Annotated in this window: 29 protein-coding genes and 1 pseudogene (1 of these 30 cut by a window edge); 17 read left to right on the top strand and 13 right to left on the bottom strand. The window is 71.8% G+C overall.

Annotated features, from left to right (window positions below):
* Window positions 1-102 precede the first annotated feature (102 nt).
* The 3 genes from ACF07N_RS04915 to ACF07N_RS04925 all read right to left on the bottom strand — a co-directional run bounded on the left by ACF07N_RS04915 (window position 103) and on the right by ACF07N_RS04925 (window position 4,695).
* Window positions 103-2,898, bottom strand: a complete 2,796-nt coding sequence (locus ACF07N_RS04915; RefSeq protein WP_392108421.1) for a glycosyl hydrolase — start codon at window positions 2,896-2,898, stop codon at window positions 103-105.
* Window positions 2,899-3,230: 332 nt separating this feature from the next.
* Window positions 3,231-3,974 (bottom strand): class I SAM-dependent DNA methyltransferase, encoded by a 744-nt coding sequence (locus tag ACF07N_RS04920; RefSeq protein ID WP_392108424.1) that lies wholly within the window; start codon window positions 3,972-3,974, stop codon window positions 3,231-3,233.
* 328 nt (window positions 3,975-4,302) lie between these two features.
* Entirely contained in the window at window positions 4,303-4,695 is a 393-nt protein-coding gene (locus ACF07N_RS04925; RefSeq protein ID WP_392108427.1) for a winged helix-turn-helix transcriptional regulator, read from the bottom strand.
* A gap of 113 nt (window positions 4,696-4,808) precedes the next feature.
* Here ACF07N_RS04925 and ACF07N_RS04930 point away from each other — a divergent pair, with 113 nt between their 5' ends.
* Both ACF07N_RS04930 and ACF07N_RS04935 read left to right on the top strand, forming a co-directional pair.
* Window positions 4,809-5,183, top strand: a complete 375-nt coding sequence (locus ACF07N_RS04930; RefSeq protein ID WP_392108430.1) for a VOC family protein — start codon at window positions 4,809-4,811, stop codon at window positions 5,181-5,183.
* A 392-nt stretch (window positions 5,184-5,575) separates the two neighbouring features.
* Complete coding sequence (locus ACF07N_RS04935) at window positions 5,576-6,397, top strand: MerR family transcriptional regulator (protein ID WP_392108433.1); 822 nt, start codon at window positions 5,576-5,578, stop codon at window positions 6,395-6,397.
* Between the two features lie 394 nt (window positions 6,398-6,791).
* On the opposite strand, the gene ACF07N_RS04940 is transcribed toward ACF07N_RS04935, so the two are convergent.
* The 3 genes from ACF07N_RS04940 to ACF07N_RS04950 form a co-directional block, all read right to left on the bottom strand.
* Window positions 6,792-7,466 carry a hypothetical protein gene (locus ACF07N_RS04940; protein ID WP_392108435.1) on the bottom strand — a complete coding sequence of 225 codons (675 nt, stop codon included), beginning with the start codon at window positions 7,464-7,466 and terminating at the stop codon, window positions 6,792-6,794.
* 320 nt (window positions 7,467-7,786) lie between these two features.
* Window positions 7,787-10,336 carry a Helicase associated domain protein gene (locus ACF07N_RS04945; RefSeq protein WP_392108438.1) on the bottom strand — a complete coding sequence of 850 codons (2,550 nt, stop codon included), beginning with the start codon at window positions 10,334-10,336 and terminating at the stop codon, window positions 7,787-7,789.
* 417 nt (window positions 10,337-10,753) lie between these two features.
* Entirely contained in the window at window positions 10,754-11,374 is a 621-nt protein-coding gene (locus ACF07N_RS04950; RefSeq protein ID WP_392108441.1) for a TetR/AcrR family transcriptional regulator, read from the bottom strand.
* Window positions 11,375-11,539: 165 nt separating this feature from the next.
* Here ACF07N_RS04950 and ACF07N_RS04955 point away from each other — a divergent pair, with 165 nt between their 5' ends.
* The 5 genes and pseudogenes from ACF07N_RS04955 (at window position 11,540) to ACF07N_RS04975 (ending at window position 15,486) form a co-directional block, all read left to right on the top strand.
* A complete protein-coding gene (locus ACF07N_RS04955; RefSeq protein ID WP_392108444.1) occupies window positions 11,540-12,118 on the top strand; it encodes a hypothetical protein in 579 nt (192 codons plus the stop codon).
* Between the two features lie 374 nt (window positions 12,119-12,492).
* On the top strand, window positions 12,493-13,104 hold the full coding sequence (locus ACF07N_RS04960; protein ID WP_392108447.1) for an RNA polymerase sigma factor: 612 nt from the start codon (window positions 12,493-12,495) through the stop codon (window positions 13,102-13,104).
* Window positions 13,101-13,817 carry a hypothetical protein gene (locus ACF07N_RS04965; protein WP_392108449.1) on the top strand — a complete coding sequence of 239 codons (717 nt, stop codon included), beginning with the start codon at window positions 13,101-13,103 and terminating at the stop codon, window positions 13,815-13,817. The genes ACF07N_RS04960 and ACF07N_RS04965 overlap by 4 nt, the downstream gene beginning before the upstream one ends.
* Window positions 13,818-13,909: 92 nt before the next feature.
* Window positions 13,910-14,533: a histidine phosphatase family protein gene (locus tag ACF07N_RS04970; RefSeq protein ID WP_392108452.1), complete on the top strand. Its 624-nt coding sequence runs from the start codon at window positions 13,910-13,912 to the stop codon at window positions 14,531-14,533.
* 93 nt (window positions 14,534-14,626) lie between these two features.
* Window positions 14,627-15,486: pseudogene (locus ACF07N_RS04975) on the top strand (IS5 family transposase).
* Between the two features lie 438 nt (window positions 15,487-15,924).
* Here the strand turns inward: ACF07N_RS04975 and ACF07N_RS04980 are convergent.
* On the bottom strand, window positions 15,925-16,473 hold the full coding sequence (locus ACF07N_RS04980; protein ID WP_392108457.1) for a GNAT family N-acetyltransferase: 549 nt from the start codon (window positions 16,471-16,473) through the stop codon (window positions 15,925-15,927).
* Window positions 16,474-16,933: 460 nt separating this feature from the next.
* Between ACF07N_RS04980 and ACF07N_RS04985 the strand changes: the two genes are divergently transcribed.
* From ACF07N_RS04985 to ACF07N_RS04995, 3 genes are all read left to right on the top strand, one after another.
* Complete coding sequence (locus ACF07N_RS04985; RefSeq protein ID WP_392108458.1) at window positions 16,934-17,131, top strand: hypothetical protein; 198 nt, start codon at window positions 16,934-16,936, stop codon at window positions 17,129-17,131.
* Window positions 17,132-17,843: 712 nt separating this feature from the next.
* A complete protein-coding gene (locus ACF07N_RS04990; protein WP_392108461.1) occupies window positions 17,844-18,599 on the top strand; it encodes a hypothetical protein in 756 nt (251 codons plus the stop codon).
* Between the two features lie 349 nt (window positions 18,600-18,948).
* A complete protein-coding gene (locus tag ACF07N_RS04995) occupies window positions 18,949-19,203 on the top strand; it encodes an alpha-hydroxy-acid oxidizing protein (RefSeq protein ID WP_392108799.1) in 255 nt (84 codons plus the stop codon).
* A gap of 159 nt (window positions 19,204-19,362) precedes the next feature.
* On the opposite strand, the gene ACF07N_RS05000 is transcribed toward ACF07N_RS04995, so the two are convergent.
* On the bottom strand, window positions 19,363-19,926 hold the full coding sequence (locus ACF07N_RS05000; RefSeq protein ID WP_392108464.1) for a TetR/AcrR family transcriptional regulator: 564 nt from the start codon (window positions 19,924-19,926) through the stop codon (window positions 19,363-19,365).
* A 138-nt stretch (window positions 19,927-20,064) separates the two neighbouring features.
* On the opposite strand from ACF07N_RS05000, the gene ACF07N_RS05005 reads away from it, so the two are divergent.
* The 3 genes from ACF07N_RS05005 (at window position 20,065) to ACF07N_RS05015 (ending at window position 22,746) form a co-directional block, all read left to right on the top strand.
* Window positions 20,065-20,790 (top strand): SDR family oxidoreductase, encoded by a 726-nt coding sequence (locus tag ACF07N_RS05005; protein ID WP_392108467.1) that lies wholly within the window; start codon window positions 20,065-20,067, stop codon window positions 20,788-20,790.
* A 69-nt stretch (window positions 20,791-20,859) separates the two neighbouring features.
* Window positions 20,860-21,930: an aldo/keto reductase gene (locus ACF07N_RS05010; protein WP_392108469.1), complete on the top strand. Its 1,071-nt coding sequence runs from the start codon at window positions 20,860-20,862 to the stop codon at window positions 21,928-21,930.
* A gap of 69 nt (window positions 21,931-21,999) precedes the next feature.
* Entirely contained in the window at window positions 22,000-22,746 is a 747-nt protein-coding gene (locus ACF07N_RS05015; protein ID WP_392108802.1) for an SDR family oxidoreductase, read from the top strand.
* A gap of 327 nt (window positions 22,747-23,073) precedes the next feature.
* On the opposite strand, the gene ACF07N_RS05020 is transcribed toward ACF07N_RS05015, so the two are convergent.
* On the bottom strand, window positions 23,074-23,283 hold the full coding sequence (locus tag ACF07N_RS05020; protein WP_392108471.1) for a hypothetical protein: 210 nt from the start codon (window positions 23,281-23,283) through the stop codon (window positions 23,074-23,076).
* A gap of 572 nt (window positions 23,284-23,855) precedes the next feature.
* Here ACF07N_RS05020 and ACF07N_RS05025 point away from each other — a divergent pair.
* Window positions 23,856-24,203, top strand: a complete 348-nt coding sequence (locus ACF07N_RS05025) for a hypothetical protein (protein ID WP_392108474.1) — start codon at window positions 23,856-23,858, stop codon at window positions 24,201-24,203.
* A gap of 393 nt (window positions 24,204-24,596) precedes the next feature.
* Here ACF07N_RS05025 and ACF07N_RS05030 read toward each other — a convergent pair whose 3' ends face one another.
* From ACF07N_RS05030 to ACF07N_RS05045, 4 genes are all read right to left on the bottom strand, one after another.
* The gene (locus tag ACF07N_RS05030) at window positions 24,597-25,400 is read right to left on the bottom strand and encodes a VC0807 family protein (RefSeq protein ID WP_392108477.1); all 804 of its coding nucleotides are present in this window, start codon (window positions 25,398-25,400) and stop codon (window positions 24,597-24,599) included.
* A 60-nt stretch (window positions 25,401-25,460) separates the two neighbouring features.
* Entirely contained in the window at window positions 25,461-26,081 is a 621-nt protein-coding gene (locus tag ACF07N_RS05035; RefSeq protein WP_392108480.1) for a TetR/AcrR family transcriptional regulator, read from the bottom strand.
* 67 nt (window positions 26,082-26,148) lie between these two features.
* Complete coding sequence (locus tag ACF07N_RS05040; RefSeq protein WP_392108483.1) at window positions 26,149-27,153, bottom strand: Gfo/Idh/MocA family protein; 1,005 nt, start codon at window positions 27,151-27,153, stop codon at window positions 26,149-26,151.
* Window positions 27,150-28,517, bottom strand: coding sequence for an NDP-hexose 2,3-dehydratase family protein (locus ACF07N_RS05045; RefSeq protein WP_383582998.1), 1,368 nt, complete (start codon window positions 28,515-28,517; stop codon window positions 27,150-27,152). The genes ACF07N_RS05040 and ACF07N_RS05045 overlap by 4 nt, the downstream gene beginning before the upstream one ends.
* Before the next feature lie 444 nt (window positions 28,518-28,961).
* Here ACF07N_RS05045 and ACF07N_RS05050 point away from each other — a divergent pair, with 444 nt between their 5' ends.
* The 3 genes from ACF07N_RS05050 to ACF07N_RS05060 all read left to right on the top strand — a co-directional run.
* Window positions 28,962-41,423, top strand: coding sequence for a type I polyketide synthase (locus ACF07N_RS05050; protein WP_392108487.1), 12,462 nt, complete (start codon window positions 28,962-28,964; stop codon window positions 41,421-41,423).
* Window positions 41,424-41,468: 45 nt separating this feature from the next.
* Complete coding sequence (locus ACF07N_RS05055; protein WP_392108490.1) at window positions 41,469-56,363, top strand: type I polyketide synthase; 14,895 nt, start codon at window positions 41,469-41,471, stop codon at window positions 56,361-56,363.
* Window positions 56,364-56,691: 328 nt separating this feature from the next.
* A protein-coding gene (locus tag ACF07N_RS05060) for a glucose-1-phosphate thymidylyltransferase (RefSeq protein ID WP_392108493.1) crosses the window boundary here: on the top strand, window positions 56,692-57,671 show its 5' portion. The gene runs 88 nt beyond the window's last position; 980 of the gene's 1,068 nt are visible here — the first part of the coding sequence; it begins with the start codon at window positions 56,692-56,694; its stop codon lies beyond the right edge, outside the window.

Here is a 57,671-nt window from a genome sequence, read left to right on the forward strand (position 1 = left end):
CCCGTCGTGTTCACCCACACCCCCCCCCCCCCCGCCGGGCTGTGGGGGGGGGGGGGGGGCCGGGGGGCCCCGCCCCCCCCCCCACCACCGTCCTGCGCCGGATCAGCTGTAGGGGATCACCACCACGGCCTTGTCCGTGCCGGTCTGCAGCTTCGAGGTGCCGTTGCCGATGGCGCTCCAGACCTCCAGACGGACGGTGCCGCCCTTGAGATCGCCGAGGGCACCCGTGGACGCCTTGAGGCCGCGCGCCTGCGTGTACTCCTCCCATCCGGCGACCGGGTCGGTGGCGAAGTAGTTGTAGGTCTCGGTCCGGTCGAACGTACCGTCACCGGTGAGGTCGTAGCTGACGCGTGCCTGCTGGCCGAGGCCGACCGTGGTGCCCGCGTCCACCTGGAGCCTGAACGTCGTTCCCGCACCCGGGGTGAGCGTCCCGTTGACTCCGCGGACCTCGTAGACGAGGGGCTGGTACGGCGTGCCGTCGTGGTTGGCGCCGCCCGCGGAGGCGATCGTGTCGCTGCCCGCGGTCCCGCCGGTCGCCGTGGTCAGGACGCCACCGCTGCGCAACTGGAAGGTGTTCCCCGTCGGCGGCTCGGGATCCGGGTCGGGGTCCGAGGAGCCCGACCCCGTGCCGCTCGCGGTGGAACGGGCCGGGACGGAGAGGGTCTTGCCGTCCGAGAAGGTCACGGTGCGCGCCGACGAGCCGTGGTTGTGGGCGACGTACGTGCGGGTCGTCCCCTTGGTGAAGACGGCCGAGGTGGGCAGGTCACCGGTCACCGTGGCGTCCGGAGCGCCGACCGCGTCCAGGGTGTTGATCCAGTGGTACGTGTGGGCCTTGGACTCCCCCTGCTCAGGGGTGTATCCGGCGTGGCCCGCGTCCCACTTCGACTTGGCCGCTGCAGGGTCGGCCAGGGACTGGAACTCCCAGAGGATGTCGCGCCATTCGACGGCCGGGCCGCCGTTCTCCCGTTCCATCTCGGCGATGTTGCGCCGGATCGCGGCCTTCTCGCCGCCGAGGTGGAGCGAACCGCCTGTGACGGGCAGGACGTTGATGCCGTGGATCTCCTCGGGGTTGGCGGTCCACCAGGTGGAGTACGCCGCCCCGCTGCCCCACACCATGCCGGCCGTGTCATGGCCGAAGGAGGACGGGAAGACCTGTTCGTCGGCGTCGAACCAGTACTGCGCGATCGATTCCGACTCGGTGGTCAGCAGGTAGGCGCCGAGGTCGCGCAGAGAGGTGTCCCCGGTGGCGGAGCCCCACAGGACGAGGGCCGCGCTGAGGTTGGTGGACTCCGAGGAGGACTCCTGGTTGTTGCCGGCGGCGAAGCCCTGGTGGCCGGATGCCCAGCTGTGGCCCGCGTAGACGTCGAAGCCGCGCAGGAAGGGGAACGCGGTGTCGGTGCGGCTGGGGTTGGCGGTGTCCCGCACGAGGGTCTTGACCATGCCGCCCCACGCGGAGTCGGCGGCCCAGCCCTGGTCGTACTGCGCGACGATGGCAGCCGCGTAGACGTAGTAGCTGTAGTGGAAGTGGTGGTCGTTGAGTTCGGTGTCGCTGCCGTAGGAGGCGGGGTAGCCCGTGAGGGTCTTCCAGTCCTTGTCGTAGCTGAACTCGTTGGCGCCGCCCGCGGTGAACCACTCCTGGAGCTTGCCCTTGATGAGGCCGAGCAGCCGGTCGCGGGTGCCGGTCTCGCCGATCTGCTCGGCCACCGGGACGAGTTGGGCGAGGCGGCCGAGTGCCTTGCCGGTCCAGTAGGTGTCGGTGGCGCCGGAGAAGGGGTCGGATGCGTTCACGACGTCGTTGAGGTAGCCGCGCAACCGGGTCGCGTCCACGCCGCTGGACTTGGGCAGCGCGGGCAGCACCGCGGCCGCCTTCTGGCTCGTGGTGAACGAGGCCGACTCGCGGACCTTCATGGTGCCGCGCGGGGAGACGTAGGTGTAGGAGGTCAGGGCGTCGGTGGTGTTCAGCCACTGGTGGCGGTAGAGCGCCTGGAGCGTGCCCCGCTCGGTGCCCTCCTTCGCCTCCGTGGTGAGCGTGTAGGTGGCCCTCACGGTGCCACCGGTGTAGCTCCAGGCGACTTTGGAGTCGGTGACGAAGCTGAAGGCGTACTTCTTGAAGGTCGCCAGCGCGTCGGTGGACGGCAGCACGGCGACGGAGAAGTAGTCCTTGGAGCCCAGCCCGGCGGTGACGGTGGAGCCGGAGACGTTCCAGTCGCTGCCGGTCGGGGCGAAGAGGGCGTAGTGGTGTCCGGCCACGGTGATGCCGAGGACGTTGCCCTGGTCGGCGAAGACGCTGGGCGCACCGGCGGTGGAGATCTGGGCGTTGCCGCCGGTGCCCTGGGCGTATACGAACGGGGAGCCGTGACCGATGGTGGTGCGCAGGGTGCGGGAACCGTCGGACCACAGGGGAGTGACCGTCCAGTCGGACCAGGTGTCGGCCTTGGTGTCCGGGGAGTTGAGGCCGCTCAGTCCGATGGTGAGGTCACGCTTGTGGGCGTACTCGTACTGCCGGCCGTCTCCGACGATCGAGGGGGAGGTCGGGTAGCCGACGTCGAGCCCGGCGGCCGTGGCCTGATAGGTGAGGGGGTGCCCGTACATGGGGGTCGACCAGGGGTTGTCGCCGTAGCGCTGGAAGGCGAGGGAAGACCACCAGTCGTTGGTGGGCACGGGCCGGTTCCGCGCGGCGGCGGTCACCTTGGGCGTGACGGGAGTTCCCGTGTTGGTGGTGGGGCCCGACGTTCCCGACGGGCGGGTGTCGGAGTAGCTGCCCGAGCCGACGGGCACGGTGGCCGCGGCCGCCGGGGTGGCGGCCGGGCCCAGGCCGAAGGCGGCGAGTGCCGAGGCCGTCAGGAGTATCACTGCCGGTCTGGTGCGTGTGCGCGTGCGCGTGCGTGGGGTTGGCATTGCGGACACCTCAAGTCTTCACGAGCGGGAGCGCTTGAGAGCGCTCTCAGATGGCCGGAACGTAAATGCCAGGTAATGCACGTGTCAATGCCTTGAACGCAGCCGGTAGTTGACGATTGATGCGTCCCGCTGTGTCTTCGCGGCTCGACGATGCGGGTCGGTGGCGACCCGGCTTCGCTGCAGGCGCCGGTGCCGACGCCGAAGGAGAGCACGGCTCGGCGGACGTGGCGGTGAGGGACCTGGTGATGAAGCCCGGAGGACCCCGAGCGGTGGGCGTCCTCGCGCTGCCGCCCATGTGCTGGTGCCGGCGGCCGTCCTGCTTCGGCCCAGAGCTACCCCGTGGGTGGGATCCGGTAGACGGAGACATGAGAACGCGAGTCGGCGGTGAACGGGGCGCCGGCCCAGTCCGCATGCCTGGTCTCCAGTTCGAATCCGGCCAGTTGTGCCATGAGGTCGAGTTCGGCCGGCCAGATGTAGCGGTGAGGGCTGCGGGACAAACGCGCCTGCTGGGTCTCGTCGAAACGGAAGTGGTGCGATACGACGTGCTGGTTGAGGACGTCGTAGGTGTCCAATCCGATATAGCCGGGTTCGGAGTGCCAGACGGTGGCCGTCTGCCCCGGCGGGAGCTTGCGCAACTCAGGGACCCAGAGCTCGATCACGAACCGGCCGCCGGGTACGAGGTGGCGGGCCGCGTTGCGGAAGCACTGCACCTGCTCCTCCTGGGTGAGCAGGTTGGAGATCGTGTTGTACACCAGGTAGACGAGGGTGTACTTCCCGGGAGCGACGGTGGTCGCCATGTCGCCGACGATCACGGGGATCGTCGCTTCATCGGCCTTGGTGCGTAGCTGCTCCACCATGGGGAGCGACAGCTCGATGCCGGTGACAGAGACTCCTCGCTCGGCCAGCGGCACGGCCACCCGGCCTGTCCCGATGGCGAACTCCAGCGCTTCTCCGCCACCTGCGAGCTGGACGAGCCGATTCACGGCCGGTTCCAGGACCTCGGGTGCGAACATTCCGGAACCAGGCGTGTCATAGCGCTGGGCGGTATCGGCGTCCCAGATCTTCTCCTGCTGCATTCCACCAACGCTCGCCGCTGGCCCATGCGATGTCCACCGATATTCAAGGAGCGCTGGTCACGTCGTACAGGTGCCACGCGCTCCCGCCGTCGCAGTGTGCGACCGGGCGGGAACTCCCCCCGGGCCCTTGCCCGGCCGGCTTGCGCGCCGGCAGCGGACCGAGCCCTTCGGCCACCCGGCACATGGTTTCGCGCAGCACGTGATCGGACAGCCCTGCACTCAGCAGACACGCGACTGTTCAGCCACCGCTTCACCCTTGGAGCGTGTGCATCCTGCTTCGCCGCGGTTCCTGCCATGACCGGTCCGGCCGGTCCCGCCTTCGGCCGCGTCACACCTCACGGGCGGAGTCGAACCGGCGCCGAGCCTCCTCGATATGGTCCATGTAGGCGCGGGTCCAGGCGCACATCCCGTTGACCGTGGTGCGCAGTGCCTGGCCGGCTTCGGTGAGGCGGTATTCGACACGTGGCGGCACCACCGGATACACGGTCCTGTCCACCAGCCCGTCCCGTTCGAGGTGCCGCAGCGTCTGGGACAGCATCTTGTGACTGATGCCTCCGACCTGCGTCTGCAACTCGGTGAACCGCAGGGTGCGGTCAGCCAGGACGTTGATGAGCAGCAACGCCCATTTGTTGGCCACGCCCGCGAAGATCTCACGGGCCAGCGAGTCGGCGCGGGTGAGATCCGTGTCGGCCGGATCACGAGCGGGCTGCTTGGTCACCACGAGGTGCCCCTCTCACGGAAAGGTGCGTTCTTCCAGTTCGGACCATACTCTCCTATGGTTAGTCCGTATCTGCCAGAGAGTGAAGCAGTCTGATCCGGACACCTGGAGCAACGATGATCCTCAAGACGTACGCCCGCCTCTGGGCCGACGACCTGAGCACGACCCTTCCTCTGCTGGAGCGCCTGACGGGAAAGCATCCGGACCTGCACTTCGCCTTCGACGAGATCGAGCTCGCCGCCATAGGTGACTTCCTGGTCATCGCCGGACCCGCCGAGCGACGCGCTCGGTATGCCCACGCCACCGCCACGGTGATCGTCTCCGACTTGGACCAGACACGCGCGGCACTGGACGAGGCAGGCGCCGAGATCACAACGGAGGAGGCGACCAGCGCAACCGGCCGCTTCCTCTACGCGCGCCATCGCGGCGGGGTGGAGGCCGAGTACGTCGAATGGAAGCCGGAGGTGCGGCGTCGGGTACTCGGCGCATAGGGCGGGACGGTCCGAACGGACGCGATCCCATCGCAGGTCCAGGACCACACCGGCCGCACCACCGTGCTCACCCCGACGCAGCCGGCGACTTGGGCGAAGACCTCGGCGGGAATCGACATGGGGCAACCGGGAACCGGGAGGGCACCTTGAACTCCATGACGACCGGGGGCAGATGTGACGGAGGCGTTTGAGCACCAGGCCGTGACGGCTGTCCTCGTGCCAGGCGGCGCAGGCCCTGAACCTCGTCGACGGCAGCCCTCCTGTCGCCGGGCGGCCCGGCCGACCGCGCCGACGTCCCGACTCCGTCTTTGCGGTCCCGGGGGTGCCGAGTAGGTTCTTGGCCGTCACATCTTGACCCTCACACTGTGTGAGGCGGTGAGCTCGGAGACATCATGTTCACCATCGGAGACTTCGCCCGGCATGGCCGCGTCTCGGTTCGGATGCTGCGTCACTACGACGCGACCGGACTGCTGCGTCCGGCTCATGTCGACCCCGTCAGCGGCTATCGCCACTACTCCGCTGCCCAACTCGCCCGCCTCAACCGGATCATCGCGCTCAAGGACCTCGGCTTCACTCTCCAGCAGGTGCGGGACATAGTGGACGAGAAGGTCAGCGCCGAGGAACTGCGCGGCATGCTGCGGCTGCGGCGGGCCGAACTGGAGAGCGCGATGGCCGCGGCGGGAGCACGGCTGATCCAGGTCGAGGCGAGGCTCCGAGCGATCGAGAGTGAGGGGCACATGCCCACGAACGACGTTGTCATCAAGAGCGTCCCATCCGTGCGGGTGGCGGAGCTGACCGCGACCGCCGCGAGTTTCTCGCCCGAGGACATCGGCCCGGTCATCGGACCGCTCTACGACGAGCTGTTCCGGTGCCTGGACTCGGCGGGCATCACCCCCACGGGCCCCGGCATCGCGTACTACGAGGACGCCCCGGAGGGGGGAGGCAGGATCAGCGTCCACGCCGCCGTCCAGGTCTCCGCCCCTCTGCAGGACGGCACGTTCCGGATCCTCGACCTGCCGCCGCTCGACCAGGCGGCGACCATCGTGCACCGCGGTTCGATGGACGCCGTAGTCCCCACCGCCCAGGCACTGGCCCGCTGGATCGACGCCAACGACCACCAGTCGATGGGATACCCCCGCGAGATCAACCTCGAGTGCCCGGACGATCGTGAGGACTGGGTGACGGAACTGCAGGCCCCGGTGACCCGGGCCTGATCCATCGCGCCCCGGCCTGGCCGCTGCCCGGCTTCAGCCGTCAGTGCTGCTCGTGGCAGGTCGGGGCGGCAGTGAGACCGGCGAAGGCGAGGAAGTGCGAGCCGGTTCGCTCCCGTCGGACGGTGAGGCGGCGGTGGTTGAACAGCCAGGCGATCACCGCTCGATCGTCCGGCGGTGCCGGGCGAGCCGAGTGCGCAGCCCGCGAGCGGGAGTACCAGGAGCGGCCGCCCGCGTGGCCGAGCAGCAGAGGGCCGAACAGGAGGCCCGCCGTCCGGTGCGCGCCGCATGCGACGCCTCACGGGAGGCCCATCCTGACCTGTGCGACGACTGCACGCAGAGAGCGATCACCGCTGCTGCTGGAGACGGTTTGCCTTACCGCGTGAAGGACGCAGCCCTACTCCTCTGGACCCATGATGGTGAATGGTCCCGCAGCGGAGGCGACACACGCGGAGATGTCCGTTTCCACGCCCGCCGCCAAGCCTTCCTCGCAGAGACGGCCCCCCTTCTCTCGCAGATCCAGGAAGAAGCGGGTGAACTTGCCGTCCTGCCTGAGGCCGTGAATGCGTTCGTCGGTGTAGCCAAGGTCGTTCAGGACCTTCCTGACCCTGGCAGGGGTGGGTTCCGGAACCGCCTGCAGTGCTTCGACGATGCGTTGTTCGTGCTGGACGCTCATGCACCAGTCTCGGTCGTTCAGCTCCGTCTCGGGGCCCGTGGGGGCACCGGGCTCGATCGGAACAGCCGGAGGGGTCTCGCCGGGGGCGAGGCTCTCCTGCCTTTCCTTCGCCGTTCCGGCCGGTCTCCTGCGAGATGGGCCGGGCCCGGTCTCGGTCTCGGTTCCAAGACACGGCAGCGCCACCTTGTCGAGCATCGCCATGAACGCCGCCTGCTCGGGCCCCGGCGATGTGGCACTCTCCTCGATGCTGACGCTGCCCCCCGGCTTGCTTCGAGACCCGCTGCCGCTCGCGTCCTCGCTCCCGCAGCCGGCAAGCACCAAGGTAGCGAGTGCGGTTGCCGTCAGGGCACGCCGGGGGAGGACAAGCGGGCTGGTGGAAGCGAAGATCCGTGTCATGGACGCAGTCTCCGGCCGGTGCCGCGCGCCCCGCATGAGTATGCGTACTCATACAGATGAGCACTCACGGTACGGGGCTGTGGGAGGTCCTGGCGCCGACGCAGGAGCGGCCACGTTCTATTGAGTTCCTCCGCGATGACTCTGACGAGGCCGGTGTGGTCGCGTCGGGACCCGCCGGACGCCCGGCGCCGCCCCAAACGTACGCTCCCGTGAAGGGACCTGATCGGCGGTCGGGCATCCAGCCGCCCCCGCGGACGCGGCCGTTCGAGCAGACAGCCGGCCGCGAGCGCGAGGACGACCGTGGTGACCACGACGACCCATCACGACCAGCGCATCCCGATGGCGGACAGCAACTCCACCCGCTCCGGCGACAGCGCCGCGGCTCGGCTGCGCTGGTTGCTGATCCAGGCTCCGAGCCGGAGCTCCCGAACCACCCGGTCCTCGCCGTTGCCGCCGTTCCCGTGGCCGCCGACGGCGATCGTCTCGACGTGCTTCCTCGGCACCCGCAGATGCCCCTCACGCGCGTAGAACTGCTTGGCGGCGGCGTAGTTCAGCGCCCACTTGTCGGCCTGCGTACGGCGCGGCCGGGGTTTCTCGTCCTCGGGCGCGGGCTTGATCCCGAGGACGTGCTCGCACATCCACTGCTGCACGGCCGTCAGGTTGTCCCAGCCGAGGCGGAGCGAGTGCACCCACCGGCCGAGGTCCTCGCCTTGGTGTACGAACTGGCCGGGTGAGGTGGGCAGTTCGCCGCCGGCTTGGAGATGTGCGCGGGTGAGGTGGAAGGCGCGCTGCCACGGCACCGGCCAGACCGGGCACCAGGCGGGGTCGATGTCGTCCAGCTGTTCGCGCCGCTGCTCCGGCAGTGCCCCGGCCGTGGACGGAATCGGCAGGCCTGCGGCGCGCCGCTGCTCGATCTCGGCCGCTTTGCGGGCGGCGGCCCGCGCGTTCTTCAGCCAGATGCCGACCCGGTGGCCCTGGTAGGTGGCGTCCAGCGGCGCGAGCAGGTGCCCGTGCTCCTCGGCCCACCCGCGGGCCGCAGCGAGACCTTCCTCCCAGGCGACGTCGAAGTGGCTCCAGACCATGCCGAGTTTCTCCAGTTGCTCGACGCGGTCCTCCTCCATGTCGCCGCGGGCGTGGAAGCGCCTGGCGTCGGCGATCCACTGCCCCAGCGGGAAGCCTGCGAGTGCGGCCGGCCACCCCTCGTCTTCGGCGCCCTGATCGTCGCGACCCGGCGCGCGGTACGTGAACGGCACCTTCAGGTCACCGTGGAGCCGGTTGTAGATGACGGCGGCCTCCACCCCGCGCCGCCAGTGCTCGTGCTCGGGTTTGAGGACGCGCAGGTTGATGAACGCGGCCAGCTGTGCCGGATCACGCGGGGTGGAGAACTTCAGCAGCTGCCGCGCGGGCGCCGACGGGCCACCGGAACCGTTGCCCTCGCCCTCGCCTTCCTCGCCCCAGCTCTCCTCGCCCCCGCTGCTGCGGCTCTGCACGCCCCTGACACGGCTTGGGGCCTGCTGCTGGGCGAGTCGCTCCACCACCCGGGCATCGTGCGCCCTGAGCGCTTCCAGCAGCTTCGCCAGCCCGCCGTACGCGCGGGAGGTGAGCATATTCTCGGCCGTCTCACCGGGCCCGAGCAGGACCGGCACCACGAGGGACGCGACTTTGCCCTCGCCGGGCTGCACGCGCAGCGCGCGGCCGACGGCCTGGACGAGATCGGGCATGGAGCCGCGTACGTCGGCGAAGTAGACGGAGTCGCAGTCCTTGGTGTCGACGCCCTCTCCGAGGACCTTCACCGAGCCCAGGTAGCTCTTCTCCACCACCGTGCCGTCGCCCGCGATCCCGGACGCGAACTCGGCGAGGACCCGCTGCCGGTGGGTGGCCTTGTGCTCGCCGCACAGCCAGTCGGCCCAGACGGTGCGCGGGTACAGCGCGGGATCCTCGGCGTGCAGTTGCCCGGCCACGGCGGGCAGGCCGGCCGCGAACGCCTCGGCCTCGCTCACCACGTGGTGGAAAACGAGGGTGCGCCGGAACCCCTCCTGCGACGACGCCTTCAGCAACGCCGTCTGCAGTGCCGCCAGCCGGGCCCCGCGGACCTCGTCCGAACGGCCCTCGGCGCCCAACAGCCGCACGGCCGGCAGCTGGGAGTCGGTGATGTCCACGCACACCACCTGGTAGGCCGCGCAGATTCCCCGGTCGATCGCCTCCGACAAGGTCAGCGTGTACGCCCTGCCGCCGAAGGGGCCGTCCGGGTCGTCCTCCATCGACGCGACCAGCTCGCCCGGCGCACCCTGGTCGGCGTCCTCGTCCAGCTGCCACAGCCGGGGCGTGGCCGTCATGTACAGGCGGCGCAGGGCGGGGATGCGGGCGTTGTCGTGGACGACCGCCCACGGCTTGCCCAGCCGCCCGGAAGTCCGATGCGCCTCGTCGACCACGATCAGGTCCCAGCCGGGCAGGCCGGCGGCGTGGGCGCGTTCCAGCGTGCCCAGTCCGAGGGAGGCGTAGGTGGCGATCACGGTGACCGTGTCGAACGGCCGCACCCAGGCGACCAGCTCTTCCACGTCCGTGGTGTTGGGGAACGTCACGTCCTCGCCCCGCAGGGACGAGACCCCGATCACCGGGCCGGTGCGTCCGCCCTCACGCCATGCGGCCTCGGTCTGTGCGAGCAGGCCGAGCGAGGGGACGAGCACCAGGACGCGACCGGCCGGGAGTTCGCGTGCGCTCCGCGCGGCGACGAGGGTCTTGCCCGAGCCGGTGGCCATGACGACCTGAGTGCGCAGTCCCCGCTCGGGGACGGTGCCGGCCGCGGGCACCTGCAGGGCGGCGAGGACAGCGTCGACAGCCTCGCGCTGGTGGGGCCGGAGTTTCGTCATGGGAGAGGGTCCTTCGAGGGCCGGGAGGACGAGGACAGGCACGACGCAGGCGTTCAGCAGGACATCATGGTGCTTCTCCCGTCTCCTGGAACCACGCACGGGCAGCACACGGGCCGAGCAACGCGAAGCCCTCGCCGTCATGGTGGACGCCCGCCCGCCGGGCAGCCGATGTCACCCTCGGTGCCGTGGGCCGGCCGTGCGAGGCCCGGCGGCAAGATGCATGAGCGCCTGCGCAACGACGCACCCAACACCATGCCGCACTCTGCCCCCCCCGTGTAGCCTGCCCCCCCGGACGGCACGACCGCTCGCCGGCCGGGGCGCACAGGAGCTCGGGCCGGCACGGCGCCTGGTGGCGGTCCGCCGTTCCGCACTGCAGGCGAGGCGCATGTCCGGCACGGCCGCCCGCTGCTTGAGGCCCTACTCCGGCTGTCGGCCCGATGCCGTCGAGGGCGTCGCGGCGCTGCTCGTGCGCAGCAGGTCCTCCACACCATTCAGGAACGTCTCGCAGATGAGCCTCGGGTCGAACAGGCAGCCCGCGGCCATGGCACCGTCGCGGAGCATGACGAAATGCCGTCCCGCCGTCTCGGCCGGATCACACCCGGCCTGCCCCATCAGCTCCGTGACGGTGTCCAGGAACCACTGCCGGTGGGCCAGTACGGCCCGATGGACGGGGTGCGCCGGGTCGGGGAACTCGGCCGCCGCGTTCAGGAAGGCGCACCCGCGAAATCCCCGGCTGCCAATGCCCTCGGCGATGGACCCGGCGACGGCGCGGACCGTGTCGGCCGGCACCAGGTCCTGCACCAGGACGGCCGCGACCTGGCCGCGGATGCCCTGGTCGGCCTGCTGGAGGTAGGCGAGGATCAGGTCCTCCTTGCCCTTGAAGTGCCGGTACAGGGTGGCACGGGTGACCTGCGCCTCGGCGATGATGCGGTCCACGCCGACCGAGTGGATCCCCTCGGAGTAGAAGATCCGGGTCGCGGTGCCCAGCAGCCGCGACCGCGCCTGTGACGTGCTGCCACTCCCTGTACTCGTGCTCATGACGGCCACCGTACCAGTCCATGAGGGAGAACGTTCGGTCTTGACAGGAGGGTGCGACCCGGCATTGGATGAGCGCCGTCACAAGGTAGACCGAACGTTCTCCCTCGTGGCGTCTCTCATCGCTCGTCCTCAGCCTTCATCGCCACCGGACAGAAGGAAGCCACCATGGCCACCAGTGTCACGCCTCCCCCTCCCGCCCCGGCAACGACTGCCTCCGCACCACTGCGCCGGCTGTACTTCGTCCGTTTCACATTCGCCGCCGCATGGGCCGCCCTGCTGTTCACCACAGCACACACCCTCGGACCGCTCGCGGCGACGCTGCTCGTGATCTATCCCTTGTTCGACATGGCGTGCGCCGTCGCAGACATCCGTTCCGCGAGGGCCGACCGCGGACCGCTGCGCGGCCTCTACGCGAACGTCGCACTCAGCACCCTCACCACCGTGGGCCTGATCGCCGCGATCACCTCCGGCATCCCGGCCGTGCTGCGCGTCTGGGGCGCTTGGGCGATCACGGCGGGCCTCGTCCAACTGCTCGTCGGCACCCTGCGACGGCACATGAAGGGCCAGTGGCCGATGATCGCCAGCGGCGCCCTCTCCACTCTGGCCGGAGCCTCCTTCATCGCACAGGCGGACAAGGGCGACGCCACGCTCGGCTCCCTGGCCGGCTACGCCTTCCTGGGCGGCGTCTTCTTCCTCGTCTCCGCCCTCCGCCTGGGACGGACCAGGCCTGCCGAACGTCCCTGAGACACCTGCGGCGGACGACCGAAGCGCAGACCCGTCGAGGCACCCCACGTGATCCCCCCGGCACATCGACCAACAGCCCTCGGCCACGGCGACGAACGCCCCGACAGCTGCAGCGATCGCCGGTGACTTCAGCCCGGCGCACCTGGACGAACGCCAGGCCACCCACCCCGACGACGGCCCCCACCACGCCCGACCTCCCCGGCCTCCCGGCACCCACGACGCACCCGCCTGACGCACCCACCCTCCCGGCGGTCGTGCCGGGGACCCCCGAATACGAGGCATCCGGAATCAGGCCCGGGGGGGGGGAGGGTGTAACGCCCACCGCCTGCCGTGCCAAGTACGGATGAAGGACAACCGACGACGAGGGGATCGAAGTGACAGGAAACCGGGGCGGACCGGCCGAGGCGGCTCGCGACCCCCAACTCTTCGAGGAGTTCTACCGACGCCACGTGGACGCCGTGACGTCGTTCGTGGCCCGGCGCGTCACCGACGCCCACACCGCGGCCGACCTGACCGCCGAGATCTTCCTCGCGGTCCTGGACTCGGCGCACACCTATCGCCCCACCCGGGGCAGCGAGACCGCATGGCTCTACGGCATCGCCCGCAACGTCATCTCCTCCGAGTACCGCCGCCTCGCCCGGGAGGCCGAACGCGACCGGCGCATCTCGGGGCGCCGGCTGCTCGAGGCCGACGACATCGTCCGGCTGGAGGACAAGCTCGACGCAGAAAGCCCGGCACGCCGTGCACGGGCCGCCTTGGAGCAGCTTCCGCCGGGGGAGCGGGCGGTGCTGGAACTGATCGTCATCGACCAGCTCACGGTCACCGAAGCCGCGGCGGCGCTCGGCATCCGCCGCACCACGGCCCGGGTCCGGCTGCATCGCGCCCGCAAGGCCCTACGCCCACAGGCCACGGGGCTGCCGCCGGGACCGGGAGCGCGCGGCACGTCACTGTCCATCGTCAACGGAGGAACAGGGGGAGAAGCATGACCGCGAGGACGACGTTCGAGGACCGACTGCTGACGGAACTCCAGGAGGAGATCGTGCGGCGGGAGCGGACAGCACCCGAGGCGGAGGGGTCGGCGGAAGGCGTGGCCGCCGGCACGACGGCCGGGCACGGCACGGGAGGCGGCGTCGGGGCCCGCGCGGGGGACTGGCCCCGGACCCGCGGTCCGCGGCGCCGGCTGCTCACGCGTCCCCGGCTCGTCATCGCCGCCGGGGCCTGCGCGCTGGCCGGGTTCGGCGTGACCCTGGTACCCGGCTCACCCGCCGTCTCGCCGGCCTATTCGCTGGAGCGCCACGACGACGGCAGCGTCACCTTCAGCCTTCACAAGCTGGGCATCGGCCCCGACGCCCAGAAAGAACTCGCCGGGAAACTGCGGGCCGCGGGGATTCACGTCACCATCGACGACCTGAAGCCGGGCTATCGGTGCGCGCCGACGCGCGGCAAGTCCCTCGGTATCGTCGGAGTCAGTGCCGTCTTCGACCTGCCCGCAGCCGGAGCCCCGAAGAGCAGCGCTCAGCCCCTTCCGGACAACCGGCCCGGCAGCAGTGTCACGCTGCACCCCGGCGACTCGCTGGGCATCGAGAACCGCCCGGCCGGTCCCAAGGACGACAGCAGGCTCGTGCGGAGTGAGGCCTACTTCCCCTTCAAGGGCGAGATGACCCCGTGCGAACCGGAGCGGGACCCGCTGAACAGCTAGAGCCTGTCTCTTTGAGGGGTGGAGGGAACCGGCGGTCAGGGGGCAGCGTCCATCAATGCGCAAGATCACTAGTGGACGCAGGGGAGCTTGAGATGGCTGGCACAGCCACCCGTTACCTCTATCTTGTCCGGCACGGCGAGGCATCACCGGACGAGAGCGGGCTTACAGAGGCTGGCCGGCGGCAAGCCGCGCTGCTCGGTCAACGCCTCCGGGACATCCCCTTCACAGCTGTTCACCACGGTCCCCTGCCGCGGGCAGAGCAGACCGCACGCCTGATCGGCGACCATCTGCAGAGCGTCCCTCTGCACGTCTCGGAAGCCGCCGGCGACTACGTGCCCTACATACCGGAACAGGACGAACTGCCGGCCGAATCAGGAAACTTCTACCTCCGCTTCCTCGCTGGTGCCACCGATGAGGAGCGCAAGCACGGACCTGCGCTGGCCCGTCAGGCGCTGGATCTGTTCACCGGGGCGGTGGACGGCGAAGAGGACCGGCACGAACTTGTCGTCACCCACAACTTCCTGGTCGCCTGGGTCGTCCGGGACGCCATGCATGCGCCGAAGTGGCGTTGGCTCGGCCTCAACTACTGCAACGCGGCACTCACAGTCGTCCGCTACTCGCCCGGCCGCCCCGCCTCCATCCTCGTCTCCAACGACATGCGGCATCTGCCGACCGAGCTGCGCTGGACGGGCTTTCCGCCTGAGCTGTACATCTGAAGGCGACCGTCAGGCCATCGCCGTGGCTCATCGCGCCGAGCGAGGGCGTTCCGACAAGCGTGTTCCTTCAGAGCACTGGTCGGTTGATGTGATGTGTCTGTCCGGTTAGTGATCACTGATGCGATGTGGTGCCGGATCGAGCCGTTGTGCCGGCCGATCCGGTCCGTGGCAGGTGATGGGCCGACCACCGCCGCACACTGGACGCCATCGCGTGGAAGTACCGCACCGGCTACCCATGGCGAGACCTGCCTGACGAGCTCGGGTCGTTCCGGACAGCTCACAAGCGGCTGATGCGATGGGCCATGGACGGCACCTAGGAGAGGATTCTCGCCGCTGTCCTGGCCTTGGCCGACGCTGACGACGACATCGGCTGGACCGTCTCCGTGGACTCCACCGTTGTCCGGGCGCACCAGCACGCCGCCGGCGCACTCAACAAGAGGGTGCCAAGCGGAGCAGAGCCAGCTGACCATGCACTCGGATGCTCGCGCGGCGGGTTCAGTACGAAGGTCCATCTGGTCGCGGACGGCCATACACGGCCCTTGGCCTTCATCCTCACCGCGGGCCAGGCCGGTGACGCACCGGCTTTCGAGACGGTCATGGCCCGCATCCGCGTGCCCCGTGGCGGCCCGGGCAGGCCCAGGACCCGGCCGCTGGCAGTTCTCGCGGACCGCGCCTACTCCTCCCGCAACATCCGCAGGCACCTAAAGTGGCGGGGCATCCGCGCAGTTATCCCGCAGCCGTCCGACCAGATCGGCCACCGCCTGAGGCGCGGCAGCCGCGGCGGGCGCCCGCCGACCTTCGACCGCGAGGCGTACAAGCAGCGGAACACCGTCGAGCGGTGCATCAACCGCCTCAGGCAGTGGCGCGGTCTGGCCACGCGATGCGACGAGCTCGCGATCGCTTATCACGGCGCCCTCCGCCTCGCCGCCATCCTCATCTGGGCACGGCGATGACCAAAGAGACAGAATCTAGTGCCGTGCCCGGCGCCGAGTGCCGTGCCCGGTGCCGGGGGCCGAGCGCCGAGTGCCGCGTCCGCCGCCGAGTTCTCCCGGCCACGACACCCGCGGATACGCGGGTGGGTGTCAGCCCTCACCCCGGCGCAGACCACCCCGCCCACGGCGGCGTGCTGAGCCTGCAGGCCCGCCACCGACTCATGGTCGGTCTGCTCGAGGAAGTCCAGGGGCGGCACCGCGACCATGGGTCCGGGCGGACGCGAGCCGCCAAGGCCGGCTGACACGGCAGGTCCCACCTCGACGGCGCGCCGCCCTCACGGGGCGGCGCGCCGTCCCACCTTCCCTCTCAACCCCGGCTGATCTCCTCTGAGCCCCGGCTGACCTCCTCGCACTCACCCGGCTGCAGCGCAATGAGCGCGGAGACTGCTCGGCACGACCTCAGTCGGACAGCGCGACCGGGGACCAGATGCCGAACCACTGCTCGGCGCCCCAATCCTCATACCGTTGCACCTCGGTGAACCCCAGTTTGGCCGCGAGGCGCATCGAGCGTTCATTGGCGGTCTGGGTGGTGAGCACCACCGGCTCGCCGGGCAGCGCTCCGGCGCACCAGTCGAGTGCCGCCGCGCACGCCTCCGCGGCATACCCGTGTCCCCATGCCTGCGGCAGGAACATGTAGCCGAGCTCGACCTCCGAAACCCCGGGGCGGATGTGGACCGGATGCTCCGGGTCACGCCGCTCGAGCGTGACGAGACCGATCATCGTCCCGTCGACACCGACCACGAAGAGGCCAGGGCGCCGCGTGGGCGTCTCGGGCACTGCACGCTCGCACTCGTCGCGCTGTCGAGGGCCACCTATGTACATGCCCACCTCGGGCGAGGTGAACAACTCGATGACCCCCGCACGGTCGCGGGCCTCAGGCTCACGGAGCACGAGCCTCTTGGTCCTGATCGGGGCAGGTGGCCAGGCGACAGACCCTAAAGCAGTCACGCAGGCCAGCTAATCAACACGCCCGGTAGCGATCAAGACTCGCGGACCGATCAACCCACCTGCCCAGGCACCTCTTCCTTCTGTCATATCCCCTACGAGGCACAACCCGCGCTGGCCTCACATGCAGGCTGCTGATGGCGGTGACGGGGTTGGGCGGCACGGACACGCCTACGTCGACCACGAGGCCGACCAGAGCTGCTCATTGCGCACGTTGCTGGATCGCCGTCGTGCAGGAACAGCTCCGTCTGTTCGCCGGCACGCTTTCCGGCCTCCTGCGCCGGGCGATGAGTCTTCACTCCCGCGCAACCATGTGGCGAGGGTGTAGTTGACTTTTGTATCCCCGTTCGCCTGTACATTGAGCTCCGCCTCTTGGGGGCTGCCCGCGCCCACTTCCCGTTGGCGGCGGGCCCTCCGACAGCAAAAGGCCCCCATTGTGCCCCTCGAGTGCGCAGGAGTAATCGTGAACAACTGGGCAGCTTGGGGGACCATCGCAGCGGGTGCAGTGCTGCTCGGCTTTTACCTGTTCGAGGTCTTTGGGCCCCCCTATACGATCTTCGCCGTCCTGGTCGGAACAGGCTGGCTCGTCGATGGGGTGCGCAGGCTCTGTCACCTCCGACGTCCTCAGAAATTGCAGAACTCCGAGGACTTGCCTGGTTGACCATGCGATCAGCGTGTGGCTACGTGTCTTTCGTGCAATTCGGTCGGCTGCTGGGGTGTCCTGGTCGGTGTCGGCACCGCCTGCCTGGCTCACCTGGACGAAAGCGCTCGCGCTGTATGTCTGGACGTCCTGGAGCCGGGTGCCGACATCGACCACCGAGGCACCCCGTCCACGTCCGACCTTCTCGTGCAGCTCCTCAACGCTGTGCTTGACCCGACCACCGATCAACCCCGCGTCGGCCGTGCCCGGTTCGACTCAGCATCTTTCTCCACCGACGCATCGTTCGACGGGGCAACCTTCTCAAGGAGGCCTGCACGAACCAGGCTGCCATGGGCCGGAAAGCCGGTGACGCTTGAGATCGCCGCCCGCCAGGTGAGCTGCGCGCGCACCCAATGGGCTTCGGCCGCCACCTTGCAACTGCGCTACGCCGAGCTGGGCCTGAGATGCAGCACTTGGCCCTGCACGACATCGACTTGAGCGAATACCGCTTCGCCGGCCCGTCCACCTCGACCGACTGGAAGTCGACGGCTGGTGCACCTTCGCCCGCACCCCCATCCGTCGGAACCGGCACGTCCCCTGGCGATGGAGTCCGCGCAACACCGTCGCCGAGGAACACCACTGGCGCAGCCGCAACGCCCCACCCCCAGGTCAGGCCACCGCTCAGGGCTGGATACCCCCACCACCCGACGCCCCCGAACTGCGGCCGGCAGCGGTGGCCGCGCTGTACCGGCAACTGCGCAAGTCGCTGGAGGACGGCAGGAACGAACCAAATGCCGTCGACTTCCACTACGGCGAATGCGAGATGCGCCGCCGCGACACCACACGCCCCCGGGGAGCGCGCCCTCCTGAGCAATCAGTGACCCTTTTCGTCAGGCGGGCCGGTGCCCTGATCCTCGTTATGGAGGCCTGCTACCTGCTCCTCATGGAGTTGGCCCTTGCAGTATTCGTGGTGGACACCTCTGAGATCGACCACACGGACGAGGCGGGGTACGGCGGTCTCGGCGGCGTCCTCTTCCTCGCCGCCGAAGGGCTGACGGTCCTGCTGCTGCTCTGGGGAGCGGCCGCGCTCGGGCTCGCCACCTTCGCGGACAAGGGCCCCTCGTGGGCGCGTGCCGCTGGATTCGGCCTCGTGGCCGTCACGCAGGTGCTCGGCGTGTGGGCGGCGACGTCCAACGCGCTTGCGCAGGACGCCGGACCGGACGTGCTGGTCAACGCGGTGATGGTGCTGTTCGCCTCACCGCTGGCGTCGCCTGTGCCCTGGGCCTCCGCGGCGCGGTGCGGGAACCACCTCTCGCAGTCTGAGCGGTCCCCTTCCCCACGGAAGGCCGGGGCCCGGTTCGAAAGAGCCGACCCCGGCCTTTTCTCATTGAGGGGCTGCAGGATGGCGGGGCGGTCAGCCCGTCGAGCACGGCACATCTCCGAAAATGAAGGCGCCGGGCCGGGTTGGTGCCGGACCAGCTTCCGGTGAAGGCGACGCGTCAGCGGCGCGGCCGAGTCCGCGCAGGGCTGCTCGGCGCTCGCCGGGGAAGCGGACCTGGGCGGTGGCAGTGCGGGCGTGCCCGAGCTCGCGAAGAGGGGGGCGCGGCGGGTGATGGCAGCTGACCGGGCCGCTTGGCCGGCTGCGAGGGCATGGACGCAGTTCCCGCGTTGGTTGCCGACCATGGAAGCCGAGTTCCACGCGCACATGGCTGCGGCCGGGTCCTGGGCGAGACCGGCCAGTGGCAAGGCCCGGTTGAGGTGGGCGTCGGCACGGTCGTTTCGCTGGCGTCGACACACGACCAGGTTGCGGTCGTGCCCCCACGGCCGCCCGGGCCGCGCTGGAAGCCGGCGTCTGGGACTTCGGTGAGGGCGGCAGCGGCACAGAGGCGGTGCTCGCCGCGAACCGCGCCGCCTTCGCCGACGTCGCGCTCCTGCCCAAAATGCTCACCGGTGTGGTCGAGGCCGACACGCGCACCCGGCTGATCCGCAGCGCCGCCGCCATGCCCGTCGCCCCCATGGCGTACCAGCGCCTGGCCCACGCCTTCCCTTCCTGTGCGCCCGGCCCTTCGTCGCGCGCAACGTCGACACGGTGAGACGGCCGCACGCTGCCCGGCTACGCCCTGGCGCCTCGCGTGCGACCGGCAGCCGCCGGGAGGGTTCTCGGCATGGACATGGTGTCCGTCCGGAAAAACGGTTGCCGAGGTCCTATTGGCGCGCTCTCCAAGAGCATCCCAGTAGGACCCGCATATCGCTCAGCGGGGCCTGAGCCCGTCGACGACGACGTCCACCATTCGGCTCAGCTGGGGGCGCTGCTCGGGCGCGCCGGCCACGGAGAGCAGACCGGCAAGGATGCCGCCCACCTCGACCGGGTCGATGTCGCTGCGCAGTTCTCCTGCTGTGGCACCGGCCTCGAGCACCATCGCCAGGATCTGCTGCACCTCGTCGCAGACCGGTCCGGTGCCGAAGCGGCCGGAAGCGCTCATGGCGACCAGGGCCTCGCAGATGCCGCGTCGTTCGCCGGCCCAGTCGGCGAATCGGAGCATCCACGCGTGGAGGGCCTGCGCGGGCGGCTTGGCAGCCAGCAAAGTGCGCGCGTCTTCGCGCAAGGGCCGGATCTGGTCCCGGTAGACCTCTTCGACCAGATCCTCGCGGGTGGGGAAGTGCCGGTACAGGGTGGCGTTCCCCACTCCCGCGCGTTTGGCGATCGCGTCCAGCGAGATCGGGCGTCCGGACGCGAAGGCTTCGGCGGCCGTGGCGATCAGCTGCTCGCGGTTGCGCTGCGCATCGGCGCGCAGGGTGCTGCGTGGAGGTGTCATGACCTTCGCGATCGTGAGTGGCGGATGAGATTCGAGACCGATTCGGGGATGTCCCCGTTTCAGTGTACGGTGAGGTAACCGGGGAGGTCCCCGCTTATGGGTGGTCTCGCCACCCGCTTCAGCGAAGAGAGGTTTGCCATGCCTACGGCTCTCATCACCGGGGGGACGACCGGGATCGGCAGAGCGACGGCCGAGCTGCTGCACGCCCGCGGCTACCAGGTCGCGGTCACCGGACAGAATCCCGATTCCCTCGCACGAGCAAGATCTGAGTTCCCCGACGACGTGCTCGTCGTCCGATCCGACGGGCGTGTGCTCTCCGACACCGACGCTCTGATGTCGGCGGTGTCGGCGCGGTTCGGATCGCTGGACCTGCTCTTCCTCAACGCCGGGATCTTCCGTCCGGCACCGGTTGCCGAGGTGACGGAGGAGTCGTTCGACGAGCACGCCGACCTCAACTTCAAGGGCCAGTACTTCACCCTCCAAAAGGCCCTTCCCCTCATGAACGACGGCGGCTCGATCGTGCTGACCGTCGGCATCGGATCCCGTCGCGGCACTCCTGGCGCCACAGTGGGGGCGGCGACACGCGGCGCGCTGCTGGCCATGCTGCCCTCGCTCGCGCTCGAAGTGGCCCCGCGCAGGATTCGCGTCAACGCCGTGAGCCCCGGGGCCACCGACACCCCGCTGCTCGACAAGCTGGGGGTGCCCGAGAGCGGCCGGGACGCCATGCGCTCGAAGATCCCCTTCGAGCGCTTCGGATCCAGCCAGGAGGTCGCGGAAGCAGTTGCCTTCCTCGCCTCGGACGCCGCCGGCTACATCACCGGCCAGGACATCACCGTGGCCGGCGGCTACGGGCTCGGCGCCTGAAACCCGGGCGAGCCGACCACCCCTCCGCACCCTTCGAGCGCAACGAACCGCACCTCACAGGAGAAGACGATGGCACTGACTCTCGACACGTACCGGCTGCTGGGCCGTTCCGGGCTCCGGGTCTCACCGCTGGCGCTGGGCACGGCGACCTTCGGCACCGAGTGGGGCTGGGGCGCCGAGCGCGACGAGGCGCGCAAACTCTTCGACCGCTACACCGAACTCGGCGGCAACTTCTTCGACACCGCCAGCACCTACACCAACGGCAGTTCCGAGCGGATGCTCGGTGAATTCGCCCGCACCGACCGCGACAAGATGGTGCTGGCGACGAAGTACTCGACGCTGCGTCAGCCCGGTGACCCGAATTCCGGGGGCACCCACCGCAAGAGCATGCTGGCGTCGGTGGAAGCCAGTCTGCGGCAGCTGAACACCGGCTACATCGATCTGCTCTACGTCAACGTATGGGACTTCAGGACGCCGGTGGAGGAGATTCTGCGGGGCCTGGACGACCTGGTGAGGCAGGGCAAGGTGCTGTACGTGGCGATCTCCAGCGCCCCGGCCTGGCAGGTGTCGCGCATGCAGGCGATCGCCGACCTGCGCGGCTGGTCGCCACTGGTCGCGCTGCAGACCGAGTACAGCCTGATCGAGCGCACCGCGGAGCGTGACCTGATCCCGATGGCACGGGAGATGGGACTCGGCGTGGTCCCCTTCTCCCCGTTGGGCGGCGGGGTGCTCACCGGCAAGTACAGCCGGGAGGACCAGAACCCGGCGGGCTCCGTCGCGGGCGAAACCGCCAGCAACCGCAAGAGCCTCAACGTCGCCCTGGGATGGGTCACCGACCGCAACCTCGCCATCGCCGATGCGGTGAAGGAGGTGGCCGCCGAGCTGGGCCGCACACCCGCCCAGGTCGCACTGGCCTGGACCCTGAACGCCCCTGGCGTGACGGCACCCATCATCGGCGCCCGCACCATCACGCAGCTGGAGGACAACCTGGGTGCCCTGCAGGTCGACCTCACTCCTTCCCAGCTGGCCCGCCTCGACGAGGTCAGCGCCATCGATCTCGGCAATCCGCACGGCCTGCTCGCCAGCGATCACATCCGCACGGTCACCACGGGCGACATGAAGATCGAAACTCTCGGCTGAGTCGCTTCCTGGACGGCGGCATCCAGATATATCGACATGTTCTTGATGACGGAACGGAGCAACCTCGGCATGGGTATGTACAGCGGCAAGAATGTGGTGATCACGGGTGGCAGCAGCGGCATGGGGCTCGCGCTGGCGGAGCTGCTGGTGCAAGGCGGGGCCCGCGTGGTGATCACCGGCCGTTCTCAGGCCAAGCTCGACGCGGCACGCGAGCGGCTCGGTGAGAACGCCCTCGCCGTCCGGGCGAATGTGGCCTCATTGCCCGACCTGGATATGCTCGCCGACCGTGTGAAGAGCGAGCTCGGCTCGATCGAGGCTTTGTTCGTGAACGCCGGCATCTCACTCCTCACGCCCCTCGAGTCGACGACCGAGGACATGTACGACGAGCTGTTCGCGATCAACGTCAAGGGTGCCTTCTTCTCTGTGCAGAAGCTCGCCCCGTTGCTGAGCGCGAACGCCGGCATCGTCCTCACCACCTCGATCGCGAACGTCATAGGCATGGTGGACACCAGCGTCTATGCGGCAGGCAAGGCGGCGCTGCGCTCGATGGCCCGCACCTTCTCCCGCGAGCTGCTTCCGCGGGGAATCCGTGTCAATGCGATCAGCCCGGGTCCCATCGACTCGGGCATCCTGGAGACGATGAACTTGTCCAAGGAGGCCGCCGACCGGTTCAGGGCGGAACGGACCGCGAGCAACCCCATGAAGCGCTACGGCACCGTTGAGGAGTTCGCCGAAGCGGCCGCATTTCTCGCCTTCGATGCCACGTACACCACCGGCGTCGAGCTGGCCGTGGATGGCGGTGAAACCCAGCTCTGAACTCGTCTGCCGTCCCGCCGCGCGGGCGTGAGGCCCGCCACCACGGCGGTTTCAGGGGGCTGCAGCCCGTGGTCGTGTCGATCAGGCCGCGAGCAGTTCATGCAGACGCTCGGCCGGGGTGGGACGACTACAAGCAGCGGCTCGCGGTCGAGTGCGGAATCAACCGGCTCACGCGCCACCGGGCCGTCGCCACGTGGTACGACAGACTGGCCGTCCGCTACGAAGCGACCGTGCTGACCGCAGGCATCAACGACCGTGCTGGGGTGGCAGATCTCGTTGCGATGGAGTGCGGTGGGCGGCGGTGGCGCCGCCGCCCACCTTGCGGAACTACCTCGATTCGGCCTTGGCCATCGGGTCTTCATCCTTCTCCAGGGCGTTCACCGCGTTCCTCCAGGACGGGTCGGCCGAGTAGAGGCGGCTGCGCAAGTAGGCCCACACGAGAGCCCGCAGAGTCGCCACGCGCTCGAAAATTTCGTCGTTCGTCTCTGCCGCGTCGTATCCGGATATGCCACCGAGGATGTGACCAGCGCGGTACATGGTCACCATGGTCTGGCGCCGGCCGCCGACGCCCCACCGGGGAGCGCGGTGACCAGCACCACGGCGCGGGCGAGCGCCCGACGGGGCAGCCGAAAACCCCTGTTCGGTGTCGTGCGTGTGGTCTCCGGGGGCCGTCCGCACGCGATGATCACACACGACTCCTCCGCAACCTGGCCGCTGCTTCACGCGTAGGAACCATCAACCGCCTCAAGTGGCCCCGGACTCCCACACGAAAGGCGCTCAGCGTAAAAAGGGCCATCGCCACAAGCGTGTTCTCGTGTGAGGGCCCGTCAGCCACAGCCTGGACTGTCCGGTGGAGGAGCGCACCGCCGACTTCTGCCTCTCGTGGCGCGTTGTCGCCGTTGACCCACTTCTCCCTTCGTGCGACCTTCGGACCGCCCTCGGCCTGGGGGCGATCAGCCGAGCGGGAGGAGAACATGGTGACGACAGGCAGTGCCAGACGCCGGGCTTCGGCGGCCACGGTCACACTGCTGGCGATCGGCATCGCAGCGTCCATGGCAGCCCCGTCCGCCGCGGCAACCGGCCATACGCCCGCCCGGGAGCCGGTAACCGTGGCGATCGGAGTCCTCAGTGACCCGACCCCCGAGGAGCAGGAGAAGCTGCGGGAGGTGGCCGGTGCGATATGGAGCCCCGAGCTCGCGGCCGGCTGGAACATGAACGCGGACGTGGCAGCCATCCTGTCGACCGCCACCGGAGAGATCCTCCGGTGCAGCGAGCGGTTCGCCCTCGTGCCGCGGCCGCCCGGCTTCGTCCCCGGGCTCGGCTACCTGGTCAGCTACTGGAAGAACCTGCGCGACTACTTCCTCGCGGTCAAGGACAATCGGACGTACCGCGCTTGCGTGGTCACCACCGCAGCCAACTACCGCTCACCCATCGAGATCGCCTCCATGGGCATCTGATCCGGCGCATGACCGTAGGCCTGGTGCGAGGACACACCTGACTTCTTCGCATCGCCAGAGCTCATCGCACGCGCGTTCCCGCTTCAGGCACTGCGTGTCACGGTGCACCTCGGCGGGGACGTTGCCGCGCTCGGAATCCTGACGGCCGATGACGCGTGTGGTCTGAGGCTGCTTCAAGTGGCGCGGGAGACGCATGCGAGGGAGTGAGTGGTGGCGCAGCTCCGGGTGGCGGCGGTGCCGGCGGCGGCGAGCGGGGCGGTGCCGGCGGCACCGCCGACCTGCTGCGAGGTGCCCCCCGTTTGCGCGGGGCGCGGCCCGTGGCGACGACCTTCGCGGACGGCGCGGTCTGCTGCTGTCAGGCCCGTGCCCCGCCCGGCTGCCGGCCTTGACTGTTCAGGAACCATCCCCGGTGCGCTCGCCGGGGTCCGTCCGGGTCGCCGGGAAGAAGCGGCGGCCCGGTCCGCGGTCGCCGAAGATCTTGGCCAGCGTGCGCGTCCGGAACAGCACGACCTGGGTGATCACCTGCAATCCGATCCAGGACGCGGCGTACAGGACTCCGTCCAGGGCGGGCACGGTGTCGACGGGCAGGCTGTACGCCATCACCACGCGCAGCAGTGCGTCGCACAGCAGACCCACGCCCCACAGGACCGTCAGCCCGCGCCACACCCGCCGGAAGGCCGCGTCCGTCTCCCACAGCCGCTCCAGCACCGCCGTCCGTCCGGGCAGCAGCGTGCGCAGGGCCTGATAGGTGAACGGCCGGGCGGTGCACAGCGTCACCAGCAGCCAGACGCCGGCGAGCGCCGTGAACAGGCCGTTGCGCGCCAGCGCGATACGCGGGTCGGACGTCATCAGTGACGCCACGGCGCTCACCAGGAGCAGGGCCATGGTGAAGACGCCGATGGCGTCCAGCTTTCGTTGGCCGATCGCGGAGTAGAGCGTGTGCAGGGCCGGCGCGGAGCCGCTCAGCAGCAGAGCGGTGATCTCGCTCATGCCGGCGGCGCGCAGCACGTAGTAGAGCCCGACCGGCAGCACGATGTCGCACAGGACGGTGAGGGCGAATTGCCAGCGGGGGGAGGACGTCTCTGACGTCTCTGGTGTCTTCGGCGGTTCCAGTGTCTCCGGCGTCTCGACGGACGGGCCGGGCAGGCCGTCGGTGGGGGAGGCCGTGGGGCCGGAGCGGGGTGTGGGGGAGGTCATGGAGGGTGCTCCTGTGATCGAGCCGGCGGCCGGACGGCTCGGTGGAGGGGTGGGGGGACGCTAGGTCGGCCGGGTACAGCGATCGAAGATGTCCGCCAACTCCCGGGCGGCGTCTTGGAGTTGTGTGCGCTGACCGCACAGGTGGTGGCGCAGTACGCTGTCGGTGGCGCCGCGTACGGCCAGAGCCATGGTGCGGCAGTCGAACGTGCCGAACTCGCCCGCCTCTCGGCCCTGCTGAAGGAGTGTCACGAGGCACTCCACCGACGAGACGGTGCGCTCGACGTCGTCCAGACCGCTGATCCGGCCGTCCCGGACCATGCGGACGATCTCCATGAGCGCCCGCGCCTGGAGAGGGTGGCGGGCGACGAAGTCGAAGGTGGAGGTGATGTATGCGCTCAATCTGCCCCGGTGGGTCGTCTCGTCGGCGATACGCGCCGCCGTCAATTCCCGCGCCTGCCCGATGACCGTGTTGGCGACCTCGGCGAACAGTTCCGGCTTTCCGGAGAAATGATAGGAGATCATCCCCGTGCTGCTGAGTTTCGCCTGCTGTGAGATCCTGGTGAAGGACGCCTTCGCGTAGCCGCTTTCCGCGAGTGCTTCGATAGCCGCCTGGACTATCTGCGCTCGCCGTGCCTTCTGTGTGAATGTGCGAGTCTTCGCCGTAGCTACGTTGGCCATCATGATGTCAAATTAGCATGATCAGGTTTGGGCTTATTCCCATAAGTTTTCGGCCTGCTTGGCCGCGCGTTCAATCGACCGAAAAGCGTCGAGCCATGGCGCGCACGGCGTCCACCAGCTCCATCGCCGCGATCGCCTCCGCACGGACCCCGCTCTCCGAGACGCGGGCCCCGCCCTCGCGCACCTGCCGGGCGAACGCCTCCAGCAGCGACTGCAGTTGGTCCGCCGCGGGCAGTTGCAGGTGCTCCTGGCGGTCCTGCTCCTCCACCACCACCAGCGGCTGGTGAGCGGGCGGTGGAGTGAACGCCCGTGTCACGGTGACCCGGGCCCGGTCACCCCACACGGTGTACGTCGACGCGTAGGCGTGCTCGAACCCGAAGGACAGCACGGCCAGCACACCGGACGGTGACACCAGCAGTGCCTGGCCGGACAGGTCGAGCCCGTCCTCGGCGCGCACCCGCAGGGTGGCCCCCGCCACCTCCAGGCCGGGTCCCAGCAGCAGCGAGGCCGCCCGCAGGGGGTACACCCCGACGTCGAGCAGCGCGCCGCCGCCCAGCCGGGCGTCGTGGCGGATGTCGTCCTCGGGCAGCGGAGGGATGCAGAACGCGGCGTGGAAGGAGGCCGGCCGGCCGAGCCGTCCCGTCTCCATCATGTCGCGGACGTAGGCGTGCTGCGGATGGTGCGGAAACATGAAGTTCTCCCGCAGCACCAGATCCCGCTCCGCGGCCAGCGCGCACAGCGCCCGCGCCTCGGCCGCGTCCACTCCGATCGGCTTCTCCACCAGAACGTGCTTGCCCGCCATGAGCGCCTGCTCGGCGAAGCGGTGGTGCAGCCCGGTCGGCGTCGAGATGTACACCGCGTCGACGTCGGGCCTGTCCAGCAGGGCGGCGACGTCCGTCTCGGCCGCGCAGCCGAAGTGCTCCGCGAAACGCCGGGTCTTGGCCTCCGAACGGCCGGCCACGGCCGTCAGCCGCAGCCCGGGCGTGCGGACCACCGTGGGCAGCACCCGGCGCCACGCGATCGACGACGTCCCCAGCGCGCCCAGCCGGACCGTGCGCTCCCCGGCCTCCGTCACAGGGACCTCCAGGCGGCGATCAGCGTCCGGGCCTGGACGTTGAGGTGGTGGTCGTAGCGCAGCAGCTCGTCCACCTGGCGCAGCGACACCCAGCGGAACTCGTCGGAGACCAACGGCAGATCGTCGTCGATCTCGATGACGACGTAGTCGTTCTGGGCGTGCAGGAAGCGTCCGCCCTCCTCCGAGAGCTTCACGTCGTAGACGGCGCCGGCCCGACGGGCGAGCACCTCGTCCAGGTAGGCCGGCTGGAGGCCGGCCGGCAGGTGCGCGTAGTTCTCCGGCGTGCACTGCAGGGTCGGGCCCAGTTCCACCACCGACACGAAGCCGGGTTCGGCGCGGGCCCGCAGCAACACGTGCGGAACGCCGCGCAACCGCCGCACGAACAGGGCGGTCAGACCCGTTCCGTGCGGCTTCAGCAGCGGCTGCGACCAGGCCCGCACCTCCCGGCGGGCCGAGGCGACGTCCACCGCCACGATGCTGAAGTGCTGGCCGCGCTCATGGGCCACCTCGGTGTCGCCCATGTTCCAGCCGCCGGTCTTCGCCAGTCCGATCGCGGTGACCCGGACCTCGTGCTCGGCCCGGCGGCGGGTGATCCAGCTGCGGATGTCGGCGTCCGAGTGCAACGCCTCCACCGCCTGCGTCTGCCAGTCCGGCAGGCAGGACAGCACGGTGCGCGCGTCCATGTTCACGAGGTTCTCCTCGCGCAGGAGCGCGTTGACCTGACCCAGCGTCAGCCAGGCGAAGTCCTCGCCCGCCTCGACCTCCGGACCCACCGCGATGATCATGTTCCGGTTCCGTTTCCGCAGGAACCAGGAGCCCTGCTCGGACTGCAGCACGTCGGCCACCACCGAACCAAGCTCGGGACGGCGGAAGCAGTCGAGATACGGAACCTCCGAACCCCCGTGCACCCGCATGTAGTTGCTCTTCGTCGCCTGGACGGTCGGCGACAGCTGCACCCCGTTCACGTTCCCGGGCTCGGACTTGGCCTGCATCAGCAGATGCGGTATCCCGTCGAAGTCACGCAGCGCGATGCCCAGGATGCCGATCTCCGGCTGGTTGATGATCGGCTGCTCCCAGGCCGGCACCGGACCGAAATCCGAGGACACCCGCAGCCCGTGCACCGAGAAGAAGCGCCCACTGCGGTGCCGCAGGTCACCGGTGAGGTCGTCGAAAGCCCAGCCGTCGAGTTCCGCGAACGGAATCCGCTCCACCCGCTGTGCCTGTGCCCGGCGACGGTCCTCCAGCCACGCCGCCAGGTCGGCACGGGACAGTACGCCGTCGACGGCCGCCGCGGACGCGGCCAGGCTCGCCGCGGTCGGCATCCGCACGGAGCGCGACGGCACCGGCGCGGTCGTTGGTGTCATGGATACGACCTTCTCTCATTCAAGGAGCCCGGCCATACGGACGGTTCACCAGCTGGAGCGCCGTTGGCCGCACGTCCGCACAGCCCGCACAGAAAAGAACGGCACCCGCGTCGAAAAGAGCGGCAGTCGAATGCCGCCGCCTCCAGCGTGCCCGCCGCAATTCGAGCATTCGCCTAGTCATTCCGTCTTGCGACCCGCTCCCCGGACTCGCTATGGAACGGCACCGGCCGAGAGCCGGGACCGGTGGCGGCGACCGCGGCAGCCGGACTGCCGCGCCCGCCCCGGGACGGACCGGCGGCCCGTACGGGGCCGGGTTCCGCAAAGCACCGCGCACGCCTAGGAATTCCCCTAGAGCGTTTTGCGCCGCCGCCGAACACTCCCCGAGCGCGTGCGAACGTGAGGGCTGCTCCCGTCCTCACGCCCTCGGTATCTGGAGTGCCATCGATGAACGAGCCGGTGCCCACCGACCTCCGGAACGTCGTGCCGGGCCACGAACCCGTGGCCGTCGTCGGTCTCGCGTGCCGGCTTCCCGGAGCCGACGGACCGGCCGCCTACTGGGACCTGCTCACCGCGGGCCGCAGCGCCGTCGTCGACACCCCGGACGACCGCCGCGAGGGCGCACCGGACGACGGCTGGCCCACACCGAACGGCGGCACCGCCCCCCACCGCGGCGGATACCTCACCGCGCCCGCCGACTTCGACGCCGCGTTCTTCGGCATCTCGCCCCGCGAGGCCGACGCCATGGACCCGCAGGCCCGCCTCGCCCTCGAACTGGGCTGGGAGGCACTGGAGCACGCCGGTATCCCCGCCGCGTCCGTACCCCGCGCCACCGCCGTCCACCTCGGCGCGGACGTCTGCGACTACGCCGACGTCGTACGGCGGTCGGGCACCGAACCCGGGCACCACACCCTCACCGGACTCAACCGCGCCCTCATCGCCAACCGGCTGTCCTACGCGCTCGGCGTCAGCGGCCCCAGCATGACGGTGGACAGCGCCCAGTCCTCCTCCCTCGTCGCCGTCCAGCTCGCCTGCGACAGCCTCCGCCTCGGCGACTGCGAACTCGCCCTGGCCGGCGGCGTGCACCTCAACCTCAGCCCGGAAAGCTTCCTGGCCGCCGCCCAGTTCGGGGCACTCAGCCCGGACGGCGCCTGCCACACCTTCGACGCCCGCGCCAACGGCTACGTACGCGGTGAGGGCGGCGGCGTCGTCGTCCTCAAACTGCTCGACCGGGCCCTCGCCGACGGCGACCACGTGTACGCCGTCATCCGCGGCGGCGCACTGAACAACGACGGAACCGGCACCAGCCTCACCACCCCCGACGCCGCCGCCCAGCAGGCGGTCCTGCGCACCGCCTACGAACGCGCCGGCGTCGACCCCGCCGACGTCGGCTACGTGGAACTCCACGGAACCGGCACCCGCGTGGGCGATCCCGTGGAGGCACACGCCCTCGGACAGGTCCTCGGCAACGCCACCGGCCGCCGCAGCCCTCTCGCCGTCGGGTCGGTGAAGACGAACATCGGTCACCTGGAGGGCGCGGCCGGCATCGCCGGGCTCATCAAGACCGTGCTGTGCCTCTCCCACGGCCACCTCGTGCCCAGCCTCAACCACGAGCGGCCGAACCCGGCCATCGACCTCGACCGGCTCGGCCTGCGCGTCCAGCGGGAACTCACCCCCTGGACCCCCGACACCCCCGGCGTCCCGCTCCGGGCCGGCGTCTCCTCCTTCGGCATGGGCGGAACCAACGCCCACCTCGTCCTCGAAGCCGCCCCCACCCCCACGCCCGAGGCACCTCGCCCCCCTCGCGGCGCCCCCGCCACCGTCCCCTGGCTGGTGTCCGCCCACACCCCCGAGGCCCTGCGCGCCCAGGCCGACCGCCTCGACGGCCATGTCCGCGCCCGCCGGCCCGACCCGGTCGACACCGCCCATTCCCTGCTCACCACCCGCACCCACCTGGAACACCGGGCCGTCGCCGTCGGCACCGACACCGCGAGCCTCCTGGACGCACTCGCCACGGCCGTACCCGCCGGACCGGTCGACGGCGACATCGACCGGCCGGTGTTCGTCTTCCCGGGCCAGGGCAGCCAATGGCACGGCATGGCCGCCGAACTCCTCACCACCGCACCGGTCTTCGCCGACCGCCTCGCCGCGTGCGGACGCGCCCTCGCCCCGCACGTCGACTGGGACCTCGAAGCCGTACTGCGCGGCGACCCCGGCGCCCCGCCCCTGGACCGCTCCGACGTGGTCCAGCCCGTCCTGTGGGCCGTGATGGTGTCCCTGGCCGCCCTGTGGCAGGCACATGGCCTGCGGCCCGCCGCCGTCGTCGGACACTCCCAGGGCGAGATCGCCGCCGCCTGCGTGGCCGGCGCCCTGAGCCTCGAGGACGCGGCACTGGTCGTCGCCCTCCGCAGCAAGATCCTCGTCCCCCTGGAAGGCCGCAGCGGCATGGTGTCGCTCGCCCTGCCCCCGGACGCCGCCCGCGACTTCACCGCCCGCTGGGGCGACCGCGTCACCGTCGCCGCCCTCAACGGCCCCTCCTCCACCGTCGTCTCCGCCGACGCCGACACCGTCGCCGACCTCCTCGCCACCGCCGACCGGGAGAACGTGCGGGCCCGCCGCGTCGGGATCGACTACGCCTCGCACTCGGCGCACGTCGAACCCGTCCGCGACGACATGCTGCGCCTGCTCGCGCCCATCACCCCGCTCCCGCCCCAGGTGCCCTTCCTGTCCACCGTCACCGGCGACTGGCTGGAAGGCCCGGCCACCGACGCCGCCTACTGGTACGACAACCTGCGCCGACCGGTCCTGCTCGAACCCGCCGTCCGCGCCCTGACCGCCGCCGGACACGGAGCCTTCGTCGAGGTCAGCCCGCACCCCGTCCTCACCGGCCCGGTCCAGCACACCGTGGAGGCGACCGCGGGCCGGAACCACGCGGTCGTCACCGGCACCCTGCGGCGCGACGACGGCGGTCCCGCCCGCTTCCAGACCTCCCTGGGCGCCCTCTGGGCCCGGGGCGCCGAGATCGACTGGACCCCGGTCTTCTCCGGCCTCGCACCCCGCCGGACCGAACTCCCCACCTACGCCTTCCAGCGGCGCCGCCACTGGATCTCCGGCGGGGACACCCCGGCCGCCCCCGCCACCGGCACCGCCCCCGCCCGTCACTCCACCGCCCCGGACCGGCGTCCGGCCACGTCGGACCTCGCGCACCACACTCCCGCCGGCCCCTCCGGCGCCGACACCCTGCGCCTCGTCCAGGAGAGCACCGCCGTCGTACTGGGCCACCCGGACCCCGCGGCCGTCGACCCCCGGCGCTCCTTCAAGGACCTCGGCATCGACTCCGTCACCGCCGTGGAACTGCGGGACCGGCTCAACGCCCTCACCGGAGGCGACCTCCCCGCGACCGCGGTCTACGAGTACCCGACCCCGGCCCGCCTCGCCGACCGCCTGCGCGCCCCCGGCGACGACCCCGCGACCACGCCACTCACCCCCGCCGGCCCCACCGGAGCCGACGACCCCATCGCCATCGTCTCCATGGGGTGCCGCTTCCCCGGCGGCGTACGCAGCCCCGAGGACCTGTGGCGACTCGTCACCGACGAGGCGGACGCCCTCACCGCCTTCCCCACAGACCGCGGCTGGGACCTCACCACCCTCTTCCACCCCGACCCGGACCGCACCGGCACCACCTACGTCCGCGAGGGCGGATTCCTGCACGACGCCGCCGGGTTCGACGCCGGCTTCTTCGGTATCTCGCCGCGTGAGGCGACGGCGATGGACCCGCAGCAGCGGCTGCTGCTGGAGACCACCTGGGAGACCCTGGAACGCGCCGGCATCGACCCCCGAACCCTGCACGCCACCCCCACCGGCGTGTTCGTCGGCGCCACCGCCCCCGAGTACGGGCCCCGACTGCACGAAGCCACCGAAGCCGTCGAGGGACACGTCCTCACCGGCACCACCGCAAGCGTGGCCTCGGGTCGGATCGCCTACACGCTGGGGCTGGAAGGTCCGGCGGTGACCGTCGACACCGCTTGCTCGTCCTCGCTGGTCGCCCTGCACCTGGCCGTGCGCGCCCTGCGCAACGGTGACTGCTCCCTCGCCATCGCCGCCGGCGCCACCGTCATGTCCGGCCCCGGCATGTTCGTCGAGTTCAGCCGCCAGCGCGGCCTGGCCCCCGACGGCCGCTGCAAGCCGTTCGCCGCCGGAGCCGACGGCACCAACTGGGCCGAGGGCGTGGGCGTACTCCTCTTGGAGCGGCTGTCGGACGCGCGGGCGCGGGGGCATCAGGTGCTGGCTGTGGTGCGGGGTACGGCCATCAACCAGGACGGTGCGTCGAACGGGCTGACGGCTCCGAACGGTCCTGCGCAGGAGCGGGTGATCCGTGCTGCGCTGGCGGACGCGGGGGTGTCGGCGGCGGACGTGGACGTGGTCGAGGCGCACGGCACGGGCACCAAGCTGGGCGACCCGATCGAGGCACGGGCTCTCCTTGCCACGTACGGCCGGGAGCGGGATGCCGGCCGTCCGCTCTGGCTGGGCTCGGTGAAGTCCAACATCGGTCACACCCAGGCCGCCGCCGGGATCGCCGGCGTCATCAAGATGGTCGAGGCGATGCGCGCACGCGTCGCCCCCAAGTCCCTGCACGCCGAGGAGGCGACTCCGTACGTCGACTGGTCGTCGGGTTCGGTGGAGTTGCTGGGGCGGGCTCGGGAGTGGGAGGCGCCGGATGGGCGTCCTCGGCGGGCGGGGGTGTCGTCGTTCGGGATCAGTGGGACGAACGCGCACGTGATTTTGGAGGAGGTTGAGACGGCGTCTGTCGCGGAGGCGGCGGAAGCGTCCGTGGGCGGGGGAGGGGCCGTTGTTCCGTTGCTGGTGTCGGCTCGTTCCGAGGAGGCGCTGGCTGGGCAGGTCGAGCGGTTGACCGCTTTCGTTGGGTCGGCTTCGGTGCGTCCGGTGGATGTGGCGTGGTCGTTGGTGACGTCGCGGTCGGTGTTCGAGCATCGGGCGGTGCTGGTGGCGGGGGAGCCGGTGGCATCAGGTGTGGTGTCGGCGTCGGCTGGTTCGCCGGTGTTCGTGTTCCCGGGGCAGGGGGCGCAGTGGGTGGGGATGGCCGTCGAACTGCTCGATTCGTCGCCGGTGTTCGCGGCGCGGTTCGCGGAGTGCGCTGAGGCGCTGTCGCCTTTTGTGGACTGGTCGTTGGTCGATGTGGTGCGTGGTGAGGGGGGTGCGCCGGGGCTGGACCGGGTGGATGTGGTGCAGCCGGTGTTGTGGGCGGTGATGGTGTCGCTGGCGGCGGTGTGGGAGTCGTTCGGGGTGCGGCCGGCCGCTGTGGTGGGTCATTCCCAGGGTGAGATCGCTGCGGCGGTGGTGTCGGGCGCGCTCAGTGTCGAGGACGGTGCGCGGGTGGTGGCGTTGCGGTCGAAGGCGATCGTGGCGCTGGCGGGCCGGGGTGGGATGGTGTCGGTGGCGCTCTCCCACGAGGACACCGATGCTCTGATCGGCCGGTGGGAGAGCCGGATCTCGGTCGCTGCGGTCAACGGGCCCACCTCGACGGTGGTGTCGGGCGACGCCGGCGCGTTGGACGAACTGGTCGTGCACGCCGAGGAGTCGGGTGTGCGGGTGCGTCGTGTCGAGGTGGACTATGCCTCGCACTCGGCGCATGTGGAGGCGATCGAGGACGAGTTGGCCGAGGTGTTGGCACCCATCGCGGCCGGAGAGCCGTCGGTGCCGTTCCTGTCGACGGTGACGGGGGAGTGGGTCACCGGTGGTGAGACGGACGGGGGGTACTGGTATCGCAACCTGCGGCAGACGGTGTTGCTGCAGCCCGCGATTGCCGCGCTGGTCGCCGACGGGCATGGCGCGTTCCTGGAGATGAGTCCGCATCCGGTGCTGACCGTTCCGGTGGCGGAGACCGTAGAGGCGGCGGGCGCCGATGCCGTGGTCGTGGGGTCGCTGCGGCGGGGCGAGGGCGGCCTGGACCGTCTGTACGTGTCCCTGGGTGAGGCGTGGGCGCGTGGTGTCGCGGTGGACTGGACGGCTGCCTTCGAGGGGTTGTCCCCGCGCCGTGTCGATCTGCCGACCTACGCCTTCCAGCGCCGCCGTTACTGGCTGGAGGCGCCGAAGGCCGGGGAGAAGGCCGCCGATCCGGTCGAGGAGCAGTTCTGGCAGACGGTGGAGGAAGGCGATCTGTCGGAGCTGGCGGCAACCCTCGGTGTCTCCGACCAGGACGGTCTGCACGCCGTAGTTCCGGCACTGGCGTCGTGGCGCAGGACGCGCCGGGAACAAGCCACGGTGGACGGCTGGCGTCACCGTGTCGAGTGGCGAGCCCTTCCGGCTGAGGCCGACCCGGTCGCCGTCGAAGGCACCTGGCTGCTCGTCGTCCCGACAGCCGCCGAGGGCGGCAGTGCGGCCACCGCGGTACGGGCCGCGCTGCAAGACCGAGGTGTCCGCACCCTGACCCTCGCCGTCGCGTCCGGGGACATGAACCGGGCGGATCTTCAGGCGCTGCTCGGCCGGACCGCTGGTGCCGATGCGGTCACCGGTGTCCTCTCCCTCCTGTCCCTCGACACACGGCCGCACCCGGAGCACCCTGCTGTTCCGCTGGGACTGGCCGGCACCCTCGCCCTCGTCCAGGCCCTCGGTGACGCGGGGATCGAGGCGCCGCTGTGGTGCGTGACCCAGGGGGCCGTGGGAACGGGCCCGCTTGACGCCCCGACGTCCCCCGTCCAGGCCGGTGTCTGGGGCCTGGGCCGGGCAGCCGCCCTGGAGCACCCCAGGCGGTGGGGCGGTCTCGTCGACGTTCCCGCGACTCCCGCCCCCGGCACCCTCGCCCTGCTGCCCGACGTCATCGCCGCGGGCGCCGAGGAGGACCAGGTCGCCCTGCGAGACGGCAGGGCGTACGGCCGCCGGCTCGTCCACGCTCCCACGGGCGGCCGGAGGGCCCCGCGTACCTGGACGCCACGCGGCACCGTCCTCGTCACCGGAGGTACCGGCGCGCTGGGCGCCCACGTCACCCGCTGGCTGGCGGACAACGGCGCCGACCACGTCGTCCTCACCGGAAGGACGGGCGACGGCCCGCACGTCGAGGAACTCCGCACCGAACTGCGGTCGCGCGGCACCCGGCTCACGGTCGCCGCCTGCGACACGGCCGACCGTGAGGCGGTGGCCGGCCTGGTCGATCGCCTCGCCGCGGACGGCAGCCCCGTACGCTCCGTCGTCCATGCGGCCGGCGTGAGCGTCCTCGGCCCCATCACGCAGACCGGCGTGGACGACCTCGCGGCCACCCTCTCTGGAAAGGTGCTGGGCGCGGAACACCTCGACGCGGTCCTCGGCACCGAGCGACTGGACGCCGTGGTCTACTTCTCGTCCATCTCCGGCACCTGGGGTGTCGCCGACCACGCCGCGTACGGCGCCGCCAACGCCATCCTCGACGCCCGTGCCCAGCGCCGCCGCGCCGACGGGGCCCGCGTCCTCTCCGTCGCCTGGGGCCCCTGGGCGGGCGGCGGCATGATCGCCGAGTCGGTGCAGGACGACCTCCGGCGCAGGGGCGTCCCCGTGATCGAGCCCGCCTCCGCGATCGCCGGACTCCAGCAGGCCCTGGACCACGACGACACCTGTGTCGCCGTCGCCGACGTGAACTGGAGGCGCTTCGCCGAGGTCTTCACCTCCGTGCGCGGCAGCGCACTCCTGCGGGAGCTGCCCGACGCCGTGGTGGCCCCCGCGGACGAAGGCGACGAGCGGGCCGACGCCCGTGGCTCCACCGGCGCGCTGGGCGACATCGCGGCACTGGAGCCCGCCCGCCGGCCGGCCGCACTGCGCGCCCTCATCAGCGGCCACGTGGCCGCCGTACTCGGACACGCCCCCGCCGAAGCCGGCGCACTCGGTGACGAGACCGCCTTCAAGGACATGGGCTTCGACTCCCTGACCGCCGTCTCCCTGCGCGACCGGCTCAACCGCGCCACCGGCCTGACCCTGCCCACCACGGTCGTCTTCGACCACCCCAGCATCACGGCCCTGGCCGCCTACGTCGACGAGCGCGCGTTCGGCCGAACGGAGCCGAATCCGGAGCCGCAGCGGGCGACGGCTGCCGACGCCGGTGGCACGGACGAGGTCCCCGCGGAGGACCCCATCGCGATCGTGTCCATGGGGTGCCGTTTCCCCGGCGGCGTGCGCAGTCCCGAGGACCTGTGGCGACTGGTCGCCGACGAGGTGGACGCCATCACGCCGCTGCCGGCCGACCGCGGCTGGGATCTGGACGCCCTGTACGACGCCGACCCCGACCACCTCGGCACCAGCTACGTCCGGGAGAGCGGATTCCTCGACGGGGCAGCCGGGTTCGACGCCGGCTTCTTCGGTATCTCGCCGCGTGAGGCGACGGCGATGGACCCGCAGCAGCGGCTGCTGCTGGAGACCACCTGGGAGACCCTGGAACGCGCCGGCATCGATCCCAAGGCATTGCGCGGCAGTTCGACGGGTGTCTACATCGGCCTCACCGACCAGGAGTACGCCACCCGGCTGCGCGCCGCGTCCGGCGACAACGAGGGTTACCTCGCCACCGGAGCCGCGGCCAGCGTGGCCTCGGGGCGCATCGCCTACGCGCTGGGGCTGGAAGGTCCGGCGGTGACCGTCGACACCGCTTGCTCGTCCTCGCTGGTCGCGCTGCACCTGGCCGTGCGCGCCCTGCGCAACGGCGACTGCTCGCTCGCCCTCGCCGGGGCCGCCACGGTGATGGCGGGCCCGGGCGCGTTCGTCGCCTTCAGCCGCCAGCGGGCGCTCGCCCCCGACGGCCGCTGCAAGCCGTTCGCCGCCGACGCGGACGGGTTCGCCCTCTCCGAGGGCGTGGGCGTACTCCTCTTGGAGCGGCTGTCGGACGCGCGGGCGCGGGGGCATCAGGTGCTGGCTGTGGTGCGGGGTTCGGCCATCAACCAGGACGGTGCGTCGAACGGGCTGACGGCTCCGAACGGTCCTGCGCAGGAGCGGGTGATCCGTGCTGCGCTGGCGGACGCGGGGGTGTCGGCGGCGGACGTGGACGTGGTCGAGGCGCACGGCACGGGCACCAAGCTGGGTGATCCGATCGAGGCGCAGGCCATCCTCGCCACGTATGGCCGGGAGCGGGACGCCAGCCGTCCGCTCTGGCTGGGCTCGGTGAAGTCCAACATCGGTCACACCCAGGCCGCTTCCGGCATGGCCGGGGTCATCAAGATGGTCGAGGCGATGAGGGTCCGAGCACTGCCCAAGTCGCTCAGGGCCGAGAGCCCCAGCACGATCGTGGACTGGTCTTCGGGTTCGGTGGAGTTGCTGGCGCGGGCTCGGGAGTGGGAGGCGCCGGATGGGCGTCCTCGGCGGGCGGGGGTGTCGTCCTTCGGGATCAGTGGGACGAACGCGCACGTGATCCTGGAGGAGGTCGAGACGGCGGACGTCGTTGAGGCGGCGGAGCCGTCTGTGGGCGGGGGCGAGGTCGTCGTTCCGCTGCTGGTGTCGGCTCGTTCCGAGGAGGCGCTGGCCGGGCAGATCGAGCGGTTGAACGCCTTCGTTGGGTCGGCTTCGGTGCGTCCGGTGGATGTGGCGTGGTCGCTGGTGACGTCGCGGTCGGTGTTCGAGCATCGGGCGGTGCTGGTGGGGGGTGAGCCGGTGGTGTCGGGTGTGGTGTCGGCGTCGGCTGGTTCGCCGGTGTTCGTGTTCCCGGGTCAGGGGGCGCAGTGGGTCGGGATGGCGGTCGAACTGCTCGACTCCTCGCCGGTGTTCGCGGCGCGGTTCGCGGAGTGCGCTGAGGCCCTGTCGTCTTATGTGGACTGGTCGTTGGTTGATGTGGTGCGGGGTGAGGGGGGTGCGCCGGGGCTGGACCGGGTGGATGTGGTGCAGCCGGTGTTGTGGGCGGTGATGGTGTCGCTGGCGGCGGTGTGGGAGTCGTTCGGGGTGCGGCCGGCTGCTGTGGTGGGTCATTCGCAGGGTGAGATCGCTGCGGCCGTGGTGTCGGGTGCGCTCAGTGTCGAGGATGGTGCGCGGGTGGTGGCGTTGCGGTCGCAGGCGATCGTGGCGATCGCGGGCCGTGGTGGCATGGTGTCCGTTGCCCTCTCCCACGAGGACACTTTGGGGTTGATCGCCGGGTGGGAGGGCCGGATCTCGGTCGCTGCAGTCAACGGGCCCACCTCCACGGTCGTCTCCGGTGATGCGGACGCGCTGGACGAACTGGTCGCGCATGTCGAGGACTCGGGCATTCGGGTGCGTCGTGTCGAGGTGGACTACGCCTCGCACTCGGCGCATGTCGAGGCGATCGAGGACGAGTTGGCCGAGGTGCTGGCTCCGGTGGTGGCGGGGGAGCCGTCGGTGCCGTTCCTGTCGACGGTGACGGGGGAGTGGGTCACCGGCGGTGAGACGGATGCCGGGTACTGGTATCGCAACCTGCGCCAGACGGTGCGGTTGGAGCCGGCCGTGCGTCGGCTCGCCCAGTCCGGGCACGGCGCGTTCCTGGAGATGAGTCCGCACCCGGTGCTGACCGTTCCGGTGGCGGAGACCGTGGAGGCGGCGGGCGCCGATGCCGTGGTCGTGGGGTCGCTGCGCCGGGGCGAGGGCGGCCTTGACCGTCTGTATCTGTCTCTGGGTGAGGCCTGGGCGCGTGGTGTCGCGGTGGACTGGACGGCCGCCTTCGAGGGGCTGTCCCCGCGCAGTGTCGACCTGCCCACCTACGCCTTCCAGCGCCGCCGTTACTGGCTGGAGGCGCCGAAGGCCGAGCAGCGGAACTCCTCCGATCCGATGCAGGAGCGGTTCTGGCGCACGGTGGAGGAAGGCGACCTGGAGGAGCTGGCCACCACGCTCGGGGTGTCCGACCGGGACGGGCTGCGAGCCGTCGTCCCGGCACTGGCCGCCTGGCACAAGGCGGGCAAGGAGCGGGAGACCGTGGACAGCTGGCGGTACCGGGTGGTCTGGCGACCTCACGAGCTGCCCGCCACCGCGCCCCTGCGCGGCACCTGGCTCCTCGCCGTCCCCGAGACGTGGACCGACGGTGAGCTGATGCCGCGGATACGGGACGTGCTGGAAGGGGCGGGCGCTGGCGTCGTGTGCCTCACCGTGCCCGAGAACGCGGATCGGGCGGTGGTCGCCGACCGGCTGGCCGCCGTCACCTCCCCTGCGGAACCGCCCGCGGGAGTGCTGTCACTCCTCGCGCTGGACGACACCCCCGACAAGCGGAGCAATGGCGTCTCACGGGGCCTTCTGGCCTCGATGGCCCTGAGCCAGGCACTCGCGGACGCCGGACTCGCCACCGCCCTGTGGACGGTGACATGGGGAGCGGTCGCCGTGGACGCGGCCGCAGATGCGCCGAACGCCGGCCAGGCCGCCGTATGGGGCCTGCTGAGGGTGGCCGCGCTCGACGATCCCGAGCGGTCCGGTGGCCTCGTCGACCTCCCCGCCGGAGACGGGGCGCACGCGCTGCTGTCCCGCCTGCCCGCCCTGCTGGCCGACCCCGGCGCGGGCGACGGCGCAACAGGGGGCAGGGAGACGGAGTTCGCCGTCCGCGCCGGTGGTGTCCGCGTCCGGCGCATGATCCGCTCGCCCCGGCGCCCGGAACCGACGGCCGCCGGTCCCGTCTGGAAGCCCCGCGGAACCGTCCTCATCACCGGAGGCACCGGTGCGCTCGGCGCCCACGTGGCCCGTGACCTCGCCCGCGACGGCGCCGGTCACCTCCTGCTCACCAGCAGGCGCGGCCCCGACGCTCCCGGCGCGGCCGAACTGGAGCGGGAGCTGACCGCCCTCGGCTGCCGGGTCACCATCGCCGCCTGCGACGTCGCGGACCGCACCGGGCTCGCCGCGCTCCTGGCCGGCGTACCGGACGACCTGCCGCTCACCGCGGTCGTCCACACCGCCGGGGCCGTCGACCTGGCCAGGCCCCTCACCGGGATCGACGCGGACGAGGCCGTCGACCTCATGCACGCCAAGGTCGTCGGCGCCCAGAACCTGCACGACCTGCTGGGCGACCGGCCGCTGGACGCCTTCGTACTGTTCTCCTCCGGCGCCGGGGTCTGGGGCAACGGCGGACAGGCACCGTACGCCGCCGCCAACGCCCACCTCGACGCACTCGCCCAGCGACGCCGGGCCGCGGGGCTGCCCGCCACCTCGATCGCCTGGGGCGCCTGGGCGGGCGGCGGCATGGTCGACGCCGAGGTCGCCGAGCAGCTCCTGCGCCGCGGCGTGCCCGCCATGGAGCCGAGGCCCGCCGTGCGCGCGCTGCGCGAGGCGGTCGCGGACGGCGAAACGACCCTGGTCGTCGCCGACATCCGGTGGGACCGCTTCGTACCGGCGTACTGCGCGCACGGTCACCGGCCGCTCATCGACGAGGTGCCCGAGGTCCGGGACCTGCTGGCGGAACGCCGCGAGGCGGAGGCCGCCCCGGAGGCCGGCACCGCCGCGGCCCACGGACTGCGCGGGGAGCTCGCCGCTCTGCCACCCGCCAAGCGGCACCGACGCCTGGTCGACCTGGTCCGGACCCACGTCTCCACGGTTCTGGGCTCCGGGGACGGTGTCAGGGCCGGCAAGGCGTTCCGCGACATGGGCTTCGACTCGTTGACGGCGGTCGAACTGCGCAACCGACTCGGCGCGGCGCTCGGCACCCGCCTGCCCGCGACGATCGTGTTCGACCACCCGACGCCGAAGGCGCTGGCCGACCACCTCGAAGCCGAACTCTTCCCGGACACCACTCCCGGCGACGCCCTCGACCCCCGGCTGCGGGAGATCGAAGCGGCCTACCGGGCCGCGGCCGACCCGGCCGACAGGCAGGAGCTCACCACCGCGTTGCGCGGCCTGCTGGACAGCTGGACGGCACCCACCGACGAGCCGGCGCAGACGGCCGTCGACGAGGAACTGGTCGGCGCCTCCGACCAGGACATGTTCGACCTGATCGACAGGGAACTCGGGATCTCCTGAGCGGTCCCCCGACACGATCTCCCGATTCTCGAAGGGCTGACTGCCATGGGCAACACGGACACCACCGAGGACAAGCTCCGCGAGTACCTCAAGCGCGTCACCACCGACCTGCGCCAGACACGGCGCCGGCTCACCGACCTGGAGACGCGGGCGCACGAACCGATCGCCATCGTGGCGACCGCCTGCCGTATGCCCGGCGGCGTGCGCACCCCCGAGGACCTGTGGCAGGTCGTCGCCGATGGCGTCGACACCGTCTCGGACCTGCCGACCGACCGTGGCTGGGACCTGGACGCGCTCTACGACCCGGACCCCGACCGGGTCGGCACGAGCTACGTCCGCCAGGGCGCCTTCCTGCACGACGCCGCCGAGTTCGACGCCGGCTTCTTCGAGATCTCGCCGCGTGAGGCGACGGCGATGGACCCGCAGCAGCGTCTGCTGCTGGAGACCACCTGGGAAGCGTTCGAGCGGGCCGGCATCGATCCGACCACCCTGCGCGGCAGCGACACGGGCGTCTTCATCGGCGCCAGCAACCAGGCGTACGCCAACGACGGCACGGGCGCCCCCGAAGGCGTCGAGGGGCATCTGCTGACCGGTGGATCCGCCGCGGTCCTGTCCGGCCGTATCGCCTACAGCCTCGGTTTCGAGGGCCCCGCCGTCAGCCTCGACACCATGTGCTCCTCGTCGCTGGTCGCGCTGCACCTGGCGGTCCGCGCCCTGCGCTCCGGCGAATGCTCCATGGCCGTCGCCGGCGGTGCCACCGTCATGGCCACCATGCGCAACTTCATCGAGTTCAGCCGTCAGCGCGGACTCGCGCCCGACGGCCGCTGCAAGCCGTTCGCCGCCGGAGCGGACGGCACCGGCTGGGGCGAGGGCGTCGGCGTGCTCCTGCTGGAGCGGCTCTCGGACGCACGGGAGCGCGGCCACCAGGTCCTCGCGGTGGTGCGGGGCTCCGCCATCAATCAGGACGGCGCGTCCAACGGCCTCACCGCGCCGAACGGTCCCTCACAGCAGCGGGTCATCCGTGCGGCCCTCGCGGACGCCGGGGTGTCGGCGGCGGACGTGGACGTGGTCGAGGCGCACGGTACCGGCACCAAGCTCGGCGATCCGATCGAGGCACAGGCGCTCCTCGCCACCTACGGCAGGGAACACGACGCCGACCGTCCCCTCTGGATCGGCTCCCTGAAATCCAACATCGGCCACACCCAGGCCGCCTCGGGCATCGCCGGCGTCATCAAGATGGTCGAGGCCCTGCGGCACGACATCGTCCCCAAGTCTCTGCACGCGGACGAGCTCACCCCGCACGTCGACTGGTCCTCGGGCGCGCTGCGCCTGCTCACCGAAGCCGTCGCATGGCCCGAGCACGACCGGCCGCGCCGTGTCGGCGTCTCCTCCTTCGGCGGCAGCGGCACCAACGCACACGTCGTCATCGAACAGGCGCCCGTGGTCGAGGAGTTGGAGGCTTGCGGCGCCGAGCGGCCCGACACCGAGCGGCCCGGGACCGTCGTGCCGTGGCTGCTGTCCGCGCGCTCCGAGACCGCGCTGCGGGAGCAGGCCCAGCGGCTCGCCGAGCGCGTGCAGTCCGCGGACCTCCGTACAGCGGACGTCGCTCACACCCTGGCCACCGGCCGTGCCGCCCTGGAGGAGCGCGCGGTGGTCGTCGGCGCCGACCGCGACGCCCTGCTGGACGCCCTGCGCGCCGTGGCCCGCGGCGAACAGCCCGCAAACACCGCACGCGGCCTCACCACGAGCCCCGGCGAGGCCGTCGACCCGGTGTTCGTGTTCCCGGGTCAGGGGGCGCAGTGGGTGGGGATGGCGGTCGAACTGCTCGACTCCTCGCCGGTGTTCGCGGCGCGGTTCGCGGAGTGTGCTGAGGCGCTGTCGCCTTTTGTGGACTGGTCGTTGGTCGATGTGGTGCGTGGTGAGGGGGATGCTCCGGGGCTGGACCGGGTGGATGTGGTGCAGCCGGTGTTGTGGGCGGTGATGGTGTCGCTGGCTGCGGTGTGGGAGTCGTTCGGGGTGCGGCCGGCCGCTGTGGTGGGTCACTCGCAGGGTGAGATCGCTGCGGCGGTGGTGTCGGGCGCGCTCAGTGTCGAGGACGGTGCGCGGGTGGTGGCGTTGCGGTCGCAGGCGATCGTGGCGCTGGCGGGCCGGGGTGGGATGGTGTCGGTGGCGCTCTCCCACGAGGACACTGACGCTCTGATCGGCCGGTGGGTGGGCCGTATTTCGGTCGCTGCGGTCAATGGGCCCACCTCCACGGTTGTCTCCGGTGATGCGGACGCGCTGGACGAACTGGTCGCACACGCGGAGCATGAGGGCATTCGGGCGCGTCGTATCGAGGTGGATTACGCCTCACACTCGGCGCATGTCGAGGCCATCGAGGCCGAGTTGGCCCAGGTGCTGGCTCCCGTCGCGGCCGGAGAACCGTCCGTGCCGTTCCTGTCGACGGTGACGGGGGAGTGGATCACCGGCGGTGAGACGGACGGGGGGTACTGGTATCGCAACCTGCGCCAGACGGTGTTGCTGCAGCCCGCCATCGCCGCGCTGGTCGCCGACGGGCATGGCGCGTTCCTGGAGATGAGTCCGCATCCGGTGCTGACCGTTCCGGTGGCGGAGACCGTCGAGGCGGCGGGCGCGGACGCCGTGGTGGTCGGTTCCCTGCGGCGGGGCGAGGGCGGCCTGGACCGTCTGTACGTGTCCCTGGGTGAGGCGTGGGCGCGTGGTGTCGCGGTGGACTGGACGGCTGCCTTCGAGGGGTTGTCTCCGCGCCGTGTCGATCTGCCGACCTACGCCTTCCAGCGCCGCCGTTACTGGCTGGAGGCGCCGAAGGCCGGGGAGAAGGCCGCCGATCCGGTCGAGGAGCAGTTCTGGCGCACCGTTCAGGAGGGTGACCTCCAGGAAGTCGCCCGAACCCTCGGACTGGACAGCACCGAGGGACTGGGCGACATCGTCCCGGCGCTGTCCGCGTGGCGGCGGGCCGGCCGCGACCGTGCCACGGTGGACAGCTGGCGCTACCGGGTGGTCTGGCGGCCCTACGACCTCCCCGCCGCCGGCACCCTGCACGGCACCTGGCTCCTCGCCGTCCCCGAGACGCACCTCCGGTCCCCCTTGGTCGCCTCCGTGGCCCGCACCCTCGGCGAGGCGGGCGCGACCACCGTCACCCTCGCCATGGACGCCGGCGATCCGGACCGTGCCCGGATCGCCGCCCGGCTCGCGGACGCCGTCTCCGTCACCGGGCCGGCGTCCCTGCAAGGCGTCGTCTCCCTGCTCGCGCTCGACGAACGAGCCGCCCCCGGCCACCCGGGTGCCACCGCCGGCATGACCTCCTCCCTCGTCCTGCTCCAGGGGCTGCTGGACGCCGATCTCGACGCCCGGCTGTGGATCCTGACCAGCGAGGCCGTCACCACCGGAACCGGCGACACCGTCCGCAACCCGCTCCAGGGCGCCCTGTGGGGCTTCGGACGCGTCGTCGCCCTGGAACAGCCCCGGCGGTGGGGTGGACTGGTGGACCTGCCCGCCGAGCTGGACGAGGACACCGCGCGGGGGCTCGTCGCCGTTCTCGCCGCCCGCGCCGACGAGGACCAGACCGCACTGCGCGGCCGGACCGCCCACATCCGCCGCCTGGTGCGGGCCCCGCTCGCCGGACGCACCGCACCGCGCGCCTGGCGCACCAGCGGAGCCGCACTGGTCACGGGCGGAACCGGCGGCCTCGGCGCCCACACCGCCCGGCTGCTGGCCCGCAAGGGCGCCGAGCACCTGGTGCTGACCAGCCGCCGCGGACCGGACGCCCCCGGCGCCGCCGAACTGCGCGAGGAACTGACCGCCCTGGGCTGCCGCGTCACCATCGCCGCCTGCGACGTGGCCGACCGCGACGCCCTGGAGCGCCTGGTGGCCGAGGTCGAGTCGGACGGGCCCGCCATCCGGACCGTCGTGCACACCGCCGGCGTCGGCATGCTCGCGCCCCTCGCCGAGACCGACCTGGACTTCTTCGCCGAGGGTGCCCGCGCCAAACTGCTCGGCGCGGCCAACCTCGACGCCGTCTTCGACCACGACCGGCTGGACGCCTTCGTCCTCTACTCGTCCGTCGCCGGCACCTGGGGCAGCGGCGACCACGGCGCGTACTCGGCCTCCAACGCCTATGTCGACGCGCTCGCCGAGCACCGCAGGGCCCGCGGCCTGACCGGAACGTCCATCGCGTGGGGCATCTGGAGCCCAGAGGGCGGCGGTATGGCCGTCAACGTCGTGCGTGAGCAACTGCGCTGGCGCGGCATCCCGTTCATGGACGCGGAACTGGCCGTGACCGGTCTCCAGCAGGCCCTGGACCACGACGACACCTTCCTGGCCGTCGCCGACATCGACTGGGAACGCTTCGTCCCCGTCTTCACGGCCGCCCACCCCCGGCCCCTGCTGCACGAGGTCCCCGAGGTGGTCGAGGCGATGCGGGCCGACGAGCCCGACGTGGCCCATGCCGCCGACCGACTCGGCGGACTGCGCGCGGAACTGGCCGCCCAGCCGGGCGCCGAACGGGTGCGCACCCTCACCGACATCGTGCGCACCCAGGTCGCCGGCGTCCTCGGCCACGCCGACGGCAGCGAGATCGCCCCGCAGCGTGCCTTCCGGGAACTCGGCTTCGACTCCCTCACCGCCGTCGAACTGCGCAACCGCCTCAACGCGGCGACCGGACTGAGCCTCCCCGCCACCGTCGTGTTCGACTTCCCCAACGTTCACGACCTCGTCCGGCACCTGCTCGAACACCTCGTCCACGACACGGCGGACGAGCCGGCCGCAGCCCTGCCCGCCACCCCGTCGGCGGACAGTCCCGCACACCGGGACGAACCCATCGCGATCGTCTCGATGGGCTGCCGCTTCCCCGGAGGCGTCCACTCGCCCGAGGACTTCTGGCGACTCGTCCTCGACGAGACCGACGCCATATCCCCCCTGCCCGCGGACCGCCACTGGGACGTGGCGAACCTGTACGACCCCGACCCGGACCGGCCCGGCACCACCTACGCCCGCGAAGGCGGATTCCTGCACGACGCCGCCGAGTTCGACGCCGGCTTCTTCGGCATCTCGCCGCGTGAGGCGACGGCGATGGACCCGCAGCAGCGCCTGCTGCTGGAAACCAGCTGGGAGACCCTGGAGCGGGCCGGTATCGCCCCCGACAGCCTGCGCGGCAGCGACACGGGCGTCTTCGTCGGAGTGTCCCACCAGGGGTACGGTGCGAGCGGCGAGGTGCCCGAGGGACTCGAAGGGCACCTGATCACCGGTACCGTCACCAGCATCGCCTCCGGCCGTGTCTCCTACACCCTGGGGCTCGAAGGCCCGGCCGTGACCCTGGACACCGGCTGCTCCTCCGCACTCGTCGCCATGCACCTGGCCATCCGGTCCCTGCGCTCCGGCGAGTGCTCCCTCGCCCTGACCGGCGGTGCCGCCGTCATGGGCGAACCGATCGGCCTGGTGGGCTTCAGCCGCCAGCGGGGCCTGGCGGTGGACGGCCGCTGCAAGGCGTTCGGCGCCGACGCCGACGGCATGGGCATGGCCGAGGGCGTGGGCGTGCTGCTTCTGGAACGGCTGTCGGACGCCCGCGCCAACGGACACCAGGTCCTGGCCGTCGTGCGCGGCTCGGCCATCAACCAGGACGGGGCCTCCAACGGCCTCACCGCGCCCAACGGCCGCTCCCAGCAACGCGTCATCCGTGCCGCACTGGCGGACGCCGGGCTGTCCGGCGCGGACATCGACGCGGTCGAGGCCCACGGCACGGGCACCAAGCTGGGCGACCCGATCGAAGCGCAGGCCATCCTCGCCACCTACGGCCAGGAACACGACGCCGAGCACCCGCTCTGGCTGGGCTCGGTGAAGTCCAACATCGGCCACACCCAGGCCGCTTCCGGCATGGCCGGCGTCATCAAGATGGTGCAGGCCATGCGGCACGGCACCCTGCCCCGTACCCTGCACGCCGACACGGTCTCCCCGTTCGTCGACTGGTCGGCCGGACACGTGGAGGTCCTCACCGAGACCCGGCCCTGGGACGCGGACGGCCGTCCACGCCGGGCCGCCGTCTCGTCCTTCGGCGTCAGCGGCACCAACGCCCATGTGATCCTCGAACAGCCCACTACCGAGCCGGACTCCACCGAACCGGCTCCGGCCCCGGCCGGCACCGTCGTGCCGTGGCTGCTCTCCGCACGCTCCGCGGACGCGCTGCGCGCCCAGGCCGAGCGACTGCTGTCCCACCTGACGGACACCACGCCCGACCGCGCCGACGTGGCGCACTCCCTCCTCACGGGCCGTGCCGCCCTGGAGGAGCGCGCGGTGGTCGTCGGCGCCGACGACGACAGCCTCCTCGCCGGAGTACGCGCCCTCGCCACCGGCACGACCACCCCCGGCCTCGCCCGAGGCACCACCCAGCGCATCGGCGAGACCGTCGACCCGGTGTTCGTGTTCCCGGGGCAGGGGGCGCAGTGGGTGGGGATGGCGGTCGAACTGCTCGACTCCTCGCCGGTGTTCGCGGCGCGGTTCGCGGAGTGTGCTGAGGCGCTGTCGTCTTATGTCGACTGGTCGTTGGTTGATGTGGTGCGTGGTGAGGGGGGTGTTGCGGGGCTGGACCGGGTGGATGTGGTGCAGCCGGTGTTGTGGGCGGTGATGGTGTCGCTGGCGGCGGTGTGGGAGTCGTTCGGGGTGCGGCCGGCTGCTGTGGTGGGTCATTCGCAGGGTGAGATCGCTGCGGCGGTGGTGTCGGGTGCGTTGAGTGTGGCGGATGGTGCGCGGGTGGTGGCGTTGCGGTCGCAGGCGATCGTGGCGCTGGCCGGACGCGGCGGGATGGTGTCGGTGGCGCTCTCCCACGAGGACACCGATGCTCTGATCGGCCGGTGGGTGGGCCGGATCTCGGTGGCTGCGGTCAACGGGCCCACCTCCACGGTCGTGTCGGGCGACGCCGGCGCGCTGGACGAACTGGTCGCACACGCGGAGCGTGAGGGCGTTCGGGTGCGTCGTGTCGAGGTGGACTATGCCTCGCACTCGGCGCATGTCGAGGCGATCGAGGCCGAGTTGGCCGAGGTGTTGGCACCCATCGCGGCCGGAGAGCCGTCGGTGCCGTTCCTGTCGACGGTGACGGGGGAGTGGGTCACCGGCGGTGAGACGGATGCCGGGTACTGGTATCGCAACCTGCGCCAGACGGTGCGGTTGGAGCCGGCCGTGCGTCGACTCGCCCAGGCCGGTCATGGCGCGTTCCTGGAGATGAGTCCGCATCCGGTGCTGACCGTTCCGGTGGCGGAGACCGTGGAGGCGGCCGGCGCCGACGCCGTGGTCGTGGGGTCGCTGCGGCGGGGCGAGGGCGGCCTGGACCGTTTGTATCTGTCTCTGGGTGAGGCCTGGGCGCGTGGTGTCGCGGTGGACTGGACGGCCGCCTTCGAGGGGTTGTCCCCGCGCCGTGTCGACCTGCCCACCTACGCCTTCCAGCGTCGCCACTACTGGCTCGAACCGGTCGGACGCCCGGCCGCTGCCGACACGGGCTCCGACGGCGTGGACGTCCTCGACGACGACTTCTGGACCAGCGTCGAGAACCACGACCTCGACACCCTCGCCGGAGACCTCGGCATCGACGACGTGCGCTCACTGGCGAAGGTCGTACCGGCGCTGTCGTCCTGGCGGCGCGACCGCATCAACCGCTCGACCCTTGACGGCTGGCGTTACCGGGTGACCTGGCGGCCCCGCGCCGAACAGCCCGCCCGTGCCGCCGAACTCCCGGGCGTCTGGCTGGTGGTCGTACCCGCCGGGCACGAGGCCGACCCCTTCGTACGCACCGTCCTCGACGCCGTCGAAGGGCACGCGAGCGACGTGCGCGTCGTGGCCGCCGGAGCGCCCGAGGCCGAGCGCGACCGCATGGCGGACCTCGTACGGCAGCACACCGCGGACACCACCGTCGGCGGAGTGCTCTCGCTGCTCGCGCTGGACGAGTCGCCGTGGTCGCGGGAGGGCGTGCTGCCCACCGGCATGGTGCTGATGACCGCCCTGCTCCAGGCGCTCGGCGACGCACGGGTCGACGCACCCGTGTGGTGCGCCACGCGTGGGGCCGTCACCGTCCGCCGGGGGGACCCGCTCGTCAGCCCCCTGCAGGCGATGAGCTGGGGCCTCGGACGCATCGCCGCCCTGGAGTACCCGCAGCGCTGGGGCGGTCTCGTCGACCTGCCCGGGACGCTCGACGCCCGGGCCGCGCGGCGCCTGGCCACCGCCCTGTCCGGGGTGCTGGAGGAGGACCACGTCGCGGTGCGCCCGTCCGGGATCTTCGCCCGCCGGCTGGTGCGGGCGGGCGACGGGCCGCGCCCCGGAGGCACCTGGACGCCGTCCGGCACCGTGCTCGTCACCGGCGGCACCGGCGGGCTCGGCCGGCACGTCGCCCGCTGGCTCGCCCGCGGTGGCGCCGAGCACCTGGTGCTCGTCTCCCGGCGCGGACCGGCCGCCCCGGGCGCCGACGGACTCGTGGCCGAACTCGCGGAATTCGGCACCCCGGCCACCGTCGTCGCCTGCGACGTGTCCGACGCGGCAGCCGTCCGGCGACTCGTCGACGACCTGCCCGGGGGCGGCACCCTGACCGCCGTCTTCCACACCGCGGGCATCATCGACGACGGCCTCATCGACGCCCTCACCCCGCAGCGGGCCCACGACGTACTGCGGCCCAAGGCCGACGCGGCGCTCGCCCTCGACGCGGCCACCCGGCACCTGGACCTCGACGCGTTCGTCCTGTTCTCCTCCATGGCGGGCACCCTCGGCGGACCCGGCCAGGGCAGCTACGCCGCCGCCAACGCCCACCTCGACGCCCTCGCCGCCCGCCGGCGCGCCGAAGGACTGCCCGCCACCTCGATCGGCTGGGGCACCTGGGCCGGCGGCGGCATGGTCGGCGAGGAGGTCGCCGAACGGCTGCGCCGCGACGGCGTGCCGCCGATGGACCCCGAACTCGCCGTCGCCTCCCTGCAGAAGGCGCTCGACGAGGACGAGGAGTTCCTCATCGTGGCCGACGTCGACTGGAAGCTCATCACCGCCCGGGCCTTCGCCGCACTGCGCGAACTGCCCGAGACCCGGGCCGCCGTCGCCGACCGGGCGGTGGAGCGGGAGACCGAACCGGTCGACGGGCCGCCGCTCGTCAAGCGGCTGGCCGCCCTGGCTCCCGCCGAGCGCCGTGCCACCCTGCTGATGGAGATCCGCACACAGGCCGCCGCCATCCTCGGGCACGACGACGCCGCCGCGGTTCCCGAGGGCCGCGCCTTCCGCGACCTCGGCTTCGACTCGCTGACCGCGGTCGAACTGCGCAACCGGTTCGCCGAGGCCACCGGGCTGCGGCTGCCGGTCACCCTCGCCTTCGACCACCCCACCGCGTCCGCCCTCGCCGCCCACCTGGACGGCGAACTGTTCGGCGGGCAAGCCGTCGACGCCCTGCCCGCCCTGCCCACGGCGTCCGTGACCGACGACCCCGTGGTCATCGTCGGCATGGGCTGCCGCTTCCCCGGCGGCGTCACCTCCCCGGAGGAGCTGTGGCAGCTCGTCGCCGACGGCACCGACGCCATCACCCCGTTCCCCGGCGACCGCGGCTGGGACATCGAGAACCTGTACGACCCCGACCCCGACCGCGTCGGCCACTCCTACGCCCGGCACGGCGGATTCCTGCACGACGCCGACCGGTTCGACCCGGCGTTCTTCGGCATCTCCCCGCGTGAGGCGGTCGCCATCGACCCGCAACACCGGCTGCTGCTCGAAACCTCCTGGGAGACGTTCGAACGCGCCGGCATCGACCCGGAAGGGCTGCGCGGCGCCCGGGCCGGCGTGTTCGTGGGCTCCAACTACAACGACTACGCCCGCAGGGTGAGCCGGGCCCCCGAGGAACTGGAGGGATACCTGGCCACCGGCAGCGCGTCCAGCGTCGCCTCCGGCCGCATCGCCTACACCTTCGGCCTCGAAGGCCCCGCCGTCACCGTCGACACCGCCTGCTCCTCGTCGCTGGTCGCCCTGCACCTGGCCGTGCAGGCCCTGCGGTCCGGGGAATGCGAACTGGCCCTGGCCGGCGGCGTCACCGTGATCTCCACGCCGGACACGTTCGTCGAGTTCAGCAGGCAGCGCGCGCTGTCGCCCGACGGACGCTGCAAGCCGTTCGCCGCCGAGGCCGACGGAGCGGGCTGGGCCGAGGGCGTCGGCTTGCTCCTGCTGGAACGCCTCTCCGACGCCCGCCGCAACGGGCACCCCGTCCTCGCCGTCGTCGCGGGCACCGCGGTCAACCAGGACGGCGCCTCCAACGGACTGACCGCGCCCAGCGGCCCCGCCCAGCAGCGCGTCATCCGCCAGGCCCTCGCCTCCGCCGGGCTGTCCCCGGCCGACGTCGACGCCGTCGAGGCGCACGGCACCGGCACGAGACTCGGCGACCCGATCGAGGCGCAGGCCCTGCTCGCCACCTACGGCCAGGACCGGCCCGCCGAACGCCCGCTGTGGCTGGGGGCGCTGAAGTCCAACATCGGGCACACCCAGGCCGCCTCCGGTGTCGCCGGCGTCATCAAGATGGTGATGGCGATGCGGCACGGCATCCTGCCGCGCACCCTGCACGCCGACCGCCCCTCCCCGCACGTCGACTGGTCCAGCGGCGCCGTGCGCCTGCTGCACGAGCAGCGGGTCTGGGAACCGGGCGACGGACCCCGGCGCGCCGGCGTCTCCTCCTTCGGGGTCAGCGGCACCAACGCCCACGTCATCCTCCAGGAACCGGACCTGCCCGCACCCGCGCAGCCGCAGCCCGGCGCCCGGACCGCGCGGGCACTTCCCTGGCTGCTGTCCGCCCGCGGCACCGCCGCCCTGCGCGACCAGGCCCGCCGCCTCCTGGACCACCTCACCGCCCACCCCCGGACCGCGCCGGCCGACCTCGCGCTGTCCCTGGCGACCACCCGCGCCCGGCTGGAGGACCGGGCGGCCGTCGTGGCCGACGGCGCCGACGCCCTCACCCAGGCGCTCACCGCCCTCGCCGAGGGCCGGGAACACCCCCAGCTGATCACGGGCCGCGCCCGCGGCGGCAGGACGGCGTTCCTCTTCTGCGGCCAGGGCACCCAGCGCCCCGGGACCGGCCGGGCCCTGTACGAGACCCACGAGGTGTTCGCCGACGCGCTCGACGCCGTCTGCGCCCACCTCGACGCCCACCTCGGCACACCGCTGCGCGACGTCCTGTTCGCCGAACCCGGCAGCGCGGAAGCGGCCCTGCTCGACCGCACCGACTACACCCAGGCCGCACTGTTCGCCGTGCAGGTCGCCCTGTACCGGCTGCTGGAGAGCCTGGACGTACGGCCCGACGTGCTGCTCGGCCACTCCGTCGGCGAGATCGCCGCCGCCCACGCCGCCGGCGCCCTCACCCTGGAGGACGCCTGCCACCTGGTCGCCGTGCGCGGCCGGCTCATGGCCGGCCTCCCCGAGGGCGGCGCCATGATCTCCGTACAGGCCCCCGTGGAGGAGGTGGCACCACTGCTCGCCGCGTACGAGGGCCGGGTGTCCGTCGCCGCCGACAACAGCCCCCTCGCCACCACGCTGTCCGGCGACGAGGGTGACGTCACCGCGCTCGCCGCCGAACTCGCCGCGCAGGGCCGCAGGACCCGCCGCCTCAACGTCAGCCACGCCTTCCACTCGCACCGCATGGACGGCATGCTCGACGCCTTCGCCGAGCACACCGCGGGGCTGGCGCACGCGGTCCCCGAACTGCCGGTGGTGTCCACCGTCACCGGACGCCCCGTCACCGCCGCGGAACCCCTCGACGGCGCCTACTGGGTGCGCCAGGTCCGCGACGGCGTCCGCTTCCGGGCCGGCATCCGCACCCTGGAGGAGCAGGGCGTCACCACCTACGTGGAGATCGGCCCGGGCGGTGTGCTCACCGCGCTCGCCGGGGAGTGCGTCGACGGCGACGCCCTTCTGGTGCCCACCCTCGCCCGGGACACCGAGGAGGACCGGTCGCTGACCTCCGCCCTCGCCCGGCTGCACACCCACGGCCACCACGTCGGCTGGGACACCTGGTTCGCTCCCACCGGTGCCCGGCGCACCGACCTGCCGACCTACCCCTTCCAGCGGCGCCGCTACTGGCTTGAGGCGACCGGCGGCGCCGCCACGGGCCCGGACTCCGTACGGCACCCCCTGCTCACCGCGGCCGTGCCGCTGGCCGACGGCGACGGCCTGCTCCTGACCGGCACCGTCTCCGTGGACAGCCGGCCCTGGCTCGCCGACCACGCCCTCGACGGCCGGATCCTGTTCCCCGGCACCGCCTTCCTGGACCTCGCCCTCGAGGCGTGCGCCCACGTGGGCGCCGGCCGCGTCGGCGACCTCACGCTGAACACGCCGCTCGTCCTGCCCGGACACGGCGGCGTGCAGCTCCAGGTCGCCGTCTCGGCGCCCGGCGCGGACGGCGACCGCACGCTGACCGTGCACTCCCGACCCGTCACCGGCGACGGCGCGGACGCCCCCTGGACCCGGCACGCCGAAGGCGTCCTCCTCGCCGCCCCCGCGGCCGCGGGCGAGCCCGCTCCGGCCGCCTGGCCGCCGCCCGGCGCCACCCCCGTGGACGTGACCGGCCTGTACGAGGGGATCGCCGAACGCGGCTTCGCCTACGGCCCCGCCTTCCGCGGGCTGCGAGCCGCCTGGCGCGACGGCGACACGGTGTACGCGGAGATCGCCCCCGAGGACGGCGAACACCTCCAGGGCACCGACCGGTTCCGCATCCACCCCGCCCTCCTCGACGCGGCCCTGCACACCGTGGCCCTCACCGTCACCGACGGCACGGGCACCGTGCTGCCGTTCGCCTTCCAGGACGTCACCCCGCACGCCGCCGGGCCCGACGCCCTGCGGGTGCGGCTCGTGCCGGCCGGGGAGCACACCCACCGGGTGACGCTTCTCGACGGCACCGGGGCGCCGGTCGCGGAGATCGGCACGCTCGCCCTGCGGGCCGTGGACACCGCGGCCCTGCCGGCCACCGCGGGCGCCGGCGCGCTGCACACCGTCCGCTGGACCCCGGCGGCCCCCGCCGGACCGTCCGGCACGGTCGCCCCGTTGCATCTCGTGGGCCCGGCGGCGGACCTCACCGGCCACCCGGCCCTGGCCCGGGCCGTGCGGTACGCCGATCCGGCCGCGCTGGCCGCGGCGACCACCGGGACCGCCGCACCGCGCACCGTGCTGGCTGTCGTGCCGGCACCCGACGACGACACCGACCCCGCCACCGCCGCCCGGCAGGCCACCCACCAAGCGCTGCGGCTGGTGACCGAGTGGCTCGCGCAGGACGCCCTCGCCGCCTCCCGGCTGGTCCTGCTGACCCACCACGCGGTCACCACCGGTCTCGGCGACGCCTCCCGCACCGATCCCGCGCACGCCGCCGTATGGGGCCTGGTCCGTGCGGCGCGGACCGAGAACCCCGGCCGGTTCGCGCTCGTCGACCACGACGGCACGGCCGCCTCCCTGGCCCTGCTGCCCACCACCCTGGCCGGCGAGGACAGCGAGACCGCACTGCGGGACGGGGCCGCCCTGGTTCCGCGGCTGACCCGCGCCACGCCCGGCACCGACGCGCCCGACGCCGTCGGCGACGGCACGGTGCTCGTCACCGGCGCCGGCGGTGTCCTGGCCCGGCGGATCGCCCGCCACCTGGTCACCGCGCACGGCACCCGCTCGCTGCTGCTGGCCGGGCGGCGCGGCGCCTCCGCCGAGGGCATGACCGAACTGTGCGAGGAACTGCGCGCCCACGGCGCCCGCGTCACCGTCGCCGCCTGCGACGTGGCCGACCGGCAGGCCCTGACCGCCCTGCTCGCCCAGGTCCCCGACGACCGGCCGCTGACCGCGGTCGTGCACACCGCCGGCGTCCTCGACGACGGCATCGTGCAGTCGCTCACCCCGGAACGCCTGGACACCGTGCTGCGCGCCAAGGCCGACGCGTCCCTGCTGCTGGCGGAACTGACCCGCGACACCGGCGCCGCGCTCGTCCTGTTCTCCTCCCTCGCCGGCACCCTCGGCGGGGCCGGACAGGCCAACTACGCGGCCGCCAACGCCTTCCTCGACGCGTTCGCCGCCCGCAGCACCGCCGCCGGACGCCGCGTGCAGGCCCTCGCCTGGGGGCTGTGGGCGGAGCGCAGCGGAATGACCGGCACCCTGGCCGAGACCGACCTGCGCCGCATCGCCCGCAGCGGCCTGCGCCCCATGCAGACGGCCGACGCGCTCGCCCTGCTGGACACGGCGCTGCGCAGCACCCAGGCCTGGTTCGCCCCCGCGGACCTGGACACCGGCGCGCTGCGCGGGCCGGACGGGGCGGTGCCCGACCTGCTCCGCGACCTCGTTCCCGCCCGCGCCCGGCAGGCGGCCCGTACGGCCCCCGCCGCACCGGCCACCGCCACCGCCGGGGACAGCCTGCGCGAACGCCTGGCCGGGCTGGACGCAGGCGCCCGCCACAGTGCCGTACTGGAAGCCGTGCTCGCCCAGGCGGCCCTGGTCATCGGCCACGACGCCCCCGACTCCCTCGATCCCGAGCGAGGCTTCCTGGACATCGGTTTCGACTCCCTGACCGCCGTCGAGTTGCGCAACCGGCTCGGCACGCTCGCGGGCGTACGGCTGCCGGCGACGCTCATGTTCGACCACCCCACCCCCGAGCGGCTCGCCGCCCACCTGCTGGAGCGGCTGGCCCCCGCCGAACCGCCCGCCGCCTCCCCGGCCGCCGCGGACCGGCTGGAGCAACTGGAGGCGCGGTTCGCGGAGGCGCTGGCGGACCCGGACCTCCACGCGGGGCTGCGGGTGCGGCTGCGCGGCTTCCTGGACCGGCTCGACGGCGCCCCCGCACCTGTCCCGGCATCCGTCCCGACGCCGGCCCCGGCGCCGGGACAGGGCCCGGACGCACCCACCGACGAGGTCTCCGACGAGGAACTCCGCGCCTTCCTGGAGGGCGACCTCGACGACGCCTGAGCACCGACCCCCGGCCGCCGCGGCGCGGATCCGTTCCTGTCGCGGCGGCCCCCGGCCCGCACGCCGACTCCGATCCCGATTCCGATTCCGGATCTCGATCCCGATTCCAATTTCGCCCGACCCGCCGACCGTCCGACCCGCCGACCGTCCGATCCGCCGACCGCCCGACCGCCCGACCGCCCGACCCGCCGACCGTCCGATCCGTCCCACGACCCGAACATGATCCGGCGCCCGCACGACCGCGGGCGTCCCGCCCACCGATCCGCTCCACACGGCCGGGAACCCCCAGCCCCGCCGGCCGTCCGCCCCTTGTCACCTGGATGGAACAGTGAAGGCTCTTGTGCTCGCGGGGGGATCCGGTACGCGACTGCGACCGATCACCCACACGTCCAGCAAGCAACTGGTCCCGGTCGCCAACAAGCCGATCCTCTTCTACGGACTGGAATCCATCGCCGCCGCCGGCATCACCGAGGTCGGCGTCATCGTCGGCAGCACCGCCGCCGAGATCCAGGCCGCGGTCGGCGACGGTTCCGCCTTCGGCCTCGACATCACCTACATCCCGCAGAGTGAACCCCTCGGTCTCGCCCACGCGGTCCTCATTGCCCGGTCCTTCCTCGGCGACGACGACTTCGTGATGTACCTCGGCGACAACTTCGTCCTGGACGGCATCAGCGACGTCGTCGACGAGTTCCGCAAGAACCCCTGCGACGCGCAGATCCTGCTCACCCGCGTCAGCGACCCCACCGCCTTCGGCGTGGCCGTGACCGACGACCAGGGCAACGTCGTCGAACTCGAGGAGAAGCCGCGGACACCGCGCAGCGACCTCGCCGTCGCCGGCGTCTACCTGTTCAGCCCCGTCGTCCACGACGCCGTCCGCGCCATCCGGCCCTCCGCCCGCGGCGAGCTGGAGATCACCGATGCCCTCCAGTGGATGATCGACCGGCGGATGACCGTGCGCTCCACGGTCATCACCGGCTACTGGAAGGACACCGGGAACGTCACCGACATGCTGGAGGTCAACCGCACGCTCCTGGAACGCCTCCAGCCCCGCGTCGACGGGTGCGTGGACGACGAGAGCGAGATCATCGGACGGGTCAGGATCGAGGCCGGGGCCCAGGTCCGGCGCTCCCGCATCGTGGGCCCCGCCATCATCGGCGCGGGCAGCGTCGTCACCGACTCCTACATCGGACCGTCCACGTCGGTCGCCGAGGAGTGCCTGATCAGCCACAGCGAGATCGAGTACTCCATCGTCCTGCGGGGGTCCTCCTTCGACCGCATCCGCCGCGTGGAGGCGTCCCTCGTCGGACG

Source organism: Streptomyces sp. NPDC015242, assembly GCF_043079125.1.
In the GTDB taxonomy this organism is placed as follows: Bacteria; Actinomycetota; Actinomycetes; order Streptomycetales; family Streptomycetaceae; genus Streptomyces.

What these genes read in the sequence shown, in the direction of transcription:
- ACF07N_RS04920 (WP_392108424.1), bottom strand. Translation starts at nt 3,974, where the DNA reads ATGCAGCAGGAGAAGATCTGGGACGCCGATACCGCCCAGCGCTATGAC.
- ACF07N_RS05035 (WP_392108480.1), bottom strand. Translation starts at nt 26,081, where the DNA reads ATGATGGCCAACGTAGCTACGGCGAAGACTCGCACATTCACACAGAAG.
- ACF07N_RS04945 (WP_392108438.1), bottom strand. Translation starts at nt 10,336, where the DNA reads ATGACGAAACTCCGGCCCCACCAGCGCGAGGCTGTCGACGCTGTCCTC.
- ACF07N_RS05015 (WP_392108802.1), top strand. Translation starts at nt 22,000, where the DNA reads ATGGGTATGTACAGCGGCAAGAATGTGGTGATCACGGGTGGCAGCAGC.
- ACF07N_RS05020 (WP_392108471.1), bottom strand. Translation starts at nt 23,283, where the DNA reads ATGTACCGCGCTGGTCACATCCTCGGTGGCATATCCGGATACGACGCG.
- ACF07N_RS04940 (WP_392108435.1), bottom strand. Translation starts at nt 7,466, where the DNA reads ATGACACGGATCTTCGCTTCCACCAGCCCGCTTGTCCTCCCCCGGCGT.
- ACF07N_RS04970 (WP_392108452.1), top strand. Translation starts at nt 13,910, where the DNA reads ATGGCTGGCACAGCCACCCGTTACCTCTATCTTGTCCGGCACGGCGAG.
- ACF07N_RS05055 (WP_392108490.1), top strand. Translation starts at nt 41,469, where the DNA reads ATGGGCAACACGGACACCACCGAGGACAAGCTCCGCGAGTACCTCAAG.
- ACF07N_RS05005 (WP_392108467.1), top strand. Translation starts at nt 20,065, where the DNA reads ATGCCTACGGCTCTCATCACCGGGGGGACGACCGGGATCGGCAGAGCG.
- ACF07N_RS05045 (WP_383582998.1), bottom strand. Translation starts at nt 28,517, where the DNA reads ATGACACCAACGACCGCGCCGGTGCCGTCGCGCTCCGTGCGGATGCCG.
- ACF07N_RS04950 (WP_392108441.1), bottom strand. Translation starts at nt 11,374, where the DNA reads ATGAGCACGAGTACAGGGAGTGGCAGCACGTCACAGGCGCGGTCGCGG.
- ACF07N_RS04965 (WP_392108449.1), top strand. Translation starts at nt 13,101, where the DNA reads ATGACCGCGAGGACGACGTTCGAGGACCGACTGCTGACGGAACTCCAG.
- ACF07N_RS05050 (WP_392108487.1), top strand. Translation starts at nt 28,962, where the DNA reads ATGAACGAGCCGGTGCCCACCGACCTCCGGAACGTCGTGCCGGGCCAC.
- ACF07N_RS04930 (WP_392108430.1), top strand. Translation starts at nt 4,809, where the DNA reads ATGATCCTCAAGACGTACGCCCGCCTCTGGGCCGACGACCTGAGCACG.
- ACF07N_RS04935 (WP_392108433.1), top strand. Translation starts at nt 5,576, where the DNA reads ATGTTCACCATCGGAGACTTCGCCCGGCATGGCCGCGTCTCGGTTCGG.
- ACF07N_RS05010 (WP_392108469.1), top strand. Translation starts at nt 20,860, where the DNA reads ATGGCACTGACTCTCGACACGTACCGGCTGCTGGGCCGTTCCGGGCTC.
- ACF07N_RS05030 (WP_392108477.1), bottom strand. Translation starts at nt 25,400, where the DNA reads ATGACCTCCCCCACACCCCGCTCCGGCCCCACGGCCTCCCCCACCGAC.
- ACF07N_RS04955 (WP_392108444.1), top strand. Translation starts at nt 11,540, where the DNA reads ATGGCCACCAGTGTCACGCCTCCCCCTCCCGCCCCGGCAACGACTGCC.
- ACF07N_RS05000 (WP_392108464.1), bottom strand. Translation starts at nt 19,926, where the DNA reads ATGACACCTCCACGCAGCACCCTGCGCGCCGATGCGCAGCGCAACCGC.
- ACF07N_RS04915 (WP_392108421.1), bottom strand. Translation starts at nt 2,898, where the DNA reads ATGCCAACCCCACGCACGCGCACGCGCACACGCACCAGACCGGCAGTG.